This is a genomic window from Comamonas sp. w2-DMI, assembly GCF_040187735.1.
In the GTDB taxonomy this organism is placed as follows: Bacteria; Pseudomonadota; Gammaproteobacteria; order Burkholderiales; family Burkholderiaceae_C; genus Comamonas; species Comamonas terrae.
Map to the genome: position 1 here is coordinate 112507 of NZ_JBANEL010000008.1, position 55631 is coordinate 168137.

General features: G+C 64.7%; 50 protein-coding genes and 2 pseudogenes (2 of these 52 only partly in view). 27 read left to right on the plus strand and 25 right to left on the minus strand.

Translation table 11 applies throughout. The features are described 5' to 3' along the window. Together V8Z74_RS10700 and V8Z74_RS10705 are read left to right on the plus strand one after the other, a co-directional pair. A protein-coding gene (locus V8Z74_RS10700; RefSeq protein ID WP_349709245.1) for a hypothetical protein crosses the window boundary here: on the plus strand, positions 1 to 83 show its end. 283 nt of this gene lie to the left of the window's left edge; the window shows 83 of its 366 coding nt (coding positions 284–366); its start codon lies off the left edge, out of view; it ends in the stop codon at positions 81 to 83. Positions 84 to 376: 293 nt separating this feature from the next. Next, positions 377 to 853 (plus strand): hypothetical protein, encoded by a 477-nt coding sequence (locus V8Z74_RS10705; RefSeq protein WP_349709246.1) that lies wholly within the window; start codon positions 377 to 379, stop codon positions 851 to 853. A gap of 127 nt (positions 854 to 980) precedes the next feature. Here the strand turns inward: V8Z74_RS10705 and V8Z74_RS10710 are convergent, their stop codons facing one another. Then, complete coding sequence (locus V8Z74_RS10710) at positions 981 to 1973, minus strand: glycosyltransferase family 2 protein (RefSeq protein ID WP_502879508.1); 993 nt, start codon at positions 1971 to 1973, stop codon at positions 981 to 983. Between the two features lie 323 nt (positions 1974 to 2296). Between V8Z74_RS10710 and V8Z74_RS10715 the strand changes: the two genes are divergently transcribed. The 4 genes from V8Z74_RS10715 to V8Z74_RS10730 all read left to right on the plus strand — a co-directional run bounded on the left by V8Z74_RS10715 (position 2297) and on the right by V8Z74_RS10730 (position 6050). After that, positions 2297 to 4129: a carbamoyltransferase family protein gene (locus V8Z74_RS10715; RefSeq protein WP_349709248.1), complete on the plus strand. Its 1833-nt coding sequence runs from the start codon at positions 2297 to 2299 to the stop codon at positions 4127 to 4129. Then, positions 4129 to 5106 (plus strand): UDP-glucuronic acid decarboxylase family protein, encoded by a 978-nt coding sequence (locus V8Z74_RS10720; protein ID WP_349709249.1) that lies wholly within the window; start codon positions 4129 to 4131, stop codon positions 5104 to 5106. Before V8Z74_RS10715 ends, V8Z74_RS10720 begins: the two co-directional genes overlap by 1 nt. A gap of 145 nt (positions 5107 to 5251) precedes the next feature. Then, positions 5252 to 5491, plus strand: a complete 240-nt coding sequence (locus V8Z74_RS10725; RefSeq protein WP_157082183.1) for a hypothetical protein — start codon at positions 5252 to 5254, stop codon at positions 5489 to 5491. Between the two features lie 280 nt (positions 5492 to 5771). Further along, positions 5772 to 6050, plus strand: a complete 279-nt coding sequence (locus tag V8Z74_RS10730; RefSeq protein ID WP_349709250.1) for a hypothetical protein — start codon at positions 5772 to 5774, stop codon at positions 6048 to 6050. A 93-nt stretch (positions 6051 to 6143) separates the two neighbouring features. On the opposite strand, the gene V8Z74_RS10735 is transcribed toward V8Z74_RS10730, so the two are convergent. Continuing rightward, on the minus strand, positions 6144 to 6386 hold the full coding sequence (locus V8Z74_RS10735) for a hypothetical protein (protein WP_217997594.1): 243 nt from the start codon (positions 6384 to 6386) through the stop codon (positions 6144 to 6146). 339 nt (positions 6387 to 6725) lie between these two features. Here V8Z74_RS10735 and V8Z74_RS10740 point away from each other — a divergent pair, with 339 nt between their 5' ends. Continuing rightward, on the plus strand, positions 6726 to 6944 hold the full coding sequence (locus V8Z74_RS10740; protein ID WP_349709251.1) for a CsbD family protein: 219 nt from the start codon (positions 6726 to 6728) through the stop codon (positions 6942 to 6944). A 71-nt stretch (positions 6945 to 7015) separates the two neighbouring features. Next, positions 7016 to 7582, plus strand: coding sequence for a hypothetical protein (locus V8Z74_RS10745; RefSeq protein WP_066483024.1), 567 nt, complete (start codon positions 7016 to 7018; stop codon positions 7580 to 7582). Positions 7583 to 8007: 425 nt separating this feature from the next. Here V8Z74_RS10745 and V8Z74_RS10750 read toward each other — a convergent pair whose 3' ends face one another. From V8Z74_RS10750 to V8Z74_RS10770, 5 genes are all read right to left on the minus strand, one after another. Then, positions 8008 to 8700, minus strand: a complete 693-nt coding sequence (locus V8Z74_RS10750) for a hypothetical protein (RefSeq protein ID WP_349709252.1) — start codon at positions 8698 to 8700, stop codon at positions 8008 to 8010. A gap of 189 nt (positions 8701 to 8889) precedes the next feature. After that, on the minus strand, positions 8890 to 10128 hold the full coding sequence (gene gltS, locus V8Z74_RS10755) for a sodium/glutamate symporter (protein WP_349709253.1): 1239 nt from the start codon (positions 10126 to 10128) through the stop codon (positions 8890 to 8892). A gap of 389 nt (positions 10129 to 10517) precedes the next feature. Next, positions 10518 to 10781, minus strand: coding sequence for a translation initiation factor IF-1 (gene infA, locus V8Z74_RS10760; protein WP_066483009.1), 264 nt, complete (start codon positions 10779 to 10781; stop codon positions 10518 to 10520). A gap of 36 nt (positions 10782 to 10817) precedes the next feature. Next, complete coding sequence (locus tag V8Z74_RS10765; RefSeq protein ID WP_066483007.1) at positions 10818 to 11036, minus strand: hypothetical protein; 219 nt, start codon at positions 11034 to 11036, stop codon at positions 10818 to 10820. Positions 11037 to 11327: 291 nt separating this feature from the next. After that, positions 11328 to 12401, minus strand: coding sequence for a linear amide C-N hydrolase (locus V8Z74_RS10770; RefSeq protein WP_349709255.1), 1074 nt, complete (start codon positions 12399 to 12401; stop codon positions 11328 to 11330). Positions 12402 to 12771: 370 nt separating this feature from the next. Here V8Z74_RS10770 and V8Z74_RS10775 point away from each other — a divergent pair, with 370 nt between their 5' ends. The 3 genes and pseudogenes from V8Z74_RS10775 (at position 12772) to V8Z74_RS10785 (ending at position 15399) form a co-directional block, all read left to right on the plus strand. Beyond that, positions 12772 to 12969: a hypothetical protein gene (locus tag V8Z74_RS10775; RefSeq protein ID WP_349709256.1), complete on the plus strand. Its 198-nt coding sequence runs from the start codon at positions 12772 to 12774 to the stop codon at positions 12967 to 12969. 344 nt (positions 12970 to 13313) lie between these two features. Continuing rightward, positions 13314 to 14412, plus strand: a pseudogene (gene cobT, locus V8Z74_RS10780) (nicotinate-nucleotide--dimethylbenzimidazole phosphoribosyltransferase). A 69-nt stretch (positions 14413 to 14481) separates the two neighbouring features. Further along, positions 14482 to 15399: a GGDEF domain-containing protein gene (locus V8Z74_RS10785; protein WP_349709258.1), complete on the plus strand. Its 918-nt coding sequence runs from the start codon at positions 14482 to 14484 to the stop codon at positions 15397 to 15399. 22 nt (positions 15400 to 15421) lie between these two features. Here V8Z74_RS10785 and nth read toward each other — a convergent pair whose 3' ends face one another. Beyond that, positions 15422 to 16060: an endonuclease III gene (gene nth, locus V8Z74_RS10790; protein ID WP_066483252.1), complete on the minus strand. Its 639-nt coding sequence runs from the start codon at positions 16058 to 16060 to the stop codon at positions 15422 to 15424. 82 nt (positions 16061 to 16142) lie between these two features. On the opposite strand from nth, the gene V8Z74_RS10795 reads away from it, so the two are divergent. After that, positions 16143 to 17339: an aminotransferase-like domain-containing protein gene (locus tag V8Z74_RS10795; protein ID WP_066483250.1), complete on the plus strand. Its 1197-nt coding sequence runs from the start codon at positions 16143 to 16145 to the stop codon at positions 17337 to 17339. After that, positions 17336 to 17557, plus strand: a complete 222-nt coding sequence (locus V8Z74_RS10800; protein ID WP_349709259.1) for a SlyX family protein — start codon at positions 17336 to 17338, stop codon at positions 17555 to 17557. The genes V8Z74_RS10795 and V8Z74_RS10800 overlap by 4 nt, the downstream gene beginning before the upstream one ends. Positions 17558 to 17671: 114 nt before the next feature. On the opposite strand, the gene V8Z74_RS10805 is transcribed toward V8Z74_RS10800, so the two are convergent. The 3 genes from V8Z74_RS10805 to V8Z74_RS10815 form a co-directional block, all read right to left on the minus strand. Continuing rightward, on the minus strand, positions 17672 to 17815 hold the full coding sequence (locus tag V8Z74_RS10805; protein ID WP_174522954.1) for a DUF3149 domain-containing protein: 144 nt from the start codon (positions 17813 to 17815) through the stop codon (positions 17672 to 17674). A 116-nt stretch (positions 17816 to 17931) separates the two neighbouring features. Continuing rightward, positions 17932 to 19359 carry a M20 family metallopeptidase gene (locus tag V8Z74_RS10810; protein ID WP_349709260.1) on the minus strand — a complete coding sequence of 476 codons (1428 nt, stop codon included), beginning with the start codon at positions 19357 to 19359 and terminating at the stop codon, positions 17932 to 17934. A gap of 30 nt (positions 19360 to 19389) precedes the next feature. Continuing rightward, positions 19390 to 20403, minus strand: a complete 1014-nt coding sequence (locus tag V8Z74_RS10815; RefSeq protein ID WP_349709261.1) for a tripartite tricarboxylate transporter substrate binding protein BugE — start codon at positions 20401 to 20403, stop codon at positions 19390 to 19392. 206 nt (positions 20404 to 20609) lie between these two features. Between V8Z74_RS10815 and V8Z74_RS10820 the strand changes: the two genes are divergently transcribed. The 3 genes from V8Z74_RS10820 to V8Z74_RS10830 all read left to right on the plus strand — a co-directional run bounded on the left by V8Z74_RS10820 (position 20610) and on the right by V8Z74_RS10830 (position 23110). Then, entirely contained in the window at positions 20610 to 21647 is a 1038-nt protein-coding gene (locus tag V8Z74_RS10820) for a LysR family transcriptional regulator (RefSeq protein ID WP_349709262.1), read from the plus strand. Positions 21648 to 21740: 93 nt separating this feature from the next. Next, positions 21741 to 22235, plus strand: a complete 495-nt coding sequence (locus V8Z74_RS10825; protein ID WP_066482970.1) for a DUF2721 domain-containing protein — start codon at positions 21741 to 21743, stop codon at positions 22233 to 22235. Positions 22236 to 22396: 161 nt separating this feature from the next. After that, entirely contained in the window at positions 22397 to 23110 is a 714-nt protein-coding gene (locus V8Z74_RS10830; RefSeq protein WP_349709313.1) for a class I SAM-dependent methyltransferase, read from the plus strand. A gap of 109 nt (positions 23111 to 23219) precedes the next feature. Here V8Z74_RS10830 and V8Z74_RS10835 read toward each other — a convergent pair whose 3' ends face one another. Further along, positions 23220 to 24128, minus strand: coding sequence for an HTH-type transcriptional regulator ArgP (locus V8Z74_RS10835; protein ID WP_349709263.1), 909 nt, complete (start codon positions 24126 to 24128; stop codon positions 23220 to 23222). Between the two features lie 155 nt (positions 24129 to 24283). Between V8Z74_RS10835 and V8Z74_RS10840 the strand changes: the two genes are divergently transcribed. Then, the gene (locus V8Z74_RS10840) at positions 24284 to 24943 is read left to right on the plus strand and encodes a LysE/ArgO family amino acid transporter (protein WP_349709264.1); all 660 of its coding nucleotides are present in this window, start codon (positions 24284 to 24286) and stop codon (positions 24941 to 24943) included. Positions 24944 to 24947: 4 nt separating this feature from the next. Here the strand turns inward: V8Z74_RS10840 and V8Z74_RS10845 are convergent, their stop codons facing one another. From V8Z74_RS10845 to V8Z74_RS10855, 3 genes are all read right to left on the minus strand, one after another. After that, entirely contained in the window at positions 24948 to 25262 is a 315-nt protein-coding gene (locus tag V8Z74_RS10845; protein ID WP_349709265.1) for a hypothetical protein, read from the minus strand. Positions 25263 to 25633: 371 nt separating this feature from the next. Next, on the minus strand, positions 25634 to 26788 hold the full coding sequence (locus V8Z74_RS10850) for a hypothetical protein (RefSeq protein WP_349709266.1): 1155 nt from the start codon (positions 26786 to 26788) through the stop codon (positions 25634 to 25636). 756 nt (positions 26789 to 27544) lie between these two features. After that, positions 27545 to 28336 (minus strand): MHYT domain-containing protein, encoded by a 792-nt coding sequence (locus V8Z74_RS10855; protein WP_349709267.1) that lies wholly within the window; start codon positions 28334 to 28336, stop codon positions 27545 to 27547. 510 nt (positions 28337 to 28846) lie between these two features. Here V8Z74_RS10855 and V8Z74_RS10860 point away from each other — a divergent pair. Beyond that, positions 28847 to 30679, plus strand: a complete 1833-nt coding sequence (locus V8Z74_RS10860; RefSeq protein WP_349709268.1) for a methyl-accepting chemotaxis protein — start codon at positions 28847 to 28849, stop codon at positions 30677 to 30679. Between the two features lie 76 nt (positions 30680 to 30755). Here the strand turns inward: V8Z74_RS10860 and V8Z74_RS10865 are convergent, their stop codons facing one another. Beyond that, the gene (locus V8Z74_RS10865; protein WP_349709270.1) at positions 30756 to 31688 is read right to left on the minus strand and encodes a LysR family transcriptional regulator; all 933 of its coding nucleotides are present in this window, start codon (positions 31686 to 31688) and stop codon (positions 30756 to 30758) included. A 174-nt stretch (positions 31689 to 31862) separates the two neighbouring features. Between V8Z74_RS10865 and V8Z74_RS10870 the strand changes: the two are divergent. The 4 genes and pseudogenes from V8Z74_RS10870 to V8Z74_RS10885 all read left to right on the plus strand — a co-directional run bounded on the left by V8Z74_RS10870 (position 31863) and on the right by V8Z74_RS10885 (position 38836). Continuing rightward, positions 31863 to 32688, plus strand: a pseudogene (locus tag V8Z74_RS10870) (alpha/beta hydrolase). A gap of 180 nt (positions 32689 to 32868) precedes the next feature. Then, the gene (locus V8Z74_RS10875; RefSeq protein WP_349709272.1) at positions 32869 to 34110 is read left to right on the plus strand and encodes an efflux RND transporter periplasmic adaptor subunit; all 1242 of its coding nucleotides are present in this window, start codon (positions 32869 to 32871) and stop codon (positions 34108 to 34110) included. A 21-nt stretch (positions 34111 to 34131) separates the two neighbouring features. Beyond that, positions 34132 to 37362: an efflux RND transporter permease subunit gene (locus tag V8Z74_RS10880; protein WP_349709273.1), complete on the plus strand. Its 3231-nt coding sequence runs from the start codon at positions 34132 to 34134 to the stop codon at positions 37360 to 37362. A gap of 13 nt (positions 37363 to 37375) precedes the next feature. Then, complete coding sequence (locus tag V8Z74_RS10885) at positions 37376 to 38836, plus strand: efflux transporter outer membrane subunit (protein WP_349709274.1); 1461 nt, start codon at positions 37376 to 37378, stop codon at positions 38834 to 38836. 36 nt (positions 38837 to 38872) lie between these two features. Here V8Z74_RS10885 and V8Z74_RS10890 read toward each other — a convergent pair whose 3' ends face one another. Both V8Z74_RS10890 and V8Z74_RS10895 read right to left on the minus strand, forming a co-directional pair. After that, a complete protein-coding gene (locus V8Z74_RS10890) occupies positions 38873 to 42148 on the minus strand; it encodes a mechanosensitive ion channel domain-containing protein (protein ID WP_349709276.1) in 3276 nt (1091 codons plus the stop codon). A gap of 224 nt (positions 42149 to 42372) precedes the next feature. Then, positions 42373 to 42846, minus strand: a complete 474-nt coding sequence (locus V8Z74_RS10895) for an Lrp/AsnC family transcriptional regulator (RefSeq protein WP_349709277.1) — start codon at positions 42844 to 42846, stop codon at positions 42373 to 42375. Between the two features lie 92 nt (positions 42847 to 42938). On the opposite strand from V8Z74_RS10895, the gene V8Z74_RS10900 reads away from it, so the two are divergent. The 4 genes from V8Z74_RS10900 (at position 42939) to V8Z74_RS10915 (ending at position 49096) form a co-directional block, all read left to right on the plus strand. Further along, positions 42939 to 43856: an EamA family transporter gene (locus tag V8Z74_RS10900; protein ID WP_349709278.1), complete on the plus strand. Its 918-nt coding sequence runs from the start codon at positions 42939 to 42941 to the stop codon at positions 43854 to 43856. Positions 43857 to 44210: 354 nt separating this feature from the next. Further along, positions 44211 to 46133, plus strand: a complete 1923-nt coding sequence (locus tag V8Z74_RS10905) for a PrkA family serine protein kinase (protein ID WP_066478876.1) — start codon at positions 44211 to 44213, stop codon at positions 46131 to 46133. Positions 46134 to 46199: 66 nt separating this feature from the next. Next, on the plus strand, positions 46200 to 47471 hold the full coding sequence (locus tag V8Z74_RS10910; protein WP_066478881.1) for a YeaH/YhbH family protein: 1272 nt from the start codon (positions 46200 to 46202) through the stop codon (positions 47469 to 47471). Continuing rightward, the gene (locus tag V8Z74_RS10915) at positions 47468 to 49096 is read left to right on the plus strand and encodes a SpoVR family protein (RefSeq protein ID WP_066478884.1); all 1629 of its coding nucleotides are present in this window, start codon (positions 47468 to 47470) and stop codon (positions 49094 to 49096) included. Before V8Z74_RS10910 ends, V8Z74_RS10915 begins: the two co-directional genes overlap by 4 nt. A 131-nt stretch (positions 49097 to 49227) precedes the next feature. Here the strand turns inward: V8Z74_RS10915 and V8Z74_RS10920 are convergent, their stop codons facing one another. After that, a complete protein-coding gene (locus V8Z74_RS10920) occupies positions 49228 to 50013 on the minus strand; it encodes a MetQ/NlpA family ABC transporter substrate-binding protein (RefSeq protein ID WP_349709279.1) in 786 nt (261 codons plus the stop codon). 198 nt (positions 50014 to 50211) lie between these two features. On the opposite strand from V8Z74_RS10920, the gene V8Z74_RS10925 reads away from it, so the two are divergent. Then, positions 50212 to 50448, plus strand: coding sequence for a DUF3820 family protein (locus V8Z74_RS10925; protein WP_349709280.1), 237 nt, complete (start codon positions 50212 to 50214; stop codon positions 50446 to 50448). A 73-nt stretch (positions 50449 to 50521) separates the two neighbouring features. Here V8Z74_RS10925 and V8Z74_RS10930 read toward each other — a convergent pair whose 3' ends face one another. From V8Z74_RS10930 to mfd, 6 genes are all read right to left on the minus strand, one after another. After that, positions 50522 to 51937 carry an amidohydrolase gene (locus V8Z74_RS10930; protein ID WP_502879509.1) on the minus strand — a complete coding sequence of 472 codons (1416 nt, stop codon included), beginning with the start codon at positions 51935 to 51937 and terminating at the stop codon, positions 50522 to 50524. A 183-nt stretch (positions 51938 to 52120) separates the two neighbouring features. Continuing rightward, positions 52121 to 52615 (minus strand): ABC transporter substrate-binding protein, encoded by a 495-nt coding sequence (locus V8Z74_RS10935; protein ID WP_349709282.1) that lies wholly within the window; start codon positions 52613 to 52615, stop codon positions 52121 to 52123. Positions 52616 to 52986: 371 nt separating this feature from the next. Next, positions 52987 to 53544 (minus strand): NADPH-dependent FMN reductase, encoded by a 558-nt coding sequence (locus tag V8Z74_RS10940; protein ID WP_349709283.1) that lies wholly within the window; start codon positions 53542 to 53544, stop codon positions 52987 to 52989. Positions 53545 to 53657: 113 nt separating this feature from the next. After that, positions 53658 to 54371 carry a phosphoserine phosphatase SerB gene (gene serB / locus V8Z74_RS10945; RefSeq protein WP_349709284.1) on the minus strand — a complete coding sequence of 238 codons (714 nt, stop codon included), beginning with the start codon at positions 54369 to 54371 and terminating at the stop codon, positions 53658 to 53660. A gap of 66 nt (positions 54372 to 54437) precedes the next feature. Next, the gene (locus V8Z74_RS10950; protein ID WP_349709285.1) at positions 54438 to 55103 is read right to left on the minus strand and encodes a hypothetical protein; all 666 of its coding nucleotides are present in this window, start codon (positions 55101 to 55103) and stop codon (positions 54438 to 54440) included. Positions 55104 to 55107: 4 nt separating this feature from the next. Beyond that, positions 55108 to 55631, minus strand: partial view of a transcription-repair coupling factor gene (gene mfd, locus V8Z74_RS10955; RefSeq protein WP_066478913.1) — the final stretch only. Its footprint extends 2980 nt past the window's final position; the window shows 524 of its 3504 coding nt (coding positions 2981–3504); its start codon lies off the right edge, out of view; the stop codon is at positions 55108 to 55110.

Below are 55631 nucleotides of genomic sequence, written 5' to 3' on the forward strand. Positions count from 1 at the left end.
GGCCAAAACGGGCAGGAATCGCCAGATGGCATCCATGCAGGCGTCGAAAGATTGCTCCTGAAAAAAGAGCGACTGGCGCCTGACTACAGGGCACTACAAAGTGCTTTCATTTTGAAACTCGCATGCTGACTGCGGTAGCTGCTATGGAAAAAACGCGTCGCTACACAAAAAGGACTGCAAGGCCATGGTGACCTGGTGGAGCCGCACAGTGCAGGAGCAGCAAAGCGAAGGACGGCATGGGCTATTGCGTAAACAGGTGTTTGCGTGCTGCAGGGCGGGTACGCCAGCCTGGTTACAAGTCCAACATCTCGGGATGGGGATGTAACAGCCTTGCGCTCTAGACTGCATCCGTGTTCAACAGCCCAGGAGCTATTACATGACGAAGTTTTCTCTGCGTTCCATTCCAGCGGTGATGGTGCTTGCCACGGCGGTGGTCGGCGGTATGGCGGCCCACGCAGCAGGTGTGGGCGTAGGTCTTGGTGCCGGAGCCGATACGGGTGTGAATGTCGGGGGAGTCGGTGTCAGCATCGGCGCCAATGCCGGCATCCAGGGCGATACCCGGGCGCGTGCCATGGAGCAAAGCGGCGGCGGTGCGGCTGCGGAAACTCGCGGCGCAGCTGCGGTGGCGCCGGGCGCGGCAGTCGATGGCATCGGTTCTGGAGCCGCCGGTGCCGCTTCCGCGACCGGCCATGCGGCAGCAAGCGCCGGCCACAAGGCGGCGGGTGCCGTGCAGCGCGGCCAGGCCCAGCTGCGAAGTTCTGCCAATTCCGCGGTGGATGCCGCTACGGACGCGGCCACCCATGCCAATGTAAGAGCCCAGGGCCGGGCGGGTGTGGAAGCGGGCGTGCGCTGACGGCGTACCGCCATCGGCAACCTTGCGCGGGCGCCTTCTGCATCGGGCAGAAGGCGCTTTTTCTTTGCCGCCGCCAGTGCTCTCGAAGGGGAAATGCGGTGTCCCTGGTGGAAAAAGGCCGGCCTGGTCATAGAAACCATACGCGGAAATGCCATGCTCCCCTGAGGCGCCAATAAACCGACAGAAAAGGAATGGCCAGGGACGTCAGAAGCATTTCCGCGACATGTGCCGGCGAATGGGAGGTCGTGCGCAGGCGCCGGACCGCAAATGCCAATGCCAGTGCCAGTGCGGCCACAAGGCAGGCCAGGGCGGCCGGCCATGCGCCGGCTGCGGCCAGGGCCAGTGCCAGTCCCGTCAGGCTCGCGATCGCATAGTAGTCCCAGGGTGGACGGGCCCGTATCTCGCTGCGGTAGCGCGCGGGATGCTTGCGGTAGAGCAGTGCATCGAAGTACACGTTCTTCTGCTGCCGCAGCGAGACGCCCCAGCGCTCCGGCCGTACCGGATGCCTTACGACCGCGGCCTCGCAGCGGCCCAGGCTTGCACCGGCTGCTTCCAGGCGGAACTGAAGGTCTGCATCCTCGCGCCAGGCCCGTTGGAAACGCTCGTCGAAGCCCTGGACCTGGGCCAGGGCCGATTTGCGCACAAAGGCATTGGCCGTCACGAATGCGGCGCTTTCCAGGCCCTGCGTCATCCGTTCATGGTCCGTGGGCCGCGTTCCCAGGCGATTGGCGGGTGAGGGGACCACCACCCGCCCCGCCATGGCCGCCCACCCGTGCAGCCGCATGGCATGCAGCCCCTGGGCCAGCCAGTCGCGCGCGGCAAGCGTGTCGTCATCGGTAAAGGCAATGATTTCGGCCCGCGCCGCGTGCCAGCCGCAGTTGCGGGCGGCAGCCGGACCCTTGCCGTGGGAGGGGCGCAGGTAACGCAGAAAACCGAGCGGTTGCTCGGCGCTCGCGCGCTCCACCAGCTCGCGTATTTCGTCGCTGTGCCCGTCGTCGACCACCAGCACTTCAAAGCGCTCCTTGGCCAGGGTCTGCAGCGTCAGGGCGCGCAGGCACCGGATCAGAAGCTCCGGGCGCTGGAATGTAGGTATCACTACCGACACGCTGGGAATTGTCATTCTTTGCCTAACTCTGTGGGACATGCGGCCAGTCCAGGGGCCCGCTCGCTCCATGGCCTGCGCCCGGCGCGGAAACGGGTCCCACGCCAAATGCGTGCAGTCCACCGGAAATGGGATGGACGCGGCAATTCCTGTGCCGGCCGTAGCAGGTGGGCAGGCGCCGGCATGGTGAAGCCTGCAGGCGCGGCCGAGCCGCAAGAAAGCCTGCGGCAAAAATTGCTGCAGATAGCGTCGGCTTCCGGAGCGCTTCGCGATCCGCGAAAGGTTTTTCAGGCACGGGCATTGCCGCGGGTCTGCACCGCGACTGCACAGACCTCAGCTTCATGAACACTCTCGGAATCAATGCCGCCTTCCACGACAGCTCCGCCGTTCTGGTCCAGGACGGCCATGTTGTCGCCGCCAGCGAAGAAGAGCGCTTCACCCGCATCAAGCATGCCAAACGGCCTGTTCCGTTCAGCGCCTGGGAGCTGCCCTTCCATGCGATCGACGATTGCCTGCGCCAGGGCGGGATCGAGTTGAGCGACATAGACCATGTGGCATACAGCTTCGATCCCCGCCGCTTCATGGGCCCGCGGGCCGCAGGCGAAACCATCACCTTGCCGCTGGAGCCCTCGGCCAGGCCGGCCGACGGGTGGGAAAGCGTGTGGGATCCGCTGTTCGCCAGCTACATCATCAATGCGCCGCGGCAGCTGGCCAGCGGCGCACCCCACCATCTGCGCCAGCGCTTTCGCAACGTCCGTCCTGACGGGCCCTACCGCTTCCATTTCATCGACCATCATCTGTGCCATCAGGCCAGTGCCTTTCTGGCCAGCCCGTTCGCGCAATGCGCGGTGATGACGCTGGACGGCCGCGGCGAGGACGCTTCCACCACTTACGGGGTCTACTACGAGGGGCAGTACGAGGCGCTGGGCGATGTGCGGGTGCCGCATTCGCTGGGGCTGCTGTACGAGCAGGTCACGCAGTACCTGGGCTTTCTGCATTCTTCGGACGAATACAAGGTCATGGCCCTGGCCGCTCTGGGCAATCCCGCCCGCTACCACGGCGTGCTGTCGCAGAGCATCTGTGTTCATGAAGCCGGGCGCTATGAAATAGCGCCGCTCGATCTGGCGGAGTGCTTCGGGCCGGCGCGCCAGCGCGGGGAACCTCTGGAGCAGCGTCACTTCGACCTGACCGCGGCGCTGCAGACGGTGCTGGAAGAGACGGTGCTCGAAATCGCCGCCTGGCTGCGCTCCGCTTCGGGGCAGCCGCTGCTGGCCATGGCAGGCGGCGTGGCGCTCAACTGCGTGATGAATGCGCGGCTGCGCGACAGAGGCATCTTCGACCAGGTCTGGGTGCAGCCTGCCGCCGGCGATTCGGGCACGGCCCTGGGTGCGGCCTTGTGGGTCGACTCCCGCATGCGCCGCAGCACGGCTAGCGAAAGCCCCGTGGTTGCCTCCACGGAGGAGACCGTTTACTTCGACGGCGGCCCCATGTCCCTGGGCGAGCGGCGCTGGACCATGTCCCACGCCTACCTGGGGCCGCAATACAGCGACGATGAAATAGAGCAGCAACTGCGCTGGTCCAAGCTGGACTATGTGCGGCTGTCGGATGTAGCTGCCACCACCGCTCGCTTGCTGGCCGCCGGCAAGGTGATAGGCTGGTTCCAGGGACGCATGGAGTTCGGGCCCCGGGCGCTGGGCGCACGCTCCATTCTGGCTTCGCCGCTGGAGGCGTCCATGCAGGCGCGGATCAACGAGCTCAAGGACCGGGAGGATTTCCGTCCGGTGGCACCGGCGGTGCAGCAGGAGCAACTGGCCCAGTGGTTTCGACCCGCCACGGCCAACAACGGCCAGGCGCCCTTCATGCTGTTCGTCTATGATGTGGAAGAGACGCAGGCCCGGCGCATCCCGGCCGCCTGCCACGAAGACCTGACGGCGCGCGTGCAGACCGTCTCGGCCGAGACCAATCCGCTGTTCCATGCCGTGCTGGAGCAATTCGGCCAGATGACGGGCGTTCCGGTGCTGATCAACACCTCCTTCAATGTGCGCGGGGAGCCCATCGTCTGTTCTCCCAAGGATGCCCTCAATGCCTTCTGGAGCACGCCGCTCGATGCGCTGGTGATTGGCAGCTTCCTGCTGGAAAAGCCGGTACGCCCGGGTATGCAGGAGAGCGCCTGATGCTGCCCCCCCTGTCCCGCCGCCCCGTGCTGGTGACCGGAGGCGCAGGCTTTCTCGGCAGCCACCTGTGCGAGCGCCTGCTGGACGAAGGACATCATGTCGTGGCCCTCGACAACCTGAGTTCCGGCAGCCTGGACAACGTCGGCCCCCTGCTCAACCACCCGCGGTTTGTCCTGCTCTGCAGGGATGTGACTGCGCCCATCGAGATCACCCCCTCATGCATCTTCAACCTGGCCTGCCCGGCCAGCCCGCCCTTCTATCAGCGCGATCCCGTCAAGACCACGCTGACCAGCGTTATCGGGACGTGGCGCATGCTCGAACTCGCCCGCACTCACCGTGTGCCCATGCTGCAGGCCTCGACCAGCGAGGTCTATGGAGATCCGCTGGTGCATCCGCAGAGCGAGGACTACCGGGGCCACGTAAGCATCACGGGGCCGCGGGCCTGCTATGACGAGGGCAAGCGCTGCGCGGAAACCCTGTGCTTCGACTATCTGCGCAAGTACGCAACGCCAGTGCACGTGGCGCGCATTTTCAATACCTACGGGCCCAGGATGCTGCCTGGTGACGGGCGCGTGGTGAGCAACTTCATCGTCCAGGCGCTGAGGGGGGAATGCATCACGCTTTATGGGGACGGACGGCAGAGCCGTTCTTTCTGCTTTGTGCAAGACACCATCGAAGGCCTGGTGCGCCTGGTGTCCAGTGCCATCAATGGCCCGGTCAATCTGGGCAATCCCCATGAAATATCGATGCGGGATCTGGCCGGGCACATCCTGCACCTCACGGGAAGTCGCAGCCGCGTGGTCCACCGGCCGCTACCCGAGGATGACCCGCGCCAGCGTTGCCCGGATATTTCGGTGGCCCGGCAGCATCTGGGCTGGTGGCCGCGCATCTCTTTCGAGGAAGGGTTGGTGCGAACCATTGCGCATTTCCGGGAGGTGCTGGGCAATCGAGCGGCAAGCCTTGCGGCCCCTGGTTGAGTCTGGCGGGCATGCACCGGCCTTGCACGCCATAGTCCAGCGGTCTCGCCGCCTATAACGCGCTCTGCGGCTTCTGCATTGTGGGAAGTACGGTTAGCAACGCCGGAACAGTTCGTTACCATGCTTACCGATAACGGGAGATGGTATGGCTGATTGTCTTTGCGCATTGAATGTCGCGGCGGTTCTGTTTGGTGTGGCGTCCGGTGCCCTGTGGCTGTTTTCGCTGAAGATCGCCGGGGCTTTCCCGGAGAGCTGCCTGACCGAGCCCAAGGCGCTGATGGACGATGTTTTGCACAAGCAGAACATGGTGAATGTGCTGGCAGCCGTGATTGCCAGCCTCGGCATTCTGTGCCAGGTGGCTGCCATGCTGATGCGGGGGAACTGAAGGGCGCGCCGGCAGCTTCTGCCGGCATGGAGCCGCGAATCTACCTCTCGCGCGCCTTTGAGGCGGTGTGACGGGAGCTCTCCCGGATTGTGTTTATTTGCACAAACGCCTATTTGGATACATATCTATATAGTGCGTTTCAATTGATTTTAATTAATTCATTGAATTTACATATGAACGGGTGAGCATGCAGGGACTGGCTGGATGGATGTGGCCGGCCATCGGCGGATCGGCATGCCGCATGTCGATCCACAAGTTTCGTTGAATGCATGGACCTCCCATGATCAGACCTGCTATCGAGGTGCTGGGCTCAGGTGCCCTCAAGTCGTACGACATGGCCCTGTATGTGCTTGTGCACGGTTACGTGGTGTTCGATACCACGCAGCAGCATGCCAGGGACCTGGCGGATGAAATCGAGAAGTTGCTGGCACTCCATCACATCGAGGTGGAGTTCGGCACAGGCGGATCCACGCGCATCATCCACTTCCTGCTTGATGTGGACAGTGGCTATTCGTTCGTGGAATTCGCCCGATGGGTGAGCATGCTCAGCCTGCGATAGATTGGCAGCATGCGTCTGTGAAGAGCCCGCCCATGCCGGCTTTGCCGGGGGGGCAGGTCTGTCGCGTCATCTTCTGGGCAAGCGGCCAGGGCATCATCCTTGGTGCAGGTGTTCGCGAATGTGGCGCCTCGCCAGACGCAGTGCGGCCTCGTCGGCCTCGGTTTTCGAGGCGAAGCAACGTGCATCGGTGACGCTGCCGAGTTCTTTTCCTGCCGCACTGTGCAAAGTGGCTGACGGTTGCCAGGACTGCGGTGTTTCGCCTTGGCGGGAGTCTGGCGTGATGGTCACGCCCATGAACAGGAATCCACTCATAAAGTCTTTCTGCAAAACATGCATCTTGCCTCAATCGCATGGGCTTGGTCGGCAACCAGCCGCGCCATGATATGGGTACGGCGTTTGGGCATTAAATCGCTTGAAGAATGCGTGAATCTGCAATACCGGTGGAAGCCGGATTGCCGGAGACTCGTAAACAGGTGTGAATCACATTCATTAATCTGTTACCGCTATAGAAAGAATAATGTAACGGTGTAGGCTCATGCCGACGGACTTCGCGCTGCATGCCGGACATGGAACCTGCTTCAGGTTGTTTAAAGTGAATTCACTCCCTTTTGTTGGCGAGTAATTCCATTAAATGAATTGGTGGCCACATCAATTCGGAAAACTATCGGAGGTTCTATGAATGAAGATCGCATTGTTGGTAATTGGAAGCAATTCAAGGGCAAGATCCGCGAGCAATGGGGCCGGCTGACCGATGACGATATCGATGTGATTGCCGGAAAGAAATCCCAGCTGCTTGGGAAAATCCAGGAGCGCCAAGGCCTCGCCAAGGAAGATGCTGAAAAACAGCTGGCCGATTGGCAAAGTCGCAATCCCGATTTCCGCTTCGATGAGTGAGTGGACTCATTGACCGCAATATGCTTCCTCGCCCTCGCGCGAGGAAATCAAGACATTTAAAGGAGTTTCCCATGCAACTGAGTTCCAGAATTGTGACCACTTGCGCCGCGATGATGCTGGCTACTTCGGCGTTCGCCCTGACGCCTGCCGAACAGAAGGCAGAGAAGGACCGCATCAGCAATGAATACAAGACGGCCAAGGACCAGTGCAAATCCCTCAAGGGCAATGCCAAGGATGTGTGCCAGGAACAGGCCAAGGGGCAGGAAAAAGTTGCGCTGGCCGAGTTGAAATATCAAGCGGATGCCAGCGAGAGCAACCGGCTGAACGTGGCCAAGACCAAGGCCGACGCAGACTATGCGATTGCCAAGGAAAAATGCGATGACCTTGCCGGCAATGAAAAAGACGTCTGCAAGAAGGATGCCAAGGCTGCCCATGTCAAAGCGCTGGAGGCTGCAAAAGTAGCCGATGTGCGCAATAACCCTTCGGCGACGGCTGGTGATGTCGCCGAAACACGCAGGGATGCCAGCGACAAGGTGCGCGAAGCCGATTACAAGGCCGCCAAGGAACGCTGCGACGCATTGTCTGGCGATGCGAAAAATGCCTGTACCGAAGATGCCAAACGCAGGTTTGGGCAATAAAGCATAAAAAAGGGCCTTCAGGCCCTTTTTTATGGTGGCTCAATACGACAGGATTAAGCGAGGAAATATCCTGTAGCGAAAAAAGCCGCTGAAAAATTTCTAAAAGGCTTCGGTACTGAACTCATTGGATGGCGGATTCTGCGAGAGAATGCGCAAAACCTCTTCCGGCGAGAGAGGGGCAGGCAGTGGAGCAATCATCTTATGCTGCGGTGCCTGGATTGCTGGACAGGCGGCGTAAAGATAAGTCATTGCGCGCTCCGGGGTTGACGGTTATGGAGTGACGGCCCATTTATTCAACGCATTTGTGCCCTGCCATTGTCAAGGGGCAATATGAAGCGCGCATGACACAGGCCCGGCCGAAGGCAACGTTCGGTCCCGTACTGAGCGAATCCCGCCGGATGCGCGGAGGCGGTTGATCCAGCAGCTTATGGGTCGTGCAGGTCTATACCAGGCTGGCGGGCTGCATCGAGGGCCGGGTGCCCCAGGCCAAGGCCCAGTGTGCCGCCAGTTGCCATGCCTGCTCCTCCTTGTCCGTTGCCTTTGCCCTGAGCGCTGCTGCCTGTATTGCTGCCTCGACCTGTGGAAGAAGGTGAGCGCAAGGGGCCTTGCCTGGGTATGGCCAGATCGCCCGGCACAGCGTCCAGTTCCAGTACGTCGCGGATGAAGTCGCGTAGCGATACCACCAGCGCCGCAGTCTCCACAGGGCGGCCCGCCACCATGTCGTTGGCCGCCTGCACGGCCAGCCGGACCTGTTGCGCCGTCCCCAGCAAAATCACGTCGGACAAGGCGGCTTCGACCGCATCGCGGATACGGCGCCGTCGTTCGGAATGGGGTGGGTTTTCGCTCTCACCCTGCTGTTCGGCGGCCTGCATGCGCAAATCGCGCATGTGGCGGGGATCCACGGCCAGGTTGCCGGTGAACGAGCCGCCCAGGGTTTTGTAGGCTGCAATCAGGGTCTTGAGCCGCTCGTTTATCTGGCGATTCTGGCGTTCGCGGCGCTGCTGGATGTGCTGCATGGCCAGCAGACGGATGCCTACGGCCACGAATGTCACCAGAACCAGGCCCAGCAGCGTGGAGAGCATGCCTTGCCATGAACTGAAGTCGAGCATGTTGCGCATGCCTTCCAGCCTAGCAGAAGCATGTGGGCGCTTGCGTGGCGAAAGCCCGCCATGCGGGTATTGCGCATTGCCATGGGGCCGCGGTGATGCGCAGGCTATGCCAACGCATGGCAGGCGGCGGCCCCGGCCTCTGGCAATGTGCGATCGGCCGGCCTCTGCATCGTGCAATGCAGGAGAGGCTTTCGGCAGTCAGCGCAGCCAGCTGATCATGCCTTGCAGGATGAAGGCATTGATGATGTCGATGAAGAAGGCCCCGACCAGCGGCACGATGAGAAAGGCCTTGTGCGAAGGGCCGTACTGGTTGGTGATGGCCTGCATGTTGGCAACGGCCGTCGGGGTGGCACCCATGCCGAAGCCGCAGTGGCCTGCGGCCAGCACGGCGGCATCGTAGTTCCTGCCCATGATGCGGAAGGTGAGAAACCCTGCGTACAAGGCCATGACTATGGTCTGGGCAGCCAGGATGACCATCAGGGGGCCGGCCAGATCGGCCAGCTCCCACAGCTTGAGCGAAAGCAGGGCAATCGCCAGGTAGATGGACAGGGCGGCATTGCCGAACACGTCGATGGCCCGGTCGAACACCTTGAAGCCGAAGGCATGGTCCAGCACATTGCGGATGACCACGCCGCCGCCCAGGGCCCAGACAAAGGTCGGCAACTGAACGGCCGTACCCCGGGTCATGCCGGTCATGAATTCCGCAAAGGCCAGGCAGCCGGCGAACAGGGCCAGTGTCTCCACGGCTGCATCGGTGGTGATCAGGCGCGGGGTATGGCTGGAGGATTCGAAGTTGGCCACTTGGCTGCCTTCGCCCACGGCGATGCTGTCGGCGGACTGCTGCTCGGCCGCGGTCAGAGGGCGTGCGAGCTGGTGGCGGGTGATCAGACGCTTGGCCAGAGGACCGCCCAGCAGGCCGCCGATGACCAGGCCGAAGGTGGCGCAGGCAATGCCCAGCGCCGTGGCGCCGCCGAGCCCGTACTGGTTTTCGAGCACGGCGCCCCATGCGCCGGCCGTGCCGTGGCCACCCACCAGCGTGATGGAGCCGGCCATCAGGCCGATCAGCGGATCCAGCCCCAGCAGCGTGGCCAGCCCCACGCCCACGCTGTTTTGCATGACGATGAAGACCACGATCACGCCGAGGAAGACCAGCAAGCCTGTGCCGCCTTCGCGCAGCTTCGAGAAGTTCGCGCTCAGGCCGATGGAGGAAAAGAACACCAGCATGAAGGCCGACTGCAGGCCGGATTCGAAACTCAGCGTCAGACCGGTGATCTGGTGCAGCAGGAAGATGGCCGCGGCCACGACGAGGCCGCCAGATACGGGCTCGGGAATGTTGAACTCGCGCAGGAAGCGGATGTGCCGGGTCATGAGCTTGCCCAGCAGCAGCACGAGAACGGCCAGGATGAGGGTGTAGTACGCACCAAAGGACACGTGCATATCGATTTTTCTCCGCAGGGATTGCCGGCGTTGCCGGGGAAGCGGCGATTCAGGAAGCGGCAGGGAAATGCGTGCATTGCCGCGCCGGGACTGAGCGCAGGGCGGGGTGACGCATATGCAAGGCCGCAGGCGCTGCAGAAAGGGGAGCTGCTGACGCTGATCGCCCATAGGGGAAAGCTGCTTTTTCTTGTTGGACTGGGGCAGCTTGGTGAACAGCCGACAATATGCTTGAAATGCGATGTCTGCGTTCTTGTTCTGCGATATTTCCCGGTGCAGCGCTGGCGTTTGCCGCCGGGGAGCCTTCCATGTCCGTGCCAAGGCGGGCAGCACCGGGGCCGCGCAATGAAAAAGCCCGCGCTATGGCGGGCTTGGCATGACCGAAGTGCGTGTCAGTGGCGCGGGCGATGCGGTGCACCGCCGCCACCCGAGCGGTTCTCGATGTGGCGGAACGTCAGGCGGCCCTTGTTCAGGTCGTAAGGCGACATTTCCAGCGTGACCTTGTCGCCGGCCAGCACGCGGATGCGGTGCTTGCGCATCTTGCCGCCGGTGTAGGCGATCAGCTGGTGACCGTTGTCCAGCGTGACGCGAAAGCGCGAATCGGGCAGCACTTCGTCCACGACGCCTTGCATTTCAATCAGTTCTTCTTTGGCCAATGGGTGATCTCCTCAGTGGGGGTACAAAAAACGGGATCAGTTCAGCTGGTTGCTCAGCACCATGCTGCGGCCTTCCTTCAAGGCGTAGCGCGCTGCGGTGGCGGCATTGTCGAACTGGTTGATGAAGCTGAAAACGCGGTCATAGACGCCGCGGCGGATGGAAACCGCAGCGGCCACCTGGCCGGATTCGGTAGTTTGGGTGAGCGGTGTAACAACATAGTTGCCGACACGCTCTGCATATTGTTTGGTATTCATCGTGTCAACGATGGCATCCGCCTTGCTTGGGGCAGCGCCATGAAAATCAAAAAAAGCCTGCACCGGGGAACCGATGCAAAGAAAACCTGGCCCCGGAAAATTCGCCGGGAACAGAACGGGCTTGCCGTGGAACTGGAGTGTCAGCCGGAACGCTTGAACGGGATAAGCGCGGCGATTGGCACAGCATGCTGCTGTGAGAGTGCAGATGGCCGCTGCATAGGCAAGCTAGACTGCAGCGACTTTGCGATTATAAGACTTAAAGCTCTTATATGCAAGAGGCATGATGGGCAATCAGAGGCCCAGGAACCTGAAGGGCGCCGAGGGCCTGAATTGCTGCGTGGCATCGCCCGAAAAGGTGTGGTCCTGGTTAGGACCCAGGTCCAGCTTGAGTACCTTGCCGGTCTGCGCGCTGAAGTCCAGTGCCTTGAGGTCGATCCAGAAGGTATTGGGCGTCAGGGCCGACTCGAAGAAATACAGCTTGCGCTGGTGGTCGAAGACGGTACGCCAGCGCGTGGAGGAGATGTTGGGCTCCTCCGGCGTATTGAGGCCGTAGGGCACGGAGACGTTGCGGATCACGCTGAAGACGCTGGCCAGGGTCTTGTTCGGGTCCTGGTCCTTGGGGATGGCGCCGACGTAGAAAGAGGCCCGCGCGAAACGGTCGGCCGCGCGGTTGGTGCCGGGCAGCATGGTGGTGCCGCCGATCTGCTTCCAGTAGGCATTGAGCGCCAGTTGCTGATCGAAGGTGGGCGAGTTGGTCATCACCTGGTATTGGCGGCCATGGTGTATGACCTGGCGGCCGCCTATGTATTCGACGATGGCGCTGTCGCCGCTGGCGTCCGACATGGACAGGTGCAGCGTGGTCAGCCGGTTCTCGCCGGGCACGTTGTCGGAAACGATGGTGAAGGGCTGCTTTTCCAGCGCGGCCACGGCCTCGCCGACGGTGGCGAAATTGTCGAGCACGTACTGCGCCCAGGCCGCAATGGTCAGGCCCGGCTTGCTGTTGGCGTCGAAGCTCGGATACTGGGATTCCACCAGCCACAGCAGGTTGGCATTGAGCCCCGCTTCGTTCACTCCATCGGTGGTGGATATGTCGTAGCCCGAAGTGATGACGCTGCCATACCTGGATGTCCAGTGCAGCGAGTTCGGGCCAGCCTGGCCCGAGCGCTCCATGCCGCGCGGCAGCACCCAGAGATTGCTGACGATGTCGCTTTTCCAGTCCATGGAGCGGGCCGTGACCACTTGGCCGCTGGCACCGTGAAACACCAGCCGGGTGCAGGCCCAGGCGCTGGAGAGCGCCGCCATCCCGGAAAGTCCCACCAGCAAAGCGCCCAGGAGAGGGCGGATGGGCGGCGCGGGCTTTTTCATGGGCAACTCCTGAAATGTGAGACAAATGCGGCAGTCTAGGCAGCAGGTGGCGGCAGGCAGGTAGGAGACCGGCGCTTTCAGGCCCTGGCTGCGGGCTTCCTGATCTGGCTCAGGCGTCCTGCATTCCCCGGAAGGCATGAAGGTGTTACGTTTTCTGCCGCTTCTTACGGCTTGGCCGGCGCACCTGCCCCAACCCTGGCCTTGGCGCCCGCATGGGAGGCGCGGCTTGCGCAGCAGCTTCACCGTCCGCTGCTTTGCGGAGCAGTTGCATGCCGATGCAACCGGATGTGCCGAGTGCAACCTGCGTGGATTTTCGAAGCGCTGCTCATCCTAGGATGGAAATGTGTTCCATCCATTGCAGGAGTCAGACATGAAACTGCTTACGCCTCTTGTGCTCGTGGCCGCGGCTGCGGCGCTCACGGCCTGCGACAGAAACAAGGCGCCGGCGCCGCAGGTGAATCCGCCCGCATCGTCGAGCGGCGCCACTGTGCCGCCCGCGCAGGCGCCCGGAGATACCTCGCCCGGCGCCATGCCCAGCCAGCCGAACGGCACGGGCAGCAGCCGGTAAAGAGGGTGTCCGCTGCCTTCATCGGTGTACGCCCTGGCAGGCGAACACGGAATGTATGCTGCATATTTGATAGCTTGCTGCGCGATATGAATATGGGTTTCAATGCCAAAATCCACCGAAGATAAGTATTGGTTTGCGTAAGAAGCTATCCATTCAATAGCAAATCCGTTCTGGGCGATAAAGGGCTGCGGACGCGCGATACTTGCGGCCTGGGCCGGGCCTTCCTGCGAGGGCCCGGCATTTTGCTGGCATTTGCAGGCTGCGGGCGATCCAAGCCGTGCGGCCTCGGTTTCATGACGCGCGTTCACACCTCTGACCCTTTCGATTCCCCGGCGCACTCTTGCATGGATTTGTGGAATTGCCCGGTTGTCCCTCCGCTCGAGGATGCAGACCTTGCTGCGCGTGTGCAGCACAGGCTGGACTCCAAGACCAAGCCGGTCGGTTCCCTGGGCCGGCTGGAAGCGCTGGCGCTGCGCCTGGCCCGCATCCTGGGCACCGAGATGCCGCAGCTGCAGGCGCCGCAGATGCTGGTGTTTGCCGCCGACCACGGGCTGGCGGCGCGTGGCGTATCGGCCTATCCGGTCGACGTGACTTGGCAGATGGTGGAGAACTTCCTTGCGGGCGGCGCCGCGGTCAGCGTGCTGTCGCGCCAGCATGGCATTGCGCTCAATGTGGTGGACTGCGGGGTGGCCCGGGATTTCGCCCCGCGCGCACAGGATCCCGAGCACAAGCTGCCGCAGGCCGGAGCGCCGCGCCTGTGGCGCCGCAAGGTGGCCTATGGCACGCAGGACTGCAGCACGGGCCCGGCCATGACGGCCGAGCAATGCCGGCTGGCGCTGCGCAATGGCGCGGAACTGGTCAGAAAGCTGCCCGGCAATGCCCTGCTGCTGGGCGAGATGGGCATAGGCAATACTTCCAGCGCCTCGCTGCTGCTGGCGCGGCTGTGCAATGAACCGATAGAGCTGGTGACCGGCAAGGGCACGGGACTGGATGCCGCCGGCCTGGCCCGCAAGGTGGCTGTGCTGCGGCAGGTGCTGGATTTCCATGCCCAGGTGCGGGAGCCGCTGCAGGTCTTGGCGGCCATGGGGGGGGCTGGAAATCGCCACCATGGCGGGCGCGGTGCTGCAGGCTGCCTGCGAACGGCGGGTCATCGTGGTCGACGGCTTCATTACCAGCGCCGCCGTGCTGGTGGCCAGCCGCCTGCAGCCTGCGATACTGGATCGCTGCGTGTTTGCCCATTGCTCGGGCGAGCCCGGCCATGCGCGCATGCTGGCGCATCTGCTGGCAGACGCTGCGGAGCGGCCGCTGCTCGACCTGCAGATGCGCCTGGGCGAGGGCTCGGGCGCAGCGCTGGCCTGGCCCCTGCTGGTCTCCGCCTGTGCGGTGCTGCGTGAAATGGCCAGTTTCGCATCGGCGGGCGTCGAGGGCGCGCTTGCGCATTGATATGGCAGCAGCAAGCAGGCAGACTGCAATCCATTGCGTGCATTGAGGTTTCAGCGCATTTTTCTTTCGATGTCCACCGCCTTCGATATGCTTGCGCTCCCCGAGGCCTCCGCCTTGCTGGCCGGCTTGGCCCGCACGGCCATGCCGGTGGCCCTGTACGACCGCGACGACCGGCTGTGCTATGCCAATGAGGCATTCGATGCGGCCTTTCTGCACGGGCTGGCTTTGCCTGTGGCGTTTGCCGATGTGCTGCGCCACGGCTTCCACCATGGCTTCGGCATACGCATCGATTGCGGCGACATCGAGGCCTTTCTGGCCGATATCCTTCCGCGGCGGCGCCAGCAGGCGCATCGCCAGGTGACGACGGACCTGCTGGACGGCCGCTGGATACAGTTCACCGAGACGCTGCTGCCCGACGGCTGGTTGCTGACGATCGCCAGCGATATCACGGCGCTCAAGCACAACGAGCAGACCATCCGCCATGCGCATGCCAGCGCCATGCAGGCCGCACTCACCGACGCATTGACGGGCGTGCCCAACCGGCGCCACATCCTGGAACTGGCCGAGCAGGCGCTGGCAGACCATGTGGCCAGTGGCGAAGCCTTGACGGCGGTGCTGCTGGATCTCGACCATTTCAAGCACATCAACGATGCCCACGGCCATCAGGCCGGCGATGCCGTGCTGCAGCATTTTTGTCGTCTGGCACAGCAGTACCTGCGGCCCGGGGACTGCTGGGGCCGCTTTGGCGGCGAAGAGTTCCTGCTGCTGCTGCCAGGTGCCGATGCGCAGGCCGCCGTCGCGGTGGTGGAGCGGCTGCGCGCCATGCAGTCCGATGCCGATGTGCCGGCCTACACCTTCTCGGCGGGCGTAGCCCAGCTGCAACCGGGCGAACCATTGCAGCACCTGCTGCACCGGGCCGATGCAGCGCTCTATGCCGCCAAGGCTGCGGGGCGATGCTGCACGGCGATTGCGGCCGGAGACTTCTAAGCCTGCAGCCGCTGCAGCCGGCCTAGGGTGCAGGTGTCTTGGGCGTGAAGTCGCAGTACCGGGCCACCACGCATTCCCAGCAGCGCGGCTTGCGCGCCTGGCAGACATAGCGGCCCAGCAGGATCAGCCAGTGGTGCGAATCCACCGCGTAGGCGGGCGGCACGCGCTGGAGGAGCTGCATCTCCACGGCCAGCGGCGTCTTGCCCGGCGCCAGTCCCGTGCGGTTGCTGACACGGAAAATGTGCGTGTCCACGGCCATGGTGGACTCGCCGAAGGCGACATTGAGCACCACGTTGGCCGTCTTTCGGCCCACGCCGGGCAAGGCTTCCAGTTCCTCGCGCGTGCGCGGCACCTGGCCGCCGTGCAGTTCCACCAGCATGCGGCAGGTCTGCATCAGATGCTTGGCCTTGCTGCGGTACAGCCCGATGGTCTTGATATAGCCCTCCAGCCCTTCCAGGCCCAGGTCCAGAATGGCCTGGGGCGTGTTGGCGACCGGAAACAGCTTGCGCGTGGCCTTGTTCACGCCCACGTCGGTGGCCTGGGCCGAAAGCAGCACGGCGGTGAGCAGCTCGAACACCGTGGTGTATTCGAGCTCGGTCTGCGGAGAGGGATTGGCCGCCTTGAGCGCGGCGAAAAATGGCTCTATATCGCGCTTGTTCATTCCCGCATTGTCGCCTTGCGGCACGGTCGGATGCGCCAAAATGGCAGACTTGCTGTTTTTGGCGTGCCTTCACCGTTTCACCATGCAATTTGCCAACCGACTCAACCATGTAGAAACCTCCGCGATCCGCGAGCTGTTCAAGCTGCTGGGCAAGCCCGGCATCATCAGCTTTGCGGGCGGCTTCCCGGACAGCGCGATGTTCGACGTGGCCGGCATCAGCGCGGCATCGGCGCAGGCCCTGCAGCAGGAGGCGGGCGCGGCATTGCAGTACGGCGCCACCGAGGGCTACCAGCCGCTGCGCGAGCAGCTGTCGGCCTTCATGGCAGGCAAGGGGGTGAGCGACGTGGCGCCGGAGCAGCTCATCGTGACCACGGGCAGCCAGCAGGCGCTGGACCTGCTGGGCAAGACCATGGTGGGCGAGGGCGACAAGGTGATCGTCGAAGGCCCGACCTTCCTGGCCACCATTCAGTGCTTCCGCCTCTACGGCGCCGAGGTGATTTCCGCGCCCGTGGACGAGCATGGCGTCAGGACCGACGAGCTGGAAAAGCTCATCGCCGAGCACAAGCCCAGGCTGGTCTACCTGATTCCCACCTTCGGCAATCCCAGCGGCGCCACGCTGAGCCTGGAGCGCCGCAAGAAAGTGCTGGAGCTGGCCGTCAGGTACCAGACGCTGGTCGTGGAGGACGATCCCTATGGCGACCTGTATTTCAATGAAGCGCCTCCGGCCAGCCTGCTGGCGCTCAGCCGCGAAGTGCCCGGCAGCCGCGAGTGGCTGGCGCATTGCGGATCGCTGTCCAAGGTGCTCAGCCCCGGCCTGCGCATCGGCTGGCTGATCGCCAACCCCGAGCTGCTGGCCCGCGCCGTGATGTGCAAGCAGTTCAGCGATGCCCACACCAGCACCTTTGCCCAGGCCACGGCGGCGCAATACCTGAAGTCGGGCGCCATGCCCGGGACGCTGGCCCATGTGCGCGAGGTCTATGCCAGGCGCGCCCAGGCCATGGGCGATGCGCTGCGCGAACAGCTCGGCGATGCCGTGGAATTCGTCCAGCCCCAGGGCGGCCTGTTCCTGTGGGTGCGCCTGACGGGTGCCCGCGGCCAGCTGGCCGATGCCGGCGTGCTGGCCAAAAAGGCCATCGAGCAGGGCGTGGCCTTTGTGCCCGGTGCGCCGTTCTATGCGCAAAACCCCGACAGTGCGGCATTCCGCCTCTCGTTCGCCACGGCCGACGAGGACAAGATCCGCGAAGGCATTGCCCGCCTGGCCAAGGCGATGCAGCCATGAACAGGAGTCCCGAGGATTTGCAGGAGCGCGTGACGGAGCTGGAGATCAAGGCCAGCTATACCGAAGATCTGCTGGAGCAGCTCAACATGACGGTCTACCGCCAGCAGCAGCAGATCGATCTGCTCGTCAATGAGGTGCGCGAGCTTAAGCGCCAGGTGCCGGAGGGCGGCCCGGGCGGGCCCCGCAATCTGCGCGACGAACTGCCGCCCCATTACTGAAGGCGGGGATTGGCTGCAGCAGCCAGCTGTTCCGACAAAAAAGGCCGGATCTTTCCCGGCCTTTTTTGCGCAACTAGGGGCTGCGGCAGCGCCCGCAGCCCATCGATCCTGCTCTCACTCCAGCGGTGTCCGAGCCACGTTTTTCATCTTGCCCATGAACAGGCGCGTGAAGAACACGGCCATCACGAGGATGCACAGGATCACGATCAAGCTCATCAGGCCATAGTCGGTGGAGAAAAGGTCGATCATCAGCTTCATGCACGGCTCCTTGGTCAGTGGCAGAGGTCTGCGGGCACTATGGCCTTGAAGCGGGCAGGTGGCTTTGTGCTGGGTCAAGCCGCGGCGCTGGCCGCGTGCCGACCTGTGGTGGCCGGTCAGGTGCGGGTAAAGGGCAGGGGCACGTCCGCCGGAATCGGGCAGACATAGGGTTGGCCCGCGCGGCGCTCCAGCAGCTCGGCCCTGGCTTGGGCAATACGCTCGGGCTGCTCCAGCAGCGAGATGGCCGTGGCGGCCAGTATCTTGGCCGCATGCACCATGCCTGCATGGGCCAGCCCCGACTGGCCTTGCGAAACCATCTGCCACGAATGCAGGGGCGTGCCGAAGGCGTAGCAGGCCACCCAGGCCTGCACGGTGGGCGTGACCCAGCTCACATCGGCGACGTCGGTGGAGCCGAACATGATGTCGCGGGCTTGCGGATCGTAGGGAGCCAGGCCTTCGAAGACTGCCGGCACCTTGCCGCGCAGCACGCTGGCCAGCGGCCGGCTGACCTGCTCCACGTCACTGCGGTCCAGCGTCGCCTGGAAGTCGCTGGCGAGCTGGTGCTGGCGCGCGTCGACCTCGAGCCGGCCTAAGGCCTGCATCTGGGCATACATCACCTGGTTCAGCGTGCTGTTCTGCAGCAGGTTGGAGCAGGCCTTGTCGAAAACCACCTCGACCTGGCAATCGGTCATCAGTGCGGCGCCCCTGGCTACGTTCTGCACGCGTGCATAGAGTTCTGCAGCCTCGTGATTGCGGGCGGCACGGATCAGGTAAAGCACCTCGGCGCGGGCCTGCACCACGTTGGGCGAGAGTCCGCCCGAGTCGGTGATCGCATAGTGAACGCGCGCATCCGAAGGCATGTGCTCGCGCAGATAGTTCACGCCCACATTCATCAGTTCCACGGCGTCCAGCGCGCTGCGGCCCAAGTGGGGGGAGTGGGCTGCATGGGAGGCTTTGCCGCGGAAGATGAACCTGGCCTGGATGTTGGCCAGCGTACTCTGGCTGAACACGCCGGTGAAGCTCGCGGGGTGCCAGGTCAGTGCTGCATCCACATCGTCGAAAACGCCGGCGCGGGCCATGAAGGTCTTGCCCGAGCCGCCTTCCTCGGCCGGACAGCCATAGAAGCGTATGCGGGCCTTGTGGCCGCTGGTCTGCAGATACTGCTGCAGGGCGGTGGCCGCAAAGTGCGCCGACGTGCCCAGCAAGTGGTGGCCGCAGCCGTGGCCGGCCAGGCCCGGACTGTCGGTGGAAGGTGTGCAGACCAGTGCCCCGCTTTGCTGATTCAGCCCGGACAGCGCGTCATATTCGCCCAGGAATGCCAGCACCGGCCCTGCGTCGCCCCATTCGGCCATGAAAGCCGTGGGAATGCCTGCCACATCGCGCGTGATACGAAAGCCCGACTGTGCCAGGGCATCGATATGCAGCCGGACCGAGGCATTCTCCGCGTAGCGCAGCTCGGCCAGCGACCAGATCCGGTCGGCCAGCGCGGTCATGCGAGGGGTTTCCTGCGCGAAAAAGTCCTGGAGTGCGTCTAAGGGGTGCATGGGGTATGGGGTAGAGGTTGGATGCGCTGCTCATTCGGGCTTGACGCCTGCCTTGTCCAGCAGGGCCTTGTTGCGCCTGATCTCGGCCGCGATCTGTGCCGGGAAACGGGACTGGTCCATGTCGGTGGCGGTGGCGCCCAGCGCCTTCAGGTGCTTTTGCACATCCGGCTGATGCACTGCCTTGACGGCGGCCTCCTGCAGTTGCCTGACGATGGGTGCCGGTGTGCCGGCCGGAACGACCAGGCCGAACCAGCTGATGCCCAGTTCGTTGAGTTCGGGGTAGCCCAGCTCCTTGAAGGTAGGCACCTGGGGCAGATCGGGCGAGCGGCTTTGTCCCGCCAGCACGATGGGAATCAGCTTGCCTCCCTTGATCTGCGGCATGGCCGAGGGCAACTGGTCTGCCATCACTTGCACCATGCCGGCCAGTGCGTCGTTGAGCGCGGGCCCATTGCCGCGATAGGGAACGATCTGGATCCCGGTCTTCATGGTTTCGTTGAACGAGGCCAGCATCAGGTGGCCCAGCGTGCCCAGGCCGGGTACGCCGGCGCTATAGGCGCCGGGCTGGGCTTTGACCTTGGCCATGAAGCCCGTGAAGTCCCTGACGCCCATCTTGGGATGGACCATGTAGACCGAGGGCATGGTCACCAGATTGGCCACGGGCAGCAGCTTGCCCTCGATCTTGGCGGCACGCATGTACAGGGAGGGATTGATGGTGGCTGTGCTCACCGTGGCCATGCCGAGGGTGTAGCCGTCGGGTGCCGCCTGGGCAATGGCCTCGCTGCCGATCAGGCCTCCGGCGCCTCCCTTGTTGTCCACGATCACGGGCTGGCCCAGGGTGGATCGCAGGCCCTCGGCGATCACGCGCGCCACGATGTCCGTGGAACCACCGGCGGCAAAAGGCACGATGAGCTTGACGGGCTTGCTGGGGTAAGCCTCTGCCGCCAGCGAATGGGAAAACGGCAGGCCGAGCAGCGCGCCTGCGGCGGCGATAGACAGCAGGGACAGGCGGCCAAGAGGGCGGTGGGGGCGTGAGGTCGGGGACATGAGCTGCTCCGGAAAGATATCGGTAAAAGCGTGTGCCCACGAACTGTGTTGCCTACGCTTGATGCGCTATTGCTGTGCGAAATATAGAAATTCCAGCGCCGTTGCAGTCCACGAAAATTGCGTTGAGCTATAAGCTATGCCGATGGCTGCAAGGCCTGCTCCTCTGAGTCTTGCAGACAGATTCCGTGTAAACCCTAGATCCCGCGATGCCCGATCGTTTCCCTTTTCCCGAGCTGCAGCGCAGCGACGATGCCGCCACTCCTGAGGGGCGGCAGCTTTTTTCCAGGCTCACCAAGCAGGTGCGCTTGCGGCAACTGCAGTTGCTGGTGGCCCTGCAGCAATGCGGCTCGGTCGTGCAGGCGGCTGCGCATCTGCATATGAGCCAGTCGGCGGCCACGCAGGCTCTGGCGGAACTGGAGCGGGTGCTGGACATGAAGCTGTTCGAGCGCCATGCCCGCGGCATGCGGCCCACCGTTGCGGGCCAGGCCCTGATCGATACCGCGCACGGCGTGCTGGCCGGCTTGCAGGAGGTGTCCGAGTCGCTTGCATCCATACGGCGTGGGGCGGCGGCGGCGCTGCGGCTGGGGGCGATTCCCGCCGCCGCCATGTCGGTGCTGTCGCAGCTGCTGCCGCGCTTTTATGAAGCCCATCCGCAGGTGCATGTGGATGTGCACGAGGATGCCAGCGCGCACTTGCTGTCCCAGCTGATGGGGTCGGGGCTGGATGCGGTTTTCTGTCGGCAGCCCGCCATGCTGCCGGCTGCCTTTGTCTTCGAGCCCCTACTGCTGGATGCGGCCGTCGTGATCGCCGATGCGAACCATGCCCTGGCAGGCCGCCGCGATATCGCGCTGCAGGCGCTGAAGGGCGCGCGCTGGGTACTGCCCAGCTATGGCATAGCGGTGCGCAACATTCTGGAAGCAGAAGTCCTTCCCGTGCTGGAGGGCGCCTCATGGTTTCCCGCCTCCACGGTGTCGCTGCCCGTTCTTGAAGGGCTGTTGACCCAGCCCGGCGCGGTTTCCCTGGTGCCGCGCAGCATCCTGCCGGGTCTGCGCACGCAGGGGCGTGTGCGGGTGCTGGATGTGCAGATCGAAGGCCGCCTGCCACCGCTGGGCGCGGTTTACAGGCGTGACCGTGCGCCCGCGTTGCTGCTGGAGATGCTCAGGCTGTGGCACAGGCTCCGGCTGCCTGACGGCGCATCTTTCCCTGCGGAACAGGCGGGTGGGCCTGCGCTTTCAAAAAAGTAGCCATTTGGGTAGTTATGAGATGTATTTGTGAAAACTGATCTGACTTTCATGCATAAAAATAGAGGCCGTGAATGACCTGAATTTGAGGACACCATGAGTATCTGGTCCGTAGACGCCCAGACCGTCACCCACAGCATCCAGCTGGCTGTCGCCCCGGTCTTCTTTCTGACGGCCGTGGCCGGCATGATCGGGTCGGTGGCGGGGCGCCTGGCGCGCATCATCGACCGCGCGCGCAAGCTGGAAGATGGACTGCGCGGTGCCACCGACCATGAACTGATCGCCAGAAGCCTGACCGAGCTGCACTTCTTGCGGCAGCGCGGCCGTCTGGCGAACGTCTCCATTGCGCTGCTGACGCTGTGCGGCGTATGCATCGGGCTGACCATCGTCCTGCTGTTCGTGGATCAGGCCTACGGCATCCGTGGCCATCGCTATGCCGTGTTCAGCTTTCTGTTCGGCGTGCTGGCCTTTGTCATGGCGTTGTGCGGCTTTCTGTGGGAGACCATCATGGCCACGCGCATCTTGGACTTCCACATGCTCAGCCAGGCCAAGGCCGCCGTGCGCCATGTGGAATCCGAGCACAGACCTTAGTGCCCGAATGCCGGGCTTGCCCAGGTGATGCGGATACCGGCTGCCGGCTTCGCTTGCCGTGCGCAGATGCCGCTCCTGCAATAGGCCGCTGTCTGGGACGGCGAGCCGAGCATTCGCCAATCGTGGCTCCGCGCCATGCGCATGCAGGAAAGAATGCGGCCATGGCCTTACATGATTCTTCCCGGAAATTCGATGCCGATCGCGCAGCCGAGTACGCAATACAAAGCCGCATCGCGCTGGCCGGCTATGACGCCTGCCATGAGCTTGCGGCCTGCCTGCTGTCCGCCAGCCTGGGTTCCGGGGCGAGGCGCATCCTGAATGTGGGGGCGGGCGGTACCGGGCAGGAAATATTGACGGCCGCAGCGCTCGAGCCGCACTGGTCGTTTGTTGCCGTGGACCCCGCGCCGGCGATGCTGGATCTGGCAATGGCCAATATCCGGATGGCCGGCCTGGAGGCGCGTGTCGAAGCATTTTCGGGGGGCGTGGATGAGCTTGCGCAGCAGCGCCCGTTCGACGGAGCAAGCTTGATCGGCGTGCTGCACCATCTGCCGAGCCAGGATGAAAAGAAGGCCGTGCTCGGCTCGATCGCAAAGCGGCTCAAGCCCGGGGCTCCGTTCGTGGTTGCATGCAATCGCAGCGCCTATGAAACGAAACCGCTGTTCCTCGAAGCATGGGCGGCGCGCTGGCGCATGGCCGGGGCCAGCAGCGGCGAAGTGGAGGCCAAGCTTGCCAAGATCCGCCACGGGGCCGTTCCGCCGGAATCCGAGGCTGCGGTGGAAGCCATGCTTTCCGAGGCCGGCTTTGCGCGACCGGAGAGATTTTTCTCCAGCCTGTTCTGGAGTGCATGGATCTGCTTCAGGCAAATCCCTGCCTGATCCGGCCTCGCAGGGTGGAGCCGTGTGCGCTGACAAAAACCATGTTTGAAAGAAATAAGGCTTCAGGCCTTACCGATCCTGCGCAGGCTGCTATGTATTTGATATGAGTTCAGGCGTCCATGGGCTCCAGCCAGGCAGCTGCTGCGTGAATCACGCAGTCGGTCAGCCGTTGCAGGCTGGCCTGGGCGTTGCGTGTATGGGCCCAGTACATGGGAATGTAGAGATCGTTGCCGGGCAGCAGTTCCACCAGCGTGCCATTGGTCAGCTGGGTCTCGATCAGTGCGTCAGGGTGCATGCCCCAGCCCATGCCCAGTTCGCAGGCACGGGTGTAGCCCTGGTTGGACGGCAGGAAGTGGCGTGCGTTGTTGCGCCGGCCGTCCACGCCCAGGCTGTGCAGCCACTGGTCCTGCAGGCTGTCCTTGCGGCCATAGCACATCATGGGTGCGCGGGCCAGGGCCTGGGGCGTGGCGCCTTCGGGCAGGTGCCGCGCGATGAAGTCGGCGCTGGCCACCGCCACGTAGCGCATGCGGCCCAGCGGCCAGGTGTTGCACCCCGCGATCACTGACCCCGTGGCCGTGACGGCGGCCATGACTTCGCCCTGGCGTATGCGCTGTGCCGTGTGGTCCTGGTCATCCACGCTGATGTCCAGCAGTTCGGTGCCGTCCAGCATGAAGGCGGCCATGGCATCCATGAACCAGGTGGACAGCGAATCGGCATTGACCGCCAGCTTGAGCGAGGGCAGGACAATCTGGCCATCCGGCACCAGTTCGGGATTCTTGCGGCGCAGATCGTTTTCCAGCAGGGCCACCTGCTCCACATGCAGGCACAGGCGCCGCCCGGCCTCGGTTCCGGTGCAGGGCTGGCCGCGCAGCACCAGTACCTGGCCCACGCGCTCCTCCAGCAGCTTGATGCGCTGGGAAATTGCCGAGGGCGTGACGTGCAGCTTGTGTGCCGCACGCTCGAAGCTGCCTTCGCGCACTACAGCGGCCAAGGCTTCGAGACTGGCGTAGTCGAGCATAGAGCGTTCTTTCCGCTATTCAGGCAGCCGGGGCTCGTCAAGGCACGGAGTCCATGGGGACCGCTTCGGCTCCTTTGCACATGGATTAGATTTTCTTCATTTGAAATAGTAAATGTAATTTTACTTAGGTGTGGCCGGCTCAGACAATGCCGCCCATGTGGACAAGCAATGCCTTCAATCTTTCTTCGGCCTGGTTTGCAGGCTTTACGGTGTGCGCCTCGCTCATCGTTTCCATTGGCGCTCAAAACCTGTATGTGCTGCGCCAGGCGGTGCGGGGCGAACATGTGCGCGCCTGCGTGGCCTGGTGTGTGTTCAGCGACGTCATGCTCATCACGCTCGGGGTGCTGGGCATGGCCCAGGTGCTGGCCCGCTATCCCGAACTGGCCTATGCGCTGACGCTGGGAGGGGCGGTGTTTCTGCTGTGCTATGGCTTGTTTGCGCTGCGGCGCATGATGGCTGCACCGGATGACGGTGCGGCAGATGCCACGGAAAAAGGTGCTCCGGCGCCGCGTGGCCTGATGCCGGTACTTGCCACACTGGCGGCAATCACCCTGCTCAATCCCCATGTGTACCTGGATACGGTGCTGCTCATGGGGTCGATCGGCGCACGCCAGGAGGGGGCTGAGCGCTGGTCCTATGTGGTGGGGGCGGCGTCGGCCAGCTTTCTGTGGTTTGTGCTGCTGGCTGCAGCAGGCCAGCGCATGAAGCGGCTTTTTGCCAATCCCAGGGCTTGGCGCATCATGGACGGCATTACCGGCATGATGATGCTGGGACTGGCCTGGTGGGTGGCAGAGAGCGCCTGGCAGATGGGGTGACGGATCAGGCAGCCTTGCCGGCCGCAGCATCCCACAAGCCCACGGCCTCAATCAGGTTCCAGCTGTTGCATTCGATGCGATACAGGCCGGTTGCCCCTGTTTTCTGGCTGATGCCTTCGATGACCACCATGCGGTGGTTGTGGCATCGGGCCTCTGACAGGGGACGAATCTTGTCGTAGTTGAACTGCTCGGCGATATCGCCGCGAAAGGCAATCGCGACCTGATCGCGCCGGGGGTAGTAGTCCTTGGCATATTTTTCCAGCGTGCGCGTAGCGACGAGCATGGCCATATCGGATGAGCCTGGAGCGTTGGAAGACATGCTTTTCTCCTGTTTGCAAAGACACGGCTCCTGCCGCCAATGGAATGCTTTGCGTTACATTCTGATGCATCTGCTGCAGAGGAAAAGTAGTGAAAACCACGCCCTGGCGCGGGCAAATCCATGCATGCCCGGATGAAAAAACGGGAGCAAGAGATACGCGCCTTAAGCTCGAATGCGTCCAGTGACAAAACGCATGGACTCCTTTTGGAAGGCTCTCCAGGCCAGCTGGCAATATGTGATTTGGTAGATAGCCATTGGCAGGTTTGGAGATTGACGGACGGGATGGGCTTGGAGGGTGGCGAAAGCAAGCACAAAAAGAAAGGCACAGAGGCTCTATCAAACCTCTGTGCCTGTGCTGCAATAACTAATGGTCAGAGCAGGTGCGCTTGCTCAAGCTGCTGGACAAAGGAAATGCCGTTGCCTGCAGAACTGCTGCCGGCATGGCTGCTGATAGGGGTTGCGATCTGATGAAGATCGGTGTCCGCAGCAGTAGACGCATGCTCCGACGCGCAGCCGCAGAGCCCTCCTCCCAACAGACCTCCGCTACCGCTCAGAAGGCCTGCCAGCATTCCTTTGCCCGCATTGCTGACACCGTTGAGCAGTCCCGTGACTTCACTCAAGGTGTTGGTGACAAGACCATTTGCGCCAAGGGCGGTATCAAGTAGTCCTCCATTTTTACCCACGAGGCAGCCAAGCAAATTGCCGTCGCCCAGCAGGCCGCCGCCCGTGACACCGCCGACCAGACCGTTGACCAGGCCATGTTCGCCCACCACGGTGTTCACCACACCGTTGACCAGGCCGGAACCATCGGCACCGCCGACGATGCCGCCCAGCAGGCCGCCGGCGTCCACGCCGCCAACAATGCCCCCGATCAGGCCACCGCCGTCAACGCCCCCGACCACACCGCCGAGCAGGCCACCGGCATTGATACCGCCGACCAGCCCGTTGACCAGGCCGTGCTCACCGACGACTGTGTTCACGACACCGTTGACCAGGCCGGAGCCATCGGCACCACCGACGATGCCGCCCAGCAGGCCGCCAGCGTCGACACCACCAGCGATACCACCGACCAGCCCATTGACCAGGCCATGCTCACCGACGACGGTGTTCACCACGCCATTGACCAGACCGGAGCCGTCAACGCCACCGACCACACCGCCCAGCAGGCCACTGGCATTGATACCACCGACCAGACCATTGACCAGGCCGTGCTCACCGACCACGGTGTTCACCACACCGTTGACCAGACCGGAACCATCGGCACCGCCGACAATGCCGCCCAGCAGGCCACCGGCATTGATGCCGCCGACCAGACCGTTGACGAGTCCATGTTCGCCGACGACGGTGTTCACCACGCCGTTGACCAGACCGGAACCATCGGCACCGCCAACGATGCCCCCGATCAAGCCACCGCCGTCAACGCCCCCGACCACACCGCCCAGCAGGCCGCCGGCATTGATGTCGCCAACCACGCTTTTGATCACTCCATGTTCACCAGCAACGGTGTTGATGACGCCGTTGACCAAGCCTCCAATGTTGACGCCAATCTCGACACTGCCCGAGAAGGAGCCGCCTGCACCACTGGAATAACCGTTTTTCCTTTATCTGCATTCATATGACTGTTCTTTCTGTCTTCGTTGCTACGTAGATATTGCGTATCTGCAATACGCTGCCCGTGATTCAACTGTTTCTGATCGCTGCTCCGATGAACCCTTTCTTCTTACGGAGACCGCTATGCGGTCTCCTGCTATGCATCGGCAAGGCCGTTACTGTGAACAATCGGTCGAAATCAATCCTCGTCCCTCTATATCTGAGTGGAGAAATACTTCTGCTCATTCAAAATGGTGGGTCCATGGTGAGGAGCATTGATAGAAGTAATCTATGCAGAACGGTCGTTGAAATGCTCCTTTCCGTGAGCAATGCAATGGGTAGGAAGTACCCAAAAATCGGCGCGTTTTTCTTGCATGCAACAAACATGCCATGACATGCCAAGAAGCCTGGAGCTTCTAAGCTGTTGAAGTTTCAGGAGTTATGCATGCGTGCCATGTACCCGGTCGTGGAAACGTTACGGGTACGTTACGTAACCGTGGTTCCTCTGAGGGCCGAAGTGCAGATCCGGTAAACGATGCATCCGGCTTTTTGAAGTCAGCTCCGAAATATAAAAAGCGCTCCATGGGAGCGCTTTGTTCAGATATCCGGATACCGGTAGATCTATGGCCACTGAATAATGGCCTGAATCCTGTTCAGACCTTTGGTTTGAGGGTTACGGCATTGCGTCGGAATCAGGGCAGCTGCGATACGGCAAAGTCCTTGCGGCGCGTGCCTTGGGCATGGCTTTGGAAGGACGTCAGTGCCAAGTCCAGCAGCAGAGCCAGGGACATGCCGAGGGCCAGCGTGATCACGACCATGGGCAGGCCCAATGCGCTCACGATATCAGGGCCTGAAGGGATGGCTCGGCGATTTTCGGTGGTGCAGATGAATTCGGCGGCACTCATGCCGGTGTAATGCATGGCGCAAACAGCAATCGCCATGATGGCGGCTGCCAGCAAGCGCACGCTCAGCTGACTGGTATGGAAAGCCAGCCACAGCGCTGCCGTCGCCGCTACCAGCGCAATCAGTACCGAGAGGCCGATGCGCCCGTAATCCCATTGGAAATAACCGCCAAAGCGCATGCCATACATGCCAAGGTAATGCATGACGACTGCGCCCATGCCAAGCATCATGCCTGCGGTGAGCAGGCGCCTGATGTTGTGCGGATCGCGGGCAACGATGTGGAAGGCAAAAGCCGAAATGCAAATAGCGGCAATCAGCGAGATGCACGTCTCCCATAAGGAATAACCCAGGCCCATATCCATTCGCACTGCCAGCATGGCAATGAAATGCATGGACCACACCCCAATGCCGCCTAGCGCAATGCCTGCGCTGCCGAGATTTATCAAATAGGACTGGCGGTCTCGGGTGTCGGCAGTAAGCCGCTGAGCCGAAACCAGTGCGATGAAGGCGCCGATCATGGAGATCGCATAGGACAGCACGACAAGTTCCATGTTGTAACTGGTTTTGATCACTACATCCATTTGGCTCTCCTCCCTGGAAAACAGAAGATGAAAATGTGGCTCGGGAATTTTTAACAAGATGATTCAAAAATCACAAATATAAGTTTTGCAAAGCTGTGTTCAACCCGATAGCGCTTTCCATGCCTGGGAAACTTGCAGGTTCATGGTGTATTGGGTTGACCTGGAAAAATCTGCCAAGGCGCTTGCAATGAATTGACGGTTGAGATGTAAACAATTCAGAAGCAGTGCTTTCTTGCGACAGCTATTCTTTTTTCATGATGTCCGGAAAAGGCGGCGGAATTCCAGCTTGCTATTCAGGTGGCTGCAACCGGTGACGCGGTTTGTGGGTGAGTCCGTGCTGTGAAAGGCTATGCGCGGAGGTCAGGTGAAAGCAGGAATTCGCGCATTTTTTGTCAACACAGTTGTTTTCAATAATGTCTACAGTTTCGCTGGGGCGTGACGAAATGCTTGCAGCAAGAGGGCCAGGCGCACCTCTTTTCTTCAGCGGTTCTTTCGATCACAGGAGTTCCCATGCTTTCAACCCTCCGAGCACGCATGCTCGTGTCCTGCACCGCCATCGTGGCGGTGGCTCTGGCTCTTACAGGCGGGGCGACCTACTACATCGTTCGCGGCAGCAGTCTCGATGCGGTGGAGCAGAACCTTGCGGCCGTGGCAAATGGCCATGCGCTCGCAGTCGATGAATGGGTGGCATCGCGCTCGGCCATGGTGGAGGCGGCGGTCCAGGCGTTGGGGCAGGGCGATGCCGGCACGGTGGTGCGGCAGCTCGAGCAATCGGGAGGGTTCCGTATCGTGACTGCAGGCTGGCAGGACAGGACGGCGGTTTCCAGCAAACCCACTCCGCCGGGCTTCGATCCCACGAGCCGCCCCTGGTACAAGGAAGCCGTGGCGGCCGGCAAGCTGCTGGTGACCAAGCCATATGCCGACGCGAACACCGGCAAGGCCATGGTGTCCTTTGCCGCCCCGCTGCTCAAGGAAGGCAGGCCGGCAGGTGCCGTATCGGCTGCCGTGTTTCTGGACGGCGTGCGCGAGGTCGTGGCCGCAGTCCATCCCACGCCATCGAGCTTCGGCTTTGTGGTCGATGGCAGCGGCCAGTTGCTGGCACATCCCAATGCCGAACTGATGCGCAAGCCTGCCAGCACGTTGTCCGACCAACTGACTCCGCAGGCCATGGCTGCGCTGGCCAAGGCGCAGGCATCGATCGAACTGGTGTTCGATGGCGCGCCCAAACTGCTGCGTGCCAAGCCTGTGCGTGGCACCGACTGGTCGCTGGTGGTGGCTCTGGATCGCGCGGAAGCAACCGAGGGCCTGGCTCATGTGTTCCAGACCTCGGTTGCCGCCATTGTGCTGGTAGCCGTTGGCGCTGCAGTGGCGGTCGGCTTGCTGACTGCGCGCGCATTCCGGCGGCTTTCGGAGGTTCGTGATGCCATGAACGAGATCGGTTCGGGCGATGGCGATCTGAGCCGGCGCCTGCCGGTGCATGGCCAGGACGAAGTGGCACAGATCGCCGCGGCCTTCAACCGGTTTGTCGAGAAGATTGCCGCCGTCCTGCACGAGATCCGCGAAGGCAGCGAGTCGGTGCAGCAGGCCACGGTGGAAATCGAGGCGGGCAACCAGGATCTTTCGCGGCGCACCGAAGTTGCCGCAGGCCAGCTTCAGCAGACTGCCTCGGCCATGGAACAACTGGTGGGAAATGTCAGGCAGAGCGCAGAAGCCGCCCAGCAAGCCCGGCGGCTTGCCGGCGATGCTTCCGAAGTCGCTGCCCAGGGCGGTGCAGTGGTCGGCCAGGTGGTAGCGACCATGGAGGAAATCAGCAACGGCTCCCGGCAGATTGCGGAAATCACGGGCGTGATCGACAGCCTGGCTTTCCAGACCAATATCCTGGCGCTCAATGCAGCGGTCGAGGCCGCACGTGCCGGCGAACAGGGCCGGGGCTTTGCGGTGGTGGCCGGCGAGGTGCGGCAACTGGCCCAGCGCAGTGCCCAGGCGGCCAAGGACATCCGCGGCCTGATCGGCAGCAGCGTGGAAAAGGTCGAGATGGGAGCGAGCCTGGTGAACAATGCCGGCAAGACCATGAACGATATCGTCCGGCAGGTCGAACGGGTGAGCAGCCTGATCGGCGAGATCACGCGCGCCAGCACCGAGCAGCGCGAGGGCATGGTTTCGGTCGGCGAGGCCGTGCGCCAGCTGGACGATGTCACCCAGCAAAATGCTGCGCTGGTCGAGCAAAGTGCGGCTGCCGCCGAAAGCCTGCGCCAGCAGACGGGCAGGCTGGCACGTACCGTTGGCGTGTTCAAGCTTGGCGGCGGCCAGCCGCAGTCAATTCAGGCATTGGTGCAGGCATGAGGCTGGCGCAAAGGCGGGCCGCAGCCGTGCACGAGGGTGTGGCTGCCATGGCAGGCGTACCGCATGTCGCTGGCGCCTAGTGGCGCCTGGCTGCCTCGCCGCCCTGCAGCAGGGGATTCTTGGCAAACAGATCCACCACCCAGTCCACGAAGGCGCGCACCTTGGCGCTGAGGTGGGAGTTGGGCGGGTAGACCACATAGACCGGCAGCAGAGGATGCTTCCAGTCGTCCAGAATTCTCTGCAGGCGGCCGGCCTCCAGATGCTCGTGGACCTGGAAACGGCTGGCCTGCCCGATGCCCTGGCCTGCGAGAAGCGCACTGATGTAGGCATTGCCTTCGTTCACGCAGAGATGGGCGGGGCTGGCGATCTCTATCACTTCGCCATTCTTGTGGAACTCCAGCGGATAGCGCCGTGTCGAAACCGGCGAGAAATAGATCACATTGCGGTGGCCGGACTCCAGCTCGCCGGGGTGGCAGGGAACGCCGTGGCGCGCCAGATAGTCGGGGGCGGCGACGGTGATGAACTCCAGATTGCCGATGCGCCGCGCCACCAGGGACTGGTCAGCCAGCTCGCCGCCGCGGATCACGCAGTCCACGTTGTCGCTGATGAGGTCCACGGTGCGGTCGCTCACGCCCAGGTCGATCTGTATCTCGGGGTAGCGCGTCTGGAACTCGGCCAGGTGGGGGATGATGAGCAGGCGCGCCACGGTGGTGCCCACGTCCACGCGCAGCCGGCCGCGCGGCGTGGTGCGGGCCTGGCTCACGCTGGCTTCCAGATCGTCGAAATCGGCCAGCAGGCGCACGGCGCGGTCATAGTAGGCCGCGCCGTCGGCGGTCACCGTGACGCGGCGCGTGGTGCGGTTGAGCAGCTTCACGCGCAGGCGCTCCTCGAGTGCCTGGATGTTCTTGGTCACACTGGCTTTGGGCATCTGCAGCGAATCGGCTGCACGTGTGAATGTTCCTGCTTCCACAACACGCGCGAAAATACGCATCGCCTGAATCTGATCCATCAGATCTCCTTGTCCTCGCGAAATCCCGGGCTCGCCGAGGATGCGGATTCTCACACACGGGTCGGGCCATCATTATTCAGAGTTTGGAAACAGTGTGGCTGCGTTTGCGGGGTTTATGCCGCCAATGCGCACCGCTACATTCCCATCACATCAACCGGTCAGTCCGGAAGCTCCATGCCGAATACCAAAGCACCTGCATCGCCGACCTTCTCCCATACCGACACCACCATCGACGTGGCGGACGGCATGCAGGCCAGCGTGCGCATGTACGGCAGCAAGAAGCGGGGCGAGGTGTCCCCGCTGGTGGTGCACTTCCATGGCGGAGCCTTCGTGGCCGGGGATCTGGACAATGGCTGCACGGTGGGCAGTGCTCTGGCTACTGCCGGCGCCTGCGTGGTGTCGGTGGCCTACCCGCTCGCGCCGGAGCATCCGTTTCCCCGTCCGCTGGAGCTGGGCTATGCAGTGCTGCAGTGGGCCTACCGGCAGCGCACTAGGCTGGCAGGCAAGGGCGCGCCGCTCTACTTGGCGGGCGAGGAGGCCGGCGCCAACCTGGCCGCCGGCGTGTGCCTGATGGCGCGCGACCAGCTGCATCCGCCGCTGGCCGGGCAGATCCTGATCTCGCCGATGCTGGACCCCTGCGCAGCCACGCCTTCGCAGCGTGCCGCGCAGGGCGAATCCGTCGAGTGCAAATGGGCTTCGGGCTGGTGCCAGTACCTGAGCAGCCCGCACGATGCCGAACATCCCTATGCCGTCCCGGCGCGCGCGCGCCGCCTGGCAGGCCTGCCGCCCACGCTGATCCTGGCAGGGCAGGAAGATCCCATGCGCGATGAAGCGCAGAACTACGCTGCACGCCTGCAAGCTGCCGGATTGACAGTCTTTCTGCATGTGTTTCCCGAAGTGGGGCAGTGGCCACAGGCGCTCATGGAGCCCCCCCCCCGAGACCTGTCCCTGCGAGGGGCAGCTGCGCAAGTTTTTCGAGACGACGCGATGTCGGCTCTGACCTGACCCCATCCTGCTGAGACTGCCGACCTGATCCGGCCCCCGGGCCGGACTGGGCACAGCTGCGCTTTTTTCCTGCTTCTTCCCTTCGATTCCTGGCCCGGGTGCCGGAAGGGAGGAGGCTTGCCCGCCGCAGGAAGCGCTCTTCCTGCCTCCACCCATTGAATCTGAAGACCTTGCCATGAACGACCACTCCAAACTTTCTAACCGTCGCCGGTGGGCTGCAGCCGGCGTTGCTGCGGCCGTGATAGCCACGACTGCGGCCATGCTGGGCCTGCAGGCGTCGCATGCCGAAGCGCCCGCGCAGCAGGCTGCGGCACCGGCAGTGCCGGTTTCGGTGGCGCAGGTACTGCAGCAAGACGTGACGCTGTGGAACGAGTTCTCCGGCCGCCTCGAAGCCGTGCAGCGCGTGGATGTGCGTCCGCGCGTTTCGGGAGCGGTGCAGGCGGTGCATTTCAAGGAAGGCGCGCTGGTGAAGGCGGGCGACCTGCTGTTCACCGTGGACCCCGCCCCCTACACCGCTGAAGTCGACCGCGCCGAGGCACAGGTCGTTGCCGCCAGGGCGCGCATGGCTTACACGCAGAGCGAATCCGAGCGTGCCACGCGCCTGTGGGACGAGCGCGCGATCGCACAGAAGGAATACGACGAGCGCGTGAACGCCCAGCGCGAGGCCGATGCCAACCTGCGCGCCGCGCAGGCTGCTTTACAGACCGCCCGGCTGAACCTGGGCTACACGCAGGTAAGAGCCCCGGTGAGCGGGCGCGTGGGCCGCATCGAGGTCACCGTCGGCAACCTGGTGAGCGCGGGGGCCGGCGCCCCGGTGCTGACCACCCTGGTGTCGGTGGACCCGATGTATGCCAGCTTCGACGTGGACGAGCAGGTGGTGGCCAGCGCGCTGCAGGGCTTGCAGAGCACGCGCGAGGGCCGCAGCACGCGTGCGCTGATCGAGAGCATTCCCGTGCAGATGGGTGTGGGCACGGGTGACGGAACGCCCTATGCCGGCCACCTGCAGCTGATCGACAACCAGGTCGATGCGAAAAGCGGCACGGTGCGCGTGCGCGCGGTGTTCGGCAATGCCGACGGCACGCTCATGGCCGGGCAGTTCGCGCGCATCCGCATGGGCCAGCCGCAGAGCACGCAGGCCGTGCTCATCAACGAGCGCGCCGTGGGCACGGACCAGAGCAAGAAGTTCGTGCTGGTGATCGGCGACGGCAACAAGGCCGAGTACCGCGAGGTGCAGCTGGGCGCGCCGGTCGACGGGCTGCGCGTGGTCACCTCGGGCCTCAAGGCGGGCGAGCGCATCGTCGTCAACGGACTGCAGCGCGTGCGCCCCGGCGTGGTGGTCGCGCCGCAGGACGTGTCCATGGACGCCAAGGCCGAGCTGGCCGATGGCCGCAGCGCCGCCAAGCAACCCGCGGCCTGAAAACCCTAACTTCGCTACGCCATGAACCTTTCCCGATTTTTCATCGACCGCCCGATCTTCGCGGGCGTGCTGTCGGTGCTCATCTTTCTCGCGGGCCTGATCGCCATGCGGGCGCTGCCGATCTCGGAATATCCCGAGGTCGCGCCGCCCTCGGTGGTGGTGCGCGCGCAGTATCCGGGCGCCAGCCCCAAGGTGATCGCCGAAACCGTGGCCACGCCGCTGGAGGAATCCATCAACGGCGTGGAAGGCATGCTCTACATGGGCAGCCAGGCCACGACCGACGGGGTGATGACGCTCACCGTCACCTTCAAGCTCGGCACCGACCCCGACAAGGCCCAGCAGCTGGTGCAGAACCGCGTCTCGCAGGCCGAGCCGCGCCTGCCCGAGGAAGTGCGCCGCCTGGGCGTGACCACGGTCAAGAGCGCGCCCGACCTGACCATGGTGGTGCACATGGTCTCGCCCAACGGCCGCTACGACATCGACTACCTGCGCAACTACGCGGTGCTCAACGTGAAGGACCGCTTGGCCCGCATCCCAGGCGTGGGGCAGGTGCAGATCTTCGGCGGCGGCGACTATTCCATGCGGGCCTGGCTCGATCCGCAGAAGGTGGCGCAGCGCGGCCTGTCGGCCAGCGACGTGGTGGCTGCCATCCGCAAGCAGAACGTGCAGGCGGCGGCCGGCGTGGTGGGCGCCTCGCCGGGGCTGCCCGGCGTGGACACGCAGATGTCGATCAACGCCCAGGGACGGCTTTCCAGCCCCGAGGAGTTCGGCGACATCATCGTCAAGACCGGTGCGGACGGCGCCGTCACCCGGCTGCGCGACATTGCCCGGCTGGAGCTGGGAGCGGCGGACTATTCGCTGCGCTCGCTGCTCAACAACGATCCGGCCGTGGGCATGGGCGTGTTCCAGGCGCCGGGCTCGAATGCACTCGAAATCTCCGAGAACGTGCGCAAGACCATGGCCGAACTGGCCCAGCTCATGCCCGAGGGCGTGGAATACCGCATTGCCTATGACCCCACGCAGTTCGTGCGCGCCTCCATCGAGTCGGTGGTCCATACGCTGCTCGAGGCCATCGCGCTGGTGGTGATCGTGGTGATCCTGTTCCTGCAGACCTGGCGCGCTTCCATCATCCCGCTGCTGGCGGTGCCCGTGTCCGTGGTGGGTACCTTCGCCGTGCTGCACCTGCTCGGCTTCTCGATCAACGCGCTGTCGCTGTTCGGCCTGGTGCTGGCCATCGGCATCGTGGTGGACGACGCCATCGTGGTGGTTGAAAACGTGGAGCGCAATATCGAGGCCGGGCTCACGCCACGCGAGGCCACCTACCGCGCCATGCGCGAGGTCTCGGGCCCCATCATCGCCATCGCGCTGGTGCTGGTGGCCGTGTTCGTGCCGCTGGCCTTCATCAGCGGCCTCACGGGGCAGTTCTACCGCCAGTTCGCGGTGACCATCGCGATCTCCACGGTGATCTCGGCCATCAACTCGCTGACCCTCTCGCCGGCGCTGAGTGCATTGCTGCTCAAGGGCCACCACGAGCCCAAGGACGCGCTCACGCGCGGCATGGACCGCGTGCTGGGCGGCTTCTTCAAGCGCTTCAACGCGGTATTCCACCGCGGCTCCGAGGCCTACAGCGGCGGTGTGCGGCGCGTGATCGGGCACAAGGCCGGCATGCTGGCCGTGTATCTGGCCCTGGTGGGCGCGACCTGGGGGCTGTTCCACCTGGTGCCTGGCGGCTTCGTGCCCATGCAGGACAAGCAGTACCTCGTCGGCTTTGCGCAACTGCCGGACGGCGCCACACTGGACCGCACCGATAACGTGATCCGCCGCATGGGCGAGATCGTCAAGCAGAATCCGAACGTGGAGGACGCCATTGCCTTCCCGGGCCTATCGATCAACGGCTTCACCAACAGCTCCAACGCCGGCATCGTGTTCGTGACGCTCAAGCCCTTTGCCGAGCGCACGCGTGCCGACCAGAGCGGCGCGGCCGTGGCCGGCCAGCTGAACCAGGCCTTCGGCCAGATCCAGGATGCCTTCATCGCCATGTTCCCGCCGCCGCCGGTGGCGGGGCTGGGCACCACGGGCGGCTTCAAGCTGCAGATCGAGGACCGGGGCTCGCTGGGCTACGCCGGCATGGATGCCGTCGTGAAGGCCTTCATGGCCAAGGCCTACCAGACGCCCGAGCTGGCTGGCCTGTTCTCCAGCTGGCAGGTCAACGTGCCGCAGCTCTATGCCGACATCGACCGCACCAAGGCGCGTCAGCTCGGCGTGCCGGTGGCCGATATCTTCGAGACGCTGCAGATCTACCTGGGCAGCCTGTATGCGAACGACTTCAACGAGTTCGGCCGCACCTACAGCGTGCGCGTGCAGGCCGATGCGGCCTTCCGCGCGCGGCCCGAGGACGTGGGCCAGCTCAAGGTGCGCTCGATGACCGGCGAGATGGTGCCGCTGTCCGCGCTGATGAAGCTCGACCCCAGCTACGGCCCCGAGCGCACCATGCGCTACAACGGCTTCCTCGCGGCTGACGTGAACGGCGGCCCCGCGCCGGGGTTCTCGTCGGGCCAGGCTCGCGCCGCCGTCGAGCGGATCGCCGCCGAGACGCTGCCGCCGGGCATAGGCTTCGAGTGGACGGAGCTGACCTACCAGGAGATCCTCGCGGGCAATTCGGCCGTACTGGTGTTCCCCATCGCCATCCTGCTGGTGTTCCTGGTGCTGGCGGCGCAGTATGAAAGCCTCACGCTGCCCATTGCCATCATCCTGATCGTGCCCATGGGCCTGCTGGCCGCGATGACCGGTGTGTGGCTCTCGCACGGCGACAACAACGTGTTCACGCAGATCGGGCTCATCGTGCTGGTGGGGCTGTCTGCCAAGAACGCGATCCTGATCGTCGAATTCGCGCGGGAGCTGGAGTTCGCCGGGCGCACGCCGGTGCAGGCGGCCATCGAGGCCAGCCGCCTGCGCCTGCGGCCCATCCTGATGACCTCGATGGCTTTCATCATGGGCGTGCTGCCGCTGGTGCTGTCCACCGGCGCGGGCTCGGAGATGCGCAGCGCCATGGGCGTGGCCGTGTTCAGCGGAATGATCGGCGTGACGGCCTTCGGCCTGTTCCTCACGCCGGTGTTCTACGTGGCGCTGCGTCGCCTGGCCGGCAACCGGCCGCTGCAGCAGCACGGCAGCCATGTCGCGCCGATCAGCGAGTCCGGCGGCGGCGCATCGTCCTTGCCCCTGCCTGCTGCGCCACGTGCCCATGACGAATGAACGCATTTCAAGAATGGATTCCGATATGAACGCGATGCAACGCATTCGATCCCTGGCGCTGCCCTTGAGCGCGCTGATGGCGGCCCTGGTGCTTGCGGGCTGCGCCAGCGCGCCGCCCACGGTGGCCGAGCATGCCGGCGTTGCCGTGCCCGCGCGCTTCAGCGCCGGCAAGGACGCTGCAGCCCCTGGCTGGACGACAGCCGCCCCGGCCGAGGCCCAGCCGCGCGGCACCTGGTGGCTGGCGTTTGCCGACCCCGAGCTCAGCGCCCTCGTGGAGCGCGCCGGCCAGGCCAATACCGATGTGCAGGCCGCGGCGGCCCGCCTGGCCGAGGCGCGCGCGCTGCTGCGCTCGGCCGATGCGCAGCGCCAGCCGCAGATCGGTGCCGCGGGCGGCGCCGTACGCCAGGCCGGTGCCAACACCGCCAACGGCCTGCAACCCGTGACCCTGGTCACGGCCGGCCTGAACTTCTCGTACGAGGCCGACCTGTTCGGCCGGCTGTCGCGCGCCAGCGAGGCCGCCCGCGAGGATGCCAACGCACGCGAGGCGCTGCTGCAGAGCACGCGCCTGATGGTGCAGGCCGACGTGGCGCAGACCTATCTGCAGCTGCGCTCGCTGCAGGCCGAGCGCCAGCTGGTGGAGCAGAGCCTGGCGGCCTACCGCGAGACACTGAAGCTGATCGAGCGGCGCTACCGGGCCGGCGATGCGGCCGAGCTGGACGTGGCGCGCATGCAGACCGAGGTCTCCGCCACCGAGGCCGAGACGCTGGCGCTGGAGCGCCAGCAGGCCGCACTCACGCATGCCCTGGCCGTGCTGGTGGGCGACGTGGCTACCAACTTCACGCTGGCCTCGTCTGCCGCCGAGGCAACGCTGCCGGTGATTCCGCCGGGCGTGCCCGCCACGGTGCTCGCGCGCCGCCCCGATGTGGCAGCGGCCCAGGCCTCGGTGCTGGCCGCCCAGGCGCGGGTGGGTGTGGCGCAGGCGGCGTGGTTTCCGGCCATCACGCTCACGGGCAACGGCGGTTATGCGTCGCCGGAGCTGGGCGACCTGTTCAAGTGGTCGGCGCGGTCATGGGGCATAGGCGCTCTGCTGTCGCTGCCCGTCTTCGACGGCGGCCAGCGGGCCGCGCAGGAAGAGGGCGCCCGTGCGCGGCTGGAGGCTGCCGTGGCCGCCCAGCGCGGCCAGGTGCTGGCAGCCTTGCGCGAGGTGGAAGACCAGCTCAGCGCCCTGCGCCTGCTGGCCGGCCAGGCCCAGGTGCTGGGGCAGGCCGTGCAATCGTCCGAGCGGGCCACGCACCTGTCGGATGTGCGCTACCGCAATGGCCTGGTGAGCCAGCTCGAACTGCTGGACGCGCGCCGCAACGAGCTGCGCAACCGGCGCCAGGCCCTGCAGGTGCGCACCGCGCAGTACACCGCGACGGTGGCCCTCATCCGGGCGCTGGGCGGTGGTTGGGATGCTGCGGCCAAGGCCGGATGAACGAAGCTGGGGCAGGCCCCGGCTCTGCTGCAGTGCTCAGTCCCGCTGTTGCGGCCGATACGGCCGGGGTGCAGGCTCGGTCGGCAGGTCGCGCACATGGATGTCCATCTGCGGGAAGGCAATGGCAATGCCGGCTGCCGTCAGCTGTTCGTTGATGCGCCGGTTGAGGTCGTTGCGCACCTGCAGGCGGTCGCCCACGGCGCCTACATAGGCGCGCAGCTCGAACTTCTGGCCGTTGCCCTCCAGCGCCATGAACCAGCAGTTCGGCGCCGGATCGCGCAGCACCTGCGGATGCTCGTTGGCAATGGCCAGCAGCATGTCGCGCACCCCGGCCGGATCGTTGCCATGGGCCACGGCGATGTCGAGGACCAGGCGGGTCACGTCGTCGCTCAAGGTCCAGTTCGTCACCTGGCCGGTGATGAAGGTCTTGTTGGGGATGACGATTTCCTTGTTGTCGAAGTCCAGCACCGTGGTGGCACGGGTGCGGATGCGCGTGACCGTGCCGTCCAGCGTGTTGATGGTGATCACGTCGCCGACGCGGAAGGGCCGCTCCACCAGCAGGATCAGCCCCGAGACGAAGTTGGCGAAGATTTCCTGCAGCCCGAAGCCCAGGCCCACGGTCAGCGCGGCAGCCATCCACTGGAGCTGGCCCCAGCGCAGGCCCAGCAGCGAGAAGGCGCTGATGGCGCCCGCGATGGTGATGACGTAGCGGGCCAGCGTGGCCGCGGTGTAGCGTGCGGAGTTGCTGATGCGCAGCGATGTCGACAGCATCACCTCCATCAGGCCCGGCAGATTGCGCGTCAGGCTGACGGTCAGCAGCAGGATGAGTGCGCTCAGCAGCACGTCCATCAGGCTCACGGGGGCGGAGTGCGGCACGCCGTCGGCTCCGGTATTGGTGGTGTACCAGAGCACCACGCCCTCGAAGCGCAACAGGGCTGGCAGCACCTGCGACCAGGAATAGAGCAGACTGAGCGCCACCAGCACCTGCTGCAGCAGGCCCAGCAGCCGGTGTGCCTGGGCGCTGACCGTGACCAGGGCCATCTGGCGCGCTTCATCGGGCGGCGGCGCCTTGCCGGCCTCGGAAGTGGCGGCCGGGCCCTGCATGGCCGCCTCGCGCAGGCGGCGCAGCGCCAGGCGCCGTTCGCCCAGCAGCAGCCAGCGCCGCAGCAGGGCGACCACCACTTCGGAGGCCGCCAGGAACACAAAGCTGCTCAGCAGCGCCTGGATGACTTCGGTGGCGGTGTAGACATAGCCCATGGCAATGCCGGCCACCACGACGGCCAGCAGCACCAGCAGCAGCACGGCCAGCCATTGCGACCAGCGAAATCCCTGCTGCCGGGGCAGGGCGCTGTGCCGCAGATACCGCCAGGTCATCCAGGCCAGGCCCAGCGACATCACGAGAATGGACAGCCGCCCCCAGGTGCTGATGGCGATGTCGTTGTGGCTGAAGAAGGCCAGCCCGCCCAGCAGCTCGGTGGGCACGATCAGCCAGGTGGCACGCCGTATCAGTTGGCGCAGCGCCTGCACGCGCTCGGGTTCCCAGCCGAAGTGGGCCAGCGCCAGGCCGCCCGGGCGGAACAGCGCATTGAGCAGGGTGGCCACGAAGATGAAGTCGCTGAGCTGCCCCAGCGTGCGCCCCAGCGGCTCCAGCACGGCGCCATGCGTCTCCGAGGCCTGCATCAGGCCGCCCAGGCCGGCGGTGGCCACGCTCCAGGGCAGCGCGTACAGCAGGCTCCAGCCCAGCGCGACCAGGCTCAGGCCGAAATGGTCCTGCGCGAAATTGCCCACGCGCTGTGCCACGGCGTGCAGCTGCCGCGAGGCCCGGCGGCGCAAACCGAGCAGCAGCACCACGATGACGGCGACGGCGCCGTAGTCCAGCGGCGCCTCGCGCATGCTGGCGCCCAGGGCATGCAGCGTGGTCCAGGGCGATGGGCGGACGGCCGAAGGCTCGCCCTGCAGCGTCGCACCCCATTCGCCCAGCCAGGTGCGGTCCATGGGCCGGTGGCTGGGGAACCACAGCAGCTCCTTGTCCATGACCTGCAGCAGCTCGCTGCTGCTGCGCAGGGCCGACTGCAGCACTTCGTCGGTCTGCTCCAGCACGGCAATGCGGCGCAGCAGCACCGGCTGCAGCTGGTCGACCAGCGTCACCTGGCGGTTCTGCAGCGTGATGCGCTGGGCCGAGGCGCTGCCAGTTTCCACGGCGCTGTTGAGCTGGGCACGCCATTCGCTGGAGTTGAACAGGGCCAGGCGCAGTTCGGCCAGGCGGCGCTGCAGATCCTTGCGCCGCGCCTTGACGGCGGTGTCCGTGGGCAGCGCCACCCATTGTTTCCACAGCCACTGGCCCACGGCCGCGCCCGTGCCGCCCAGGCGCAGGCGGGCCTGGGTGTCGCGCAGCGCGGCGGCAAGCTGGTCGCGGCGGTATTCGTCGCCAGCCAGGGTCTGGCGCTCCTGGGCCAGCCGGTTGGTGTAGTCCAGTATCTGGGCGGCCAGCGTGGCGTTTTGCTGTGCCAGTTCGCGGTTGGCGGGATCGGCCGCGCCGATCTGGGCGGCCGTATGGGCTGCTTCCTGGGCCTGCTGCTCCAGCCGCTGGCGGCTGCGCTCGGCGATCAGCTGGTTCAGCCAGGCCACGCGGGGCGTGCGCTCGAGCAGTTCGCGGCGCTGGGATTGCTGCTGGGCGTCCAGCAGGCGCTGGCGGGTTTCGGTGGTGGACTGCTCTTCCTGGCGCAGGGCCAGCTCCAGCGTGGCGCGCCGGTGTTCGGCGTTGCGCCGCAACTGGCGCGCCTGTGTGAGCGCCAGCGGCTCGCCGGGCTCGGCCGTCACGGGTTCCGCACTCTGCTGCACGCGCTGGCGCAGTGTGGCCATGTCCACCTGGCTGGGCTGGGAGACCAGGTTGACCTGGTCCGCCGCGGTCTTCTCGATGCCGGTCTTGAGTGCCGCAATGGCTTCGCGCTCCTCGGCCAGCAGGCGCTCCAGCACTTCCTGGCTGGCGTTGGCGGGAACGCGCTCCTTCCAGCGCGCGAGCTGGCCGGCCAGCTCCTCGTCGTTCGGCGTCGCGGGCATGGCCGGCACCTGGGCCTGGACCTTGGCGCGCAGGCTGTCCAGCTCCTGCGCAAAGCCGTCGGCTTCCTTGTTGGCGGCATCGGCTGCATCCAGCTGGGCCTGGATGGCGGTATGGCGCTCCTCGCTGGCGCTGGAGCCGTTGCCCAGGCCGGCCTGCAGTGCCCCGAGGGTGCCGGTCTGCGGCAGGGCCGGCGCGGCGCCTGCGGCCAGCGGCAGCAGCACGCAGGCCAGCCACAGCAGCCATGCCGCCATGAAGGGGCCGCCGTGCCGGCGGCGCGCCGCAATGCCCGCAAGGCGGGAGAGCAGGGGCGGACGGACGGAGGATTCGGCTGGGCGCATGGAGGCAATATAAGGAATGTCGCAGCGACGCCGCGCGGGAAAGGGTAACTGCCGCAAGCAGGGTCGGCTATCAGAAATGATAGCGAATGGCGCTTGCTGCATCAGAATCTCTTGCCAATCCTCACAAAAGTCCTGCCTCAGGCGCGCAGCGGCACCTGCTGCCCGGCCTTGACGCGCTCCAGCGCGATCGAGGTGCTGTAGCGGCGGATGTTGTCGTCGCCTTCGAACAGGCGCCGCGTGATGGCCTGGTAGTCCTCCATGTCGGCGGCCGTGACGACCAGCACATAGTCCGTCTCGCCCGTCACGTAGTAGCACTGCTGCACCGCCGCTTCCCCGGCGATGCGCGCGCGAAAGCCGCGCGACAGGTCGGGCCGGTCGTTGACCAGCTGCACGGTGATCACGGCCGTCAGCGTCTGGCCCACCTTGGCCGGTTCGAGCACGGCCACATTGGCCGCTATCACGCCTTCCTCGTGCAGGCGCTTGATGCGCCGCTGCACGGCCGGCGCCGAAAGGTTCACGCGCTCGGCGATCAGGCGCTGGGGCGTGAGGTTGTTGCGCTGCAGTTCGGTCAGGATGGCGCGGTCGAAGGCGTCGAGGTCGGCGGCGGGCATGGCGGCAGGGAGAGGGCAAGAGAGCGAAACTTGCACGGAACAGGCAAAAATCAAGCAATTTCCGCGCGGCAGATGCAATATCGTACGCCGCTATGTCGAAGAATCATTGGAATCACTGGTGGCCGCTGCTGGCCGTATTGGGCTCGGTCACCTCGCTGGGCGTGGGCACATCGCTGGCCAAGCAGCTGTTTCCGGTGGTGGGGGCCCAGGGCACTTCTGCCCTGTGCGTGGGCTTTGCGGCGCTGATCCTGGTGTGCGTGTGGCGGCCCTGGCGCTGGCCTCTGGACCGCCGGCAGGCCTGGTCGCTGCTGCGCTTCGGCGTGGCGCTGGGCGGCATGAACCTGATGTTCTACATGGCGCTGCGCAGCATTCCCTTCGGCCTGGCCGTGGCCATCGAGTTCTCGGGGCCGCTGGCCGTGGCGATCTACCATTCCCGCCGCCCCGTGGATTTCGTCTGGCTGGCGCTGGCCGTGGCCGGGCTGGCCCTGATCCTGCCCGTGGGCCTGGGCGGCGGCGCCACCCTCGTGCTTTCGCCGGTGGGGATTGCCTGCGCGGTGGGCGCAGCCATCTGCTGGGCCTTGTACATCCTGCTGGGCCAGCGTCTGGACCATGTGCCCAGCGGCCAGGCCGTGTCGCTGGGCCTGGCCTGCGCGGCCCTGGTGGTGGTGCCGTTCGGCGTGGCCGAGGCCGGCGCCAGGCTGCTGGCGCCCGGCGTCCTGCTGTTCGGACTGATGGTGGCCGCCATCTCCAGTGCCTTGCCATACACGCTGGAGATGCTGGCGCTGCGCCGCCTGCCGCCTGCAACCTTCGGCATCGCCCTGGCCACGGAGCCTGCGGTGGCGGCCTTCATGGGCATGCTGCTGCTCAATGAGCACCTGACGCCGCTGCAGTGGCTGGCCATTGCCTGCATCATGGGCGCTGCCATGGGCAGCGCGATGACGCGCCCCGGGGCCAGGAGCACCTCGCCCGAGGCGGCCGCGGCTCCGGCGGGCCAAGGCATGGAGGCATGAAGGTGCTATTGAAACAGTTGCTGCCGGCGCCGGACATGCCTTGATTTCCCTGCTTATTGACCCTGGAAATGAGAGGGATAAGGCGCCCCAAGCTCCTTTTTCTGTAGTCGCGAATCGAAAAAAAAAAGCGCTGCCGCCACGGATGCTGGACAGCGCTTTTTTGCTGGCCTGGCGCGGCTGCGGCGCTCGTGCCGCGCTGGATGCCGGCCGCTCGCATACTGGTTGGCGCACAGGCGTGTAGGACGTATGAGCTGTTCAATCCGCAGGCAAGGTGCTACAACGAATTCGTATGGTCGCGAATGCCTTGCAACTCAGCGGCACGATTCGCCCCCGAGTGCCGCCACGGGAGGTTCTATGGATGTCATCAGCAACTCAGCTGCACGCTACGTTCGTCTGCGCGAAGAGGAGATGTCGATCGACGAGTACCTTGCTCTGTGCCAGCGGGATCCCATGGCCTACGAGAGCGCTGCCCAGCGCATGCTGGCGGCCATCGGCGAGCCCGAGATGGTGGACACGCGCAATGATCCGCATCTGTCGCGCCTGTTCGCCAACAAGGTGATCCGCCGCTATCCGGCCTTTGCCGAGTTCTACGGCATGGAGGAATCCATCGAGCAGGTGGTGAGCTTCTTTCGCCATGCGGCCCAGGGACTGGAGGAGCGCAAGCAGATCCTGTACCTGCTGGGACCGGTGGGCGGCGGCAAGAGCTCGATCGCCGAGCGGCTGAAGTACCTGATGCAGAAGGTGCCGTTCTACGCGCTCAAGGGTTCGCCGGTGAACGAGTCGCCGCTGGGACTGTTCGACCCCATGGAGGACGGGCCGGTGCTCGAGGAGCAGTTCGGCATTCCGCGCCGCTGCCTGAACCATGTGCTCTCGCCCTGGGCCGTCAAGCGCCTGGAGGAGCTGGGCGGCGACATCCGCCAGTTCCGCGTGGTCAAGCGCTATCCGAGCATTCTCAAGCAGATCGCCATCGCCAAGACCGAGCCCGGCGACGAGAACAACCAGGACATCTCCAGCCTGGTGGGCAAGGTGGACATCCGCAAGCTGGAGAACTTCGCCCAGGACGATACCGACGCCTACAGCTACTCGGGCGGCCTGTGCCTGGCCAACCAGGGCTTGCTTGAGTTCGTGGAGATGTTCAAGGCGCCGATCAAGGTGCTGCATCCGCTGCTCACCGCCACGCAGGAGGGCAACTACAAGGGCACGGAGGGCTTCGGCGCCATTCCGTTCGACGGCCTGGTGCTGGCGCACAGCAACGAGAGCGAGTGGAAGGCCTTTCGCAACAACAAGAACAACGAGGCCTTCCTGGACCGCATTTACATCGTCAAGGTACCGTACTGCCTGCGCGTGTCCGAGGAGGTGAAGATCTACGAGAAGCTGATCCGCGAATCCTCGCTGGCCAAGGCGGTGTGCGCGCCCGGCACGCTCAAGATGATGGCGCAGTTCGCCGTGCTCACGCGGCTGAAGGAGCCCGAGAACTCCAGCATCTTCAGCAAGATGCAGGTCTACGACGGCGAAAGTCTCAAGGACACGGACCCGCGCGCCAAGAGCTACCAGGAGTACCGCGACTACGCCGGCGTGGACGAGGGCATGTCGGGCATCTCCACACGCTTCGCGTTCAAGATCCTGTCCAAGGTCTTCAACTACGACAGCACCGAAGTCGCCGCCAACCCCGTGCACCTGATGTACGTGCTGGAGCAGCAGATCGAGCGCGAGCAGTTCCCGGCCGAGCTCGAGACCAAGTACACCAGCTACATCAAGGAATACCTGTCGCCGCACTACGCCGAGTTCATCGGCAAGGAGATCCAGACCGCCTACCTGGAAAGCTACAGCGAGTACGGCCAGAACATCTTCGACCGCTACGTCACCTATGCCGACTACTGGATCCAGGACAGCGAGTACCGCGACACCGACACCGGCGAGGTGTTCGACCGCAATGCACTCAATGCCGAGCTGGAGAAGGTCGAGAAACCCGCAGGCATCGCCAATGCCAAGGACTTCCGCAACGAGATCGTCAACTTCGTGCTGCGCGCGCGCGCTAACAATCAGGGCAAGAACCCGAGCTGGACCAGCTACGAGAAGCTGCGCCTGGTGATCGAGAAGAAGATGTTCTCCAACACCGAGGAGCTGTTGCCCGTCATCAGCTTCAACGCCAAGGCCAGCGCCGAGGATGCGCGCAAGCACGAGGACTTCGTCACCCGCATGGAGGCCAAGGGCTATACGCCCAAGCAGGTGCGCCTGCTGTGCGAGTGGTACCTGCGCGTGCGCAAGAGCAGTTGAGGCAGTTGAACGGTGCGCCGGCGCTGGCCTTCAGCGCGGCGCACCGTGCCATGCATGGGAGTACAGATGGCATTGCAAATCATCGACCGCAGGCTCGCAGGCAAGAACAAATCGGTGGGTAACCGCGAGCGCTTCGTACGCCGCTACAAGCAGCAGATTGCCGAGGCGGTGCGCCGGGCCGTTTCCCAGCGCGACATCCGCCATATCGAGCAGGACGAGAACATCACCATACCGCGCAAGGACATCCGCGAGCCGATGTTCCGCCACGGCCAGGGCGGCATCCGCGACACCGTGCATCCGGGCAACACCGAGCATGTGCGCGGCGACCGCATTCCGCGGCCCCAGGGCGGCGCGGGCGGCGGCAGCGGCTCGCAGGCCAGCGACAGCGGCGAGGGGGAGGACGACTTCACCTTCACGCTGACCAAGGAAGAGTTCATGGAGCTGTTCTTCGAGGACCTGGCCCTGCCGCGCCTGCTGCGCACCTATCTGGGCGACACGCTGCAGTACAAGACGCGCCGCGCCGGCTACAGCCATGACGGCACGCCGCACAACCTGGCGGTGCTGCGCACCATGCGGGGCGCCCTGGGCCGGCGCATGGCGCTGACCAAGGCGCCGTACCGCGAGCTCAAGGGCCTGGAAGCGCAGCTCGAAGCCCTGCTGGCGCAGGACGACGGCACCAGCGAGGCCGTGGCCGAGCTGCAGCGGCGCATCGATGCACTGAAGGCCAGCATAGGCAAGGTGGCGTTTCTCGACCCCATAGACCTGCGCTTTCGCAGCCGCACCAAGGTGCCCGAGCCCAGCAGCCAGGCCGTGATGTTCTGCGTGATGGACGTGTCCGGCTCCATGGACCAGGAGCGCAAGGACCTGGCCAAGCGCTTCTTCATCCTGCTGTACCTGTTCCTCACGCGCCATTACGAGAAGATCGACATCGTCTTCATCCGCCACCACACCCAGGCGGCCGAGGTGAACGAGGACGAGTTCTTCCACTCCACGGAAAGCGGCGGCACGGTGGTCAGCAGCGCGCTGGTGCTGCTCGACCAGATCATGCGCACGCGCTATCTCGCGGGCGACTGGAACATCTACGTGGCCCAGGCCAGCGACGGCGACAACTTCGGCGAGGACGGCGCCATCTGCCGCACTCTGCTGGCCGACAAGATCCTGCCGCTGGTGCGCTACTTCGCCTATGTGCAGGTGGTCGAGGAAGAGCAGAACCTGTGGGAGGAGTACAGCCAGCTGGTGCCGCTGTTCTCGCATTTCGCCATGCGCAAGGTATCGGAGCCGGCCGACATCTATCCGGTGTTTCGCGACCTGTTCAAGAAAGAGGGGGTATCGGTATGAACCTCTCTCAGTATCCGGTGCTGGCCCCGCGTCAGGGATCTCACCACGCAAGGCATTCCGCGGCGGCCGAGCGCGCCCAGCGCGGCGTTCCCTCCGTGCCGTTGCCGCCCGGCAAGCGGCCCACGCGCCCGCTGCCGGACCCCAGCGACTGGACTTTCGAACTGATCGAGCGCTACCACGCCGCCATTGCCGCGACGGCCGAGCGCTTCGGCCTCGACACCTACCCCAACCAGTTGGAGGTGATCTCGGCCGAGCAGATGATGGATGCCTACGCCAGTGCGGGCATGCCGGTGGGCTACCGCCACTGGAGCTATGGCAAGGAGTACCTGGCCACCGAGCGGCGCTACCGGCGCGGCCACATGGGCCTGGCCTACGAGATCGTCATCAATTCCAACCCCTGCATCAGCTATCTGATGGAGGAGAACACCACCGCCATGCAGGCGCTGGTGATCGCCCATGCGGCCTACGGGCACAACAGCTTCTTCAAGAACAACTACCTGTTCGGCATGTGGACCGATGCGGGCAGCATCATCGACTACCTGGTCTATGCCCGGGACTTCATCGCCCAGTGCGAGGAAAAGCACGGGCTGGACACCGTGGAGCAGTGGCTCGATTCCTGCCATGCGCTGGCCAACCTCGGCGTGGACCGCTACCACCGGCCGTCCAAGAAAAGCCTGGCGCGCGAGCGCGCCGAGCGCGAGCAGCGCGAGGCCTATGCCCAGCAGCAGGTCAACGAGCTGTGGCGCACGCTGCCGGTGCGCCCCGACAAGGACAGCACCGTGCCGGAGAATCTGCGCTTTCCGAAGGAGCCCGAGGAAAACATCCTGTATTTCATCGAGAAGAACGCGCCGCTGCTCGAGCCCTGGCAGCGCGAGATTGTGCGCATCGTGCGCAAGACCGCCCAGTATTTCTATCCACAGCGCCAGACCCAGGTGATGAACGAGGGCTGGGCCACCTTCTGGCACTACACGCTGCTCAACACCATGTACGACGAGGGCTGGCTCACCGACGGCGTGATGATCGAATGGCTGTCCTCGCACACCAACGTGATCTACCAGCCACCCGCCGGCCACCGCGCCTACAGCGGAATCAACCCCTATGCGCTGGGCTTTGCGATGTACCGCGACATCCGGCGCATCTGCCAGGAGCCCACCGAGGAGGACCGGCGCTGGTTTCCCGACATGGCGGGCACGCCCTGGCTGCCGGCGCTGCACCATGCGATGCAGAACTACAAGGACGAGAGCTTCATCGGCCAGTTCCTGAGCCCCAAGCTGATGCGCGACATGCGCCTGTTCGCCATTCACGACGATGCCAAGGAGCGCGAGCTGCTGGTCAGCGCCATCCACAACGAGGACGGCTACCGCATGCTGCGCCAGACGCTGTCGCAGCAGTACGACCTGGGCGTGCGCGAGCCCAACATCCAGGTATGGAACGTGAACCTGCGCGGCGACCGCTGCCTCACGTTGCGTCACACCCAGTACCAGGGCCGTCCGCTGGCCGAGGATGCGCTCGAAGTGCTCAAGCACACGGCACGCCTGTGGGGCTTCGGCGTGCAGCTGGAAACCGTCAACGGCGACGGCGAGACGCCGGTGCTGCTGCATTCCGTGCCGGCGCCGCCGCCTTGACAAGATCCGGGATTCTTGCGGTTTTGAGTCGCAAGCCTTGCGGATACGGCGCAGTGCGCTATCGAAATGAAGAGTAAGACAAAAAAAACGCTGCCACCGGCAGCGTTTTTCTTTGAGGTGACGGCAGTCGCTCAGAACGCGGGGACCACGGCGCCCTTGTATTTTTCGAGGATGAATTTCTTCACATCGGGGGTATGCAGGGCATTCATCAGCTTGGCAATGTCGGCGCCGCCCGCGCGGTCCTTGCGGGCCACGACGATGTTGGTGTAGGGCGAGTCCGCGCCTTCGATGAACAGCGCATCCTTGGTGGGGTTGAGCTTGGCCTCGATGGCGTAGTTGGTGTTGATCAGCGCCAGGTCCACGTCGGCCAGGGCGCGCGGCAGCAGAGGCGCTTCCAGTTCCTTGAACTTGAGCTTCTTGGGGTTCTTGACGACGTCCAGCGGCGTGGGGGTCAGGCTCTTGGGGTCCTTGAGCTCGATCAGGCCCTGCTTGGCCAGCAGGATCAGGGCGCGGCCGCCGTTGGAGGGGTCGTTGGGGATGGCGATGGTGGCGCCGTCCTTCAGCTCCTTGAGATTCTTGATCTTGCTGGAGTAGGCGCCGAAGGGCTCCACATGCACCTTGCCGTCCGGCACGGCCACCAGCGAGGTCTTGCGGTCCTTGTTGAAGCTGTCCAGGTAGGGCTGGTGCTGGAAGAAGTTGGCGTCCAGCTGCTTGTCTTCCACCGCCGAGTTGGGCTGCACGTAATCGCTGAACTCCTTGACCTCCAGGTCGATGCCCTGGGCCTTGAGGGCGGGCTTGATGTGGTTGAGGATTTCAGCGTGGGGAACGGCAGTGGCACCGACCTTGAGCACTTCGCCGGCCTGGGCCGTCAAGGCCAGCGTGGCAATAGCGATGGCGGAAAGAGCTTGCTTGAACATGGATCTTCCAGACTTTCTTCAGCAGGTTGCAATGAATTTCCAGGGCCGTGAGGAGTGAGGCAACGCCTCGGGCACCGGTGTAACAAGACGCATAGTCTAGTGCGATTGGTGCGGGTGTACAGGACATTTTTCTTATTTGGTTATAAGAATGTCGCTTTTTATTCTTCATTGGCGGTCACCGACCTCTACCATGGCTGCATGAATCCTGAAATGCTGCAGCGCCTGGTGCAGGTGCAAATGCCCTATGGCAAATACAAGGGGCGCCTGATCGCCGACCTGCCCGGCAACTACCTGAACTGGTTCGCCCGCGAGGGCTTCCCCAAGGGCGAACTCGGGCAGCTGCTGGCCCTGATGCAGGAGCTGGACCATAACGGCCTGGCGCATCTGCTGGCGCCGCTGCGCAGGGCCGCCGGCCTGCCGCCGCCCCGGGGCTAGGGATACTCTGCATGCCTCGTCGCGCCGTCTACCGCTCGAGCCGTGCAGCGTACCTTTGGCGGCAGCCCGAAGTTCAGGAGCGCTGCGAAGCCAGCATGTAGTCCACGGCCATGTTCGACAATGCGCGCACGCCGTAGATCAGCGCCGACTCGTCCGCGTAGAACAGCGGCGAGTGGTTGTTGGGCGCGGTGTTCGGGTCCTTGTCCTTGGGCGTCACGCCCAGGTAGAAGAACATGCCGGGCGCTTCCTGCTGGTAGAACGAGAAGTCTTCCGAGGCCGAGGACTTGGGCTGCAGGCCGAAGTTGCCCGGGCCGGCCACGCGCTCCAGCGTGGGGCCCATTTTCGCGACCAGGCCGGGCGGGTTGACCACGGCGTTGTACAGCTCCACCACCTTGACCCTGGCCTTGGCGCCGGAGCTCTCGGCGATGTGCTCGGCCGTGGTGGCCAGGCGTTTGTGGATGTCCTTCTTCATGCCCTCGTCGTAGGTGCGGATGGTGCCGATCATCGAGACCTTGTCGGGGATGATGTTCATGCGGTTGCCGCCGTTGATGGCGCCCACCGTCACCACCGCGGGCTCCAGCGCGATATTGGACTGGCGGCTGATGATGCTCTGGATGCCGGTGATGATCTGGGCGCTGGCGACGATGGGATCGATGCCCGACCAGGGGCGCGCGCCGTGCGTCTGCTTGCCGGTCACGTCGATCCAGAACTGGTCGGCGGACGACATGGCCGGGCCCGGGCGCCAGGCGATCCAGCCCGCGGGATAGCTGCTGGACACATGCAGGCCGAAGACGGCATCGACCTTGGGGTTGGCCATCACGCCTTCCTTGACCATCTGCCTGGCGCCCCAGATCTTCTCGCCGTCGGGCTCGAAGTTGGCGGGCGACTCCTCGGCCGGCTGGAAGATGAACTTCACGCTGCCGGGCAGTTGGTCCTTCATGCCGGCCAGCACCTCGGCCGTGGCCATCAGCATGGCGGTGTGGGTGTCGTGGCCGCAGGCGTGCATCACGTCCACTTCCTTGCCCAGGTACATGCCCTTGGCCTTGGAGGCAAAGGGCAGGTCCACCTGCTCCTTGACCGGCAGGGCGTCCATGTCGGCGCGCAGCGCCACCACCGGACCGCTCTTGCCGCCCTTGAGCAGGCCGACCACCCCGGTCACGGCCACCCCGGTCTTGACCTCCATGCCCAGCTTGCGCAGGTGATCGGCCACCAGCGCGGCGGTGCGCGTCTCGAGGTTGCCCAGCTCGGGGTGCTGGTGGATGTCGCGGCGCCAGGCGATGAGTTTTTGCTCTATGGCCTTGGCGCGCTCGTCGATCTGGGCATGCAGGGCCTGGGCCTGCGGCGAGGAAGTGGCGGCGGGCGCAGCTGCGGCAGACGGCACGGCCTGCGCGTGCACGGCCATGCTGGCGGCCGACAGCGCGGCAGCCATGGCGCCGGCAAGCGCCAGCTTCCTGAAGCCAGGGCGGGAAAGAGGGGGCAAAGTCTGCATGCGGGTCTCCTTGTTCTGTATGAAAGCCAAAGATGCTAGCAAGGGCGTCAGCCTCGCCATGCCGCATCGGGGACTGGTTTCAAGGGGCAGGCCATGCCGAAACAGAACAGCCCCATGCGCGCGAGCGCGATGGGGCTGGTGAGCAGGGCGGCCGAGGCGGGCCGCCGCATGCAGGCGGGATGTTTACTTGGCTGCGGCGCGGGCGGCTTCCGCCTTGGCCTTGGCGGCATCGGCCTTGCGCTGCAGTTCGGCAGCTTCGGCCTCGGCGGCCTTGGCTTCGGCTTCCTTCTTGGCGGCAGCCTCCTTTTCCGAAGGCGTCATGGCACCCGCAATCGCACTGCCTGCCATGGTGCCCGCCACGGCACCCACGGCTGCCGCACCCATGGTGCCCATCATGCCGGGGCCCCTGGCCGCGGGTGCTGCAGCGGCGGCGGGGGCCGCAGCGGCTGCCGGTGCCGCAGTGGCTGGGACTGCGGGCTTGGCCGCGGCGGGGGCCACGGGAGCGGCCGGCTGGGCAGGCGCCTTGCCGATGGCTGCCGGACGCACGGACTTGCCGCCGCCCAGACGCTTGGCCTGGGCCAGCGAAGGCACGGTCAGCGAGGCGATCGCCAGGGCGATCACGGAGGCAGTGGCACGGTACGAAGTCTTCACTCGATTTTTTCCAATCATGATTGTCATATGCAGGTCCGCATGGCTGGCCGGCACGGCCAGGGGAATGCGGCGACAGCCGGGCTGCGCGAGCATGCCCTTGTGATGCATATGGGGTGGGAAGGGTGGTTTCCAAGACGCCGGGCGAAGGCTGCCTGCTGGCAGGGCCCGGGCTGGCGAAGCCGCTTGTTGTGGTGCGTTTTGTCGGCTGCAGCGCCATTGTAGAAAACGCAGCCGCAGCATTGCCCGGGATTCCCGTGTGCGCGGACTGTTTTTTGCCGGCGTGGCAAGGCCGCCGGCGCCCGGGCATGAAAAATCCCGCAGCCGGGGAGGGGGCGGGATCGGGTGGCGCGTGAGCAACGGCGGACCGCACGCGCAGGCCGCCGGGTCCCGGAGACGGATCAGTGTTTCTGGTGCAATTGCACCCAGGCCAGGAACTTGCTCATGTACTTGGCCAGGAACTCCTTGCTGGCCGGGCCGATGTTGCCCTCGGCATCGATCAGGCCGTCCTTCCACTGCACAAAGCCTTCGGGCTGCTGCATGGTGGGCATGTCCGCAAAGACGAAGATGTTGCGCAGGTGCTGCTGGGCCATGGAGGTGGCGGGACCGCCCGGCGAGGTGCCGATGATGGCCGCGGGAATGCCGGCCCAGGCCGAGTCCCCATAGGGGCGGCTGCCGCCGTCGATGGCGTTCTTGAGCACCGCGGGCACGGAGCGGTTGTGCTCGGGCGTGACGAACAGCAGGCCGTTGCAGCTGCGGATCTTCTGCTTGAAGTCCTGGAAGGGCTGGGAGGCGGGCGTTCCGTCGAAGTCGCGGTTGTAAAGGGGCAGGTGGGAGATGTCGAGGAACTCGAAATCCGCCTGGTCCTGTGCCAGCTTGACCAGACCTTGCGCCAGCTGGCGGTTGATCGATTGCTGGCTGTTGCTGCCGACGATGACGCCAATCTTCAACTTGCTCATTTCAGACACCTTTGCATGCATGGGAGTGGATGAAAGCCAGGACCAGTGTATTGCAGCCGGGCGGCACAGACGTGTCAGTTTGCACGACATCGTGCCGTGCTGCAGGCGGCTGCTTAGCGCAGGACTTCCAGCAGGCGGTCCAGCCCGCCTTCGTTGATGGAGACCTTGGCCTCGTTGCGCACGCGAGGCTTGGCGTGGTAGGCCACGGACAGGCCGGCGGCCTGCATCATGGGGATGTCGTTGCTGCCGTCCCCCACGGCAATGCACTGCGAGGGCGAGATGCCGATCAGCGAGGCGACTTCCAGCAGCGTGCGGCGCTTTTCGGCGCCGTCGCAGATGTCGCCCCAGGCCTGCTCGACCAGACCGCCGGTCAGCGCGCCATCCTTGACCTCGAGCACGTTGGCGCGCACGAAATCGATGCCCAGCATGCCGCGCACATGCTCGGCGAAATAGGTGAAGCCGCCCGAGACCAGCAGCACCTTCAGGCCCGCGGCCTGGGCCGCCTTGACAAGGGTTTCGGCGCCCGGCGAAAGCTTGAGGCGTTCGGCGCGCACGCGCTCCATGTCGGCCTCGGTCACGCCGACGAGCTTGCCCACGCGCTGGCGCAGGCTGTCCTTGAAGTCGGTGATCTCGCCGCGCATGGTGGCTTCGGTGATGGCGGCCACTTCCGCCTTCTTGCCCGTGGCGTCGGCGATCTCGTCGATGCACTCGATGGTGATCAGCGTCGAGTCCATGTCGAAGGCGATGAGCTTGTAGTCGGACAGTTTCTGCGGGGCGGTGATGCCGCGGATCATCAGTCCGGGGGCGAATTCGGTAGCGTCGGTCATGAAAGGCTCATCAAGAGGAAAGATCGGTTCGCATCATAGCCAGCGCGGGCGGCCTGCCAGGCAAATTCAGGCCTGCGGGGGCTGGCGCAGGTAGATGGCATCGGACCATGTCGCCATCCACTGCGGCCGGAAGACCACGAAGACCGCCGTCAGCATGCCCGTGGTCACGCCGTCGCCCCAGGCCATGAGCCAGCGCGCCAGCCGCGACAGGTCTTCGTTCACGCCGGGCAGCGCATGGCCGGCGGCCTGGCCCAGCAGCGTGGCTGCAAAGACGCTGAGCACCGTGCCCAGGAAGCCCCGCGCCAGGATGAAGACAAAGATGTTGTGCCAGCACCAGCGCCTGAGCATCGCGCCCCACAGCAGGGCCAGCGTGGCTGGCACCACGCCCTGCCAGACGGCCAGTCCCAGCGCGTCATCCCAGCCCAGGGCGGGAGAGAGCATATGCGCGAGGGCCGCCACCAGCAGCAGGGCGGGAATGGCCAGCGGCCAGCCCAGCATGAGCAGCACCATCGGCGCCGCCGACCATTGCAGTTGCAGCGGCATGCGGTGCAGCGTGGGCAGGGCCCAGACCCAGGGCAGCAGGACCAGCACGCCCAGCAGCGGCGTGACCAGCGGCGAGGCGACGGGATCGTCCTTGCCGCCGGGGCCGGGCCGGCTGTCCAGCATGCGCCAGGGGCGCAGCCACAGGGCTGTGGCCAGGGCGATGCAGGCGATGGCCGCTTCCGGGAACATGGCTTCAGCTGTGGGCCGGAGCGTCGGCCGAAGTCGAAGCCTTGAGCGGCTGGCCCAGGCTGCGCAGCACGTCGCGCACCATCTGCGCGCGGGCCTTGGGGTCTTCCAGGGCCTTTTCGATGCGCAGCTTCTCGTTGCCGGCCAGCTTGATGTGCCTGTTCTTCTGGATCAGCTGGATGATGTTCATCGGGTCGATGGGCGGCTGGGGCTTGAAGGTGATGTTGATCACGCCGGGCGCGGCATCCACCTTGACCACGCCATAGGGCTGGGACAGCACGCGCAGGCGGTGCACGTCGATCAGCGTCTGGGCCTGGGGCGGCAGCTTGCCGAAGCGGTCCACGATTTCCTCCAGCAGCGTGTCGATCTGGTCCGCCGTCCTGGCCGTGGCCAGCTTCTTGTAGAAGGACAGGCGCAGGTGCACGTCGCCGCAGTAGTCGTTGGGCAGCAGGGCCGGGGCGTGCAGATTGATGTCGGTGGAGGCGGACAGCGGCGCCAGCAGGTCGGGCTCCTTGCCGGCCTTGAGGCTGC

What these genes read in the sequence shown, in the direction of transcription:
- V8Z74_RS10705 (WP_349709246.1), top strand. Translation starts at nt 377, where the DNA reads ATGACGAAGTTTTCTCTGCGTTCCATTCCAGCGGTGATGGTGCTTGCC.
- V8Z74_RS10710 (WP_502879508.1), bottom strand. Translation starts at nt 1,973, where the DNA reads ATGACAATTCCCAGCGTGTCGGTAGTGATACCTACATTCCAGCGCCCG.
- V8Z74_RS10715 (WP_349709248.1), top strand. Translation starts at nt 2,297, where the DNA reads ATGAACACTCTCGGAATCAATGCCGCCTTCCACGACAGCTCCGCCGTT.
- V8Z74_RS10720 (WP_349709249.1), top strand. Translation starts at nt 4,129, where the DNA reads ATGCTGCCCCCCCTGTCCCGCCGCCCCGTGCTGGTGACCGGAGGCGCA.
- V8Z74_RS10725 (WP_157082183.1), top strand. Translation starts at nt 5,252, where the DNA reads ATGGCTGATTGTCTTTGCGCATTGAATGTCGCGGCGGTTCTGTTTGGT.
- V8Z74_RS10730 (WP_349709250.1), top strand. Translation starts at nt 5,772, where the DNA reads ATGATCAGACCTGCTATCGAGGTGCTGGGCTCAGGTGCCCTCAAGTCG.
- V8Z74_RS10735 (WP_217997594.1), bottom strand. Translation starts at nt 6,386, where the DNA reads ATGCATGTTTTGCAGAAAGACTTTATGAGTGGATTCCTGTTCATGGGC.
- V8Z74_RS10740 (WP_349709251.1), top strand. Translation starts at nt 6,726, where the DNA reads ATGAATGAAGATCGCATTGTTGGTAATTGGAAGCAATTCAAGGGCAAG.
- V8Z74_RS10745 (WP_066483024.1), top strand. Translation starts at nt 7,016, where the DNA reads ATGCAACTGAGTTCCAGAATTGTGACCACTTGCGCCGCGATGATGCTG.
- V8Z74_RS10750 (WP_349709252.1), bottom strand. Translation starts at nt 8,700, where the DNA reads ATGCGCAACATGCTCGACTTCAGTTCATGGCAAGGCATGCTCTCCACG.
- gltS (WP_349709253.1), bottom strand. Translation starts at nt 10,128, where the DNA reads ATGCACGTGTCCTTTGGTGCGTACTACACCCTCATCCTGGCCGTTCTC.
- V8Z74_RS10765 (WP_066483007.1), bottom strand. Translation starts at nt 11,036, where the DNA reads ATGAATACCAAACAATATGCAGAGCGTGTCGGCAACTATGTTGTTACA.
- V8Z74_RS10770 (WP_349709255.1), bottom strand. Translation starts at nt 12,401, where the DNA reads ATGAAAAAGCCCGCGCCGCCCATCCGCCCTCTCCTGGGCGCTTTGCTG.
- V8Z74_RS10775 (WP_349709256.1), top strand. Translation starts at nt 12,772, where the DNA reads ATGAAACTGCTTACGCCTCTTGTGCTCGTGGCCGCGGCTGCGGCGCTC.
- V8Z74_RS10785 (WP_349709258.1), top strand. Translation starts at nt 14,482, where the DNA reads ATGTCCACCGCCTTCGATATGCTTGCGCTCCCCGAGGCCTCCGCCTTG.
- nth (WP_066483252.1), bottom strand. Translation starts at nt 16,060, where the DNA reads ATGAACAAGCGCGATATAGAGCCATTTTTCGCCGCGCTCAAGGCGGCC.
- V8Z74_RS10795 (WP_066483250.1), top strand. Translation starts at nt 16,143, where the DNA reads ATGCAATTTGCCAACCGACTCAACCATGTAGAAACCTCCGCGATCCGC.
- V8Z74_RS10800 (WP_349709259.1), top strand. Translation starts at nt 17,336, where the DNA reads ATGAACAGGAGTCCCGAGGATTTGCAGGAGCGCGTGACGGAGCTGGAG.
- V8Z74_RS10805 (WP_174522954.1), bottom strand. Translation starts at nt 17,815, where the DNA reads ATGAAGCTGATGATCGACCTTTTCTCCACCGACTATGGCCTGATGAGC.
- V8Z74_RS10810 (WP_349709260.1), bottom strand. Translation starts at nt 19,359, where the DNA reads ATGCACCCCTTAGACGCACTCCAGGACTTTTTCGCGCAGGAAACCCCT.
- V8Z74_RS10815 (WP_349709261.1), bottom strand. Translation starts at nt 20,403, where the DNA reads ATGTCCCCGACCTCACGCCCCCACCGCCCTCTTGGCCGCCTGTCCCTG.
- V8Z74_RS10820 (WP_349709262.1), top strand. Translation starts at nt 20,610, where the DNA reads ATGCCCGATCGTTTCCCTTTTCCCGAGCTGCAGCGCAGCGACGATGCC.
- V8Z74_RS10825 (WP_066482970.1), top strand. Translation starts at nt 21,741, where the DNA reads ATGAGTATCTGGTCCGTAGACGCCCAGACCGTCACCCACAGCATCCAG.
- V8Z74_RS10830 (WP_349709313.1), top strand. Translation starts at nt 22,397, where the DNA reads ATGGCCTTACATGATTCTTCCCGGAAATTCGATGCCGATCGCGCAGCC.
- V8Z74_RS10835 (WP_349709263.1), bottom strand. Translation starts at nt 24,128, where the DNA reads ATGCTCGACTACGCCAGTCTCGAAGCCTTGGCCGCTGTAGTGCGCGAA.
- V8Z74_RS10840 (WP_349709264.1), top strand. Translation starts at nt 24,284, where the DNA reads ATGTGGACAAGCAATGCCTTCAATCTTTCTTCGGCCTGGTTTGCAGGC.
- V8Z74_RS10845 (WP_349709265.1), bottom strand. Translation starts at nt 25,262, where the DNA reads ATGTCTTCCAACGCTCCAGGCTCATCCGATATGGCCATGCTCGTCGCT.
- V8Z74_RS10855 (WP_349709267.1), bottom strand. Translation starts at nt 28,336, where the DNA reads ATGGATGTAGTGATCAAAACCAGTTACAACATGGAACTTGTCGTGCTG.
- V8Z74_RS10860 (WP_349709268.1), top strand. Translation starts at nt 28,847, where the DNA reads ATGCTTTCAACCCTCCGAGCACGCATGCTCGTGTCCTGCACCGCCATC.
- V8Z74_RS10865 (WP_349709270.1), bottom strand. Translation starts at nt 31,688, where the DNA reads ATGGATCAGATTCAGGCGATGCGTATTTTCGCGCGTGTTGTGGAAGCA.
- V8Z74_RS10875 (WP_349709272.1), top strand. Translation starts at nt 32,869, where the DNA reads ATGAACGACCACTCCAAACTTTCTAACCGTCGCCGGTGGGCTGCAGCC.
- V8Z74_RS10880 (WP_349709273.1), top strand. Translation starts at nt 34,132, where the DNA reads ATGAACCTTTCCCGATTTTTCATCGACCGCCCGATCTTCGCGGGCGTG.
- V8Z74_RS10885 (WP_349709274.1), top strand. Translation starts at nt 37,376, where the DNA reads ATGGATTCCGATATGAACGCGATGCAACGCATTCGATCCCTGGCGCTG.
- V8Z74_RS10890 (WP_349709276.1), bottom strand. Translation starts at nt 42,148, where the DNA reads ATGGCGGCATGGCTGCTGTGGCTGGCCTGCGTGCTGCTGCCGCTGGCC.
- V8Z74_RS10895 (WP_349709277.1), bottom strand. Translation starts at nt 42,846, where the DNA reads ATGCCCGCCGCCGACCTCGACGCCTTCGACCGCGCCATCCTGACCGAA.
- V8Z74_RS10900 (WP_349709278.1), top strand. Translation starts at nt 42,939, where the DNA reads ATGTCGAAGAATCATTGGAATCACTGGTGGCCGCTGCTGGCCGTATTG.
- V8Z74_RS10905 (WP_066478876.1), top strand. Translation starts at nt 44,211, where the DNA reads ATGGATGTCATCAGCAACTCAGCTGCACGCTACGTTCGTCTGCGCGAA.
- V8Z74_RS10910 (WP_066478881.1), top strand. Translation starts at nt 46,200, where the DNA reads ATGGCATTGCAAATCATCGACCGCAGGCTCGCAGGCAAGAACAAATCG.
- V8Z74_RS10915 (WP_066478884.1), top strand. Translation starts at nt 47,468, where the DNA reads ATGAACCTCTCTCAGTATCCGGTGCTGGCCCCGCGTCAGGGATCTCAC.
- V8Z74_RS10920 (WP_349709279.1), bottom strand. Translation starts at nt 50,013, where the DNA reads ATGTTCAAGCAAGCTCTTTCCGCCATCGCTATTGCCACGCTGGCCTTG.
- V8Z74_RS10925 (WP_349709280.1), top strand. Translation starts at nt 50,212, where the DNA reads ATGAATCCTGAAATGCTGCAGCGCCTGGTGCAGGTGCAAATGCCCTAT.
- V8Z74_RS10930 (WP_502879509.1), bottom strand. Translation starts at nt 51,937, where the DNA reads ATGCAGACTTTGCCCCCTCTTTCCCGCCCTGGCTTCAGGAAGCTGGCG.
- V8Z74_RS10935 (WP_349709282.1), bottom strand. Translation starts at nt 52,615, where the DNA reads ATGACAATCATGATTGGAAAAAATCGAGTGAAGACTTCGTACCGTGCC.
- V8Z74_RS10940 (WP_349709283.1), bottom strand. Translation starts at nt 53,544, where the DNA reads ATGAGCAAGTTGAAGATTGGCGTCATCGTCGGCAGCAACAGCCAGCAA.
- serB (WP_349709284.1), bottom strand. Translation starts at nt 54,371, where the DNA reads ATGACCGACGCTACCGAATTCGCCCCCGGACTGATGATCCGCGGCATC.
- V8Z74_RS10950 (WP_349709285.1), bottom strand. Translation starts at nt 55,103, where the DNA reads ATGTTCCCGGAAGCGGCCATCGCCTGCATCGCCCTGGCCACAGCCCTG.